Here is a 57352-nt window from a genome sequence, read left to right as displayed (position 1 = left end):
CGACACCGCCGACGACGAGACGAACAGCGCGCGGGCCACCGCGGCGACGCTGCCGCGCTCGCCGAGTTCCCGCAGGATAAAGAGCTGATGCAGATTCATAAGCAAACACTAAAGTCTTAGTTCAGAATTGGCCATCTGGACTTAACGGATGCCGCCCGGCAGCATTGGCCCATGACCTTCCTCCCGCGGCTCGGACGTTACCGCATCGACGCCGTCCTGCTGCTCGTCGCGCTGGTCTGGGGCGGAAGCTACCTCTCCGCCAAGGTGCTCACCGAGCAGGCGAGCGTGGGCGCCGTGCTCGCGTTGCGCTTTCTGGTGGCTGCGCTGGCGCTGCTGCTGATCTGGGCGTTGAGCCGGCCGCGGCGGCCGACCCGCGCCGAGCTGGCCGGAGGCGCGCTGCTCGGGCTCACCCAAGCGGCGATTCTCTGGTTGGAGACGGCCGGCGTGGCCGTGACCTCGGCCACAAACGCGGGCCTGATCATCAGCCTGACGATCATCCTCACCCCGATCCTCGAGTCGGTCGCGGCGCGCAACTGGCTTCCGCGTTCGTTCTTCGTGGCCGCGGTGCTCGCGGTCGTCGGGGTGGCGCTGCTCGTTTCCGGCAACGGTTTTCGCGCCCCGAATCCTGGCGACCTACTCATGCTCGCCGCGGCGCTCGTGCGCGCCCTGCACGTCACCATGGTCGGCCGGGTGACCCGCGCCGCCGGCGCCGGCCGCCGGCCCGGCACGCTCACGATCACGCTGGTGCAGGCCGCCGTGGGTGCCCTGGTGTTCACCGCAGCGGATGCCCCGGGCACGCTTCGGGCGATCGGCGCCTTCGGTCCGGCCGCCTGGCTGGGGGTGCTCTACCTCGGTCTGGCCTGCAGTGTGTTCGCGTTCCTGGCCCAGACCTGGGCGATCCGGCACACCTCGGCCGCGCGGGCCAGCCTGCTGATGGGCACCGAACCGGTCTGGGCGGTGGTTGTGGGGGTGAGCCTCGGCAGTGAGAACCTCGGCCTGGTTGCGGTGCTCGGGGCAGGCCTGATCATCGCGGGCACCTCGTGGGGACAGCGGGTGGAGCGGGGGCACCGACTTCGGGCGGCGGCCGACGTGCTCGCGGTGCCGGCGCCGTCACATCCGTCGACCGCGGCCGTCGGCTAAAGCAGGGTTTGGCTGCAGCTCGGCGTGCGCGCGGTCTCGCTCTCGCTCTCGCCTGCACTAAATCCAGCCCGAACGAATTCGACGGAGACTTTACCTGAAACGGTCTCAATCCCTCTGAGAAAAAACGCCCTGATGGGAAAATCTCCGTCGAATTGGTTCGACGCTACCCACGGCGCTCCGTGATGAACGGCGTACACGCGCGGTGGGATTACTTACGGAAGACGGCCTGGGCGACCACCAGGTCCTGCCAGGACATGCCGGAGCTCGTGAAGACGCGGGGGCGCGACTGGTCGACGGCGACCGTGCCGGTCAGGATGTCCCGCATCGGCACCAGGGAATCGGCCTGGATCACGCCCTCCCGGAGCGGGATCAGCACGTCGCCGCCCTCCCGCACCGCGACCTGGCTGTCTTCGACGACGACCTGCGCGCGTCCGATCAGCGCGCTGGAAAGCTCGCGGGCGTCGGGCTCGTGCGACCCGACCGCCACCGTGCAGGAGTTCCGCGGCACCAGGGACCCGTCGAACAGCGGGGTGCGGGCGGTGGTGGCGCAGACGATGAGCTGAGCGTCGGCCACGGCGCCGGCGGTGCCGGTCTGTGCGGGCAGCCCGCCCGCCCGCACCTGCTCGGCCAGTGCCTCGGCGCGGCCCGGGTGTCGGCCGACCACGGTGACCCGGCCGACCCGGCGGATGGCGCGCATCGCCTCGACATGCCCGCGCGCCTGGGGTCCCGAGCCGAACACCACGAGGTGCTCCACCTCGGCGGGCGCGAGCAGGTCGGCGACGGCCGCCGACACCGCCGGGGTGCGCAGGGTCGTCAGTGCGATGCCGTCGAGCAGGGCGACCGGGCTGAGCGTGGCCGCATCCATCAGCAGGTAGACGCCCTGGATGCGTGTCCGGCCGAGCTGCGCGTTGCCCGGCGCGACGGTGGCGATCTTGACGCCCACGAACTCGGCGGACTGCGACGGCATGAGCAGCAGCTGGCCCCGGTCGAGGGGCAGGATGCTGCGGCTGAAATCAAGCGCCGGGTCGAGCCCAGCCCGCACAGCGGACTGCAGGGCACGTGCCGCGGAGCCGACGCCGACGCGGGCGAAGATCTCGCTGGCGGAGATCCACGGGGTGGGTGCATCGGAAGCCATGCTCCGACTGTACGTGTCGGAGTGTGGGGGCAGGTCACCCCGATGATGTCCTGCCCCCGACTAGGGGTGCTTCGCTCCGGTCTCATACGGACCCTGCAATCAGGGACTAAGGACCGGTGTTCGGGGAACAACCCTGCCTATATGCGAGCGTACGACGATGCCGCGCCCGGCGGAAGGGTCTGAACGAACGCGGCCGCATTTGGTTTCGCAAGGTGACGCGGGCCGGCTCGGGTGACGCGGGCCGGCTCCGGGTATCGCCCCGAACGAATTCGACGGCGATTTTGCGAGGATCGCCCCTGAACGCGCCCAAAAAGCCGTTCTGCACGAGAATCTCCGTCGCATCGGTTCACTATTGATGAGGACTCACGCACCTAGGCTTGGTGTGACGGGGTTGTTGGCAGGGGCAAGGGAGAGACCGAATGACGGAGCAGAACCTGACTGACCAAAGCCTGACTGACCAAAGCCTGACTGAGCAGAGCCTGACTGGCCAGAACCGGGTGGTCGTGGTCGGCGACGCACTCATCGACGAGATGCTGAGCCCCGGGTCCCGCCTGGAGTTCCCCGGCGGCGCCGCCCTCAACGTAGCCGTCGGCCTGGCCGTGCTCGGTGTGCCGACCACCCTGATCGCCATGGTCGGCGACGACGCCGACGGCGCCCGGCTGCGCGAGTTCCTCGCCGCGCACGACGTGACTTTGGTCGCCACACCCGGGCCGTTTGGCAGCTCCCGCGCTACCTCCGACCGCACCGACGGCGAGCCCACCTACGCCTTCAACGAGGCCGCGCAGAAGCGCCGCATCGAGTTCGGCCCGGCCGAGCGCGCGGCCCTGGACGACGCCCGCCTCGTGGTCGTGAGCTGCTTCCCTTTCGACGACACGGCCCAGACGGATGCCTTCATCGCCGCGGTCGCGGAGCCGGAACGCCGCCTCGTGATCGACCCGAACCCGCGTTCGGGCATGCTCGCCGACGGCGACCTGTTCGTGGCGAACTTCGAACGAATCGCCGCCCGGAGCCTCCTCACGAAGGTGGGGGACGAGGACGCCGAGCTGCTCTACCGCAGCACCCTCGAGGAGTTGCAGGAGCGGCTGCTGACTGCCGGCACGCAGACGGTGCTGGCCACGGCCGGGCGCGCGGGGGCATCCGTTGCCTGCGGCGCCGATCTGCGGGTCAGCGAGCCGATCGCCGTGCTTCCCGGCGCCGTCGTCGACACCATGGGCGCGGGCGACGCCACCCTCGCCGGGGCCGTGCAGACTATGCTGACGAGGGGCGTGCCCACGGATGCCGCGGGCTGGCAGGCCCTGCTGGCCGACGCCATGCTGATCGCGGCCGCCACCTGCCGCCGGGAGGGTGCCCTGCTGCGCGTACCCACCGCGGGTTAGGCGGCGCTGGCCGGTCTAGGCGGCGCTGGCCGGCTTGACCGCCCGCACGATGGCGCCGTGCATCCCGTCGGTCACCTCGTGGGTCAGAGTGACGCTCACCTGCTCGAAGCCCGCGGCGGCGAGCAGGGACTCGTACTCCGTGATCGAGAGCGCGCCGGCGATGCAGCCCACGTGGGAGCCGCGCTCGGCCCGCTGGGCGGGCGCGAGGTGGTTCTCGGCCACGACGTCGGACACTCCGACGCGGCCGCCGGGCCGCAGCACGCGAAACATCTCCCCGATCACGGCGGGTTTGTCCGTCGACAGGTTGATCACGCAGTTGGAGATGACGACGTCGACGCTGCCGGAGCCCAGTGGGATCTCCTCGATCGTGCCTTTCAGGAACTGGACGTTCTGCGCCTGGGCTGCGACCGCATTGTGCCGGGCCAGGTCGAGCATCTCGTCGGTCATGTCGAGGCCGTAGGCGAAGCCGGTGGGACCGACCCGGCGGGCGGAGAGGAGCACGTCGATGCCGCCGCCCGAGCCGAGGTCGAGCACGGTTTCGCCGGCCTGAAGGTCGGCGACGGCCGTGGGGTTTCCGCAGCCGAGGCTGGCGAGCAGGGCAGCGCCCGGGAGGTCCTGGGTCGACGCGTCGTCATAGAGCGCGGAGCCGAAGACCAGGCTCTCGTCGATGGCGGTCGGCGCGCAGCAGCCGGTGGCGGTATCCGTTGCCGAGGCGGTAGCGTCGCCGCCGCAACACGTGACGTCGGGCGCGGCGGAGAGCAGAGACCGACGCCCCTCGTTCGTGACCGAGAGGGCCGCACTCGCGTAGCGGGCCCGCACCTCGTCGCGCACCGGGTTGCTGTTCTCGCTCATGGCGTTCTCCCTCGACTGAGTCCTGAATACATTGATGGTTATCGATGTAATCTACCGCTGAAGATCGATCATCGTCAATCCAAGCTGGCCCACTTCACTCAGGCGGCGTCGACCGGCTCCAGGGTGGGTCGCTTGGGCGGGCGGCCGTCTCCGGAGGAGCGTCCGGTGAGTCGGCGTCCGATCCACGGCAGCACGAACTCGCGGTAGTACGCGGCCGTGCTCTGCACCTGCTCGTCGGCCGCGGCGGGCGCATCCAGCCACTCCACCGGAACCGGCACCCCCAGCTCGGCCAGCACGTTTGTGGCCACCCGGGTGTGCCCGAGCGCGTTGAGGTGCAGCTTGTCGACCGACCAGAACCGCTTGTGCTCCAGCTCGGAGTCGGCCCAATTGTCGACGAGCGTGACGCCCGGCCGGTCGAAGGCGGCGCGCGCGGCATCCGCCAGCTGATCGCCGCGCCGGCGCATCAGGTTGCCGAGCGGCAGGTGGTGCGAGGGATTGCCGCCACTGAGCACCAGCACGTGCACGCCCTGCGCCTCGGCCCGGTCGACGACCTTCCGCATCAGGTTGACCACATAGGGGATCTCGACCCGCGGCCGCATCACGTCGTTGCCGCCGCCGCAGATACTGAGCAGGTCGGGGCCGAGCGCGAGCGCGGGCTCGAGCTGCTCCGCCACGATCGGGCCGAGCAGCCGACCGCGCACGGCGAAGTTGGCGTAGGAGACGGGGTGAGCGGAGGCCGCGGCGAGCCCGAGCGCGACCAGGTCGGCCCAGCCGCGCACCTGGCCGCCCGGCAGGTCATCGCCGACGCCTTCGGTGAAACTGTCGCCCATGGCCACAAAGCGATGGAACATCCGGACCCCCCGTCTCGGTACTGTGTGTGTGTCCCGGTCCCGGGCTCGGCTACTCGCTCGGGTGGGTGTGCCGGGTTCCGTGGGTCTGCTCGGTGCCCTGGCCCTGCTCGACCGTAAGGTTCCACCGTGCGTTGAGCACGTCGCGGGCCTGCTGGGCCGCGCGGCGCACCTCTTTGTCGGGGTCGCGCAGACGCTGCACGATGGTGGCGAGGTGGTCGGCGGTGCCCTGGGCGGCCAGCGCGTGCAGGGCCGCGGCGCGCACGCGCGGAACCTCGTCGGTGGTCAGGCGCACCAGCTTGGGTGCCACCTCGAGGCCGCGCAGCAGGACGACCTTGGCGCACATCTCGCGCACTCGCCAAGCCTGGTTGTTCATGCCGACGACGATGTACGGTGCCGCCGTTTCGCCCCAGACGTAGAGCAGCGCACGGGCACCCCACAGCTCGGGCCAGTAGAGGGCGGGGGCGCCTTCGAGGATGCCCAGGGCGTGGCGTCCGCCGGCGTAGAGCAGGAAGTCCTTGCCGGCGTTCTTGGCGCGAAGTAGCGCGACGGAATTGTCGATGACGGCCTGTTCGCCATAGTGCGCGACGGCCGCATGGATGCGTTCGGCCGTGGGCAGGTCGATGGGAAGGTCGGGGTGTGGCTCTAATTTGTTAGGCATGACGTGTCTACGCTAGCAAGCGGGCGTGGCGCAGACCAATGCCGGACTGTCAGGCGGGGCGTTCCGGGGAGGCAAACGTGCGCTCGAACCCGGTCGCGTTCTCGTAGATCCCGTAGTTGCCGATCTCCCGGTAGCCGAGGCGCCGGTACAACGCGAGCGCCTCCGGCTGCGCGTGGCCCGTCTCCAGGCGCAGGTGCCGGTAGCCGAGTTGCTGCGCCACCTCCTCGAGGGCGGCGAGCAGGGCCACGGCGTGGCCCTGCCGGCGGTAGGCCGGGTTTGTCCACATCCGTTTCACCTCGCCGGTCGTGTCACTCAGGCGACGGATGCCGCCACCCGCCACCGTCACGCCCTCATCGAGCAGCACGAGGAAGGTGCCGCTCGGCGGGGCGAAGGCATCCGCCGGCACGTCGTGCACCGAGTCGCCGTCGCCGTACCGCTCGTCATACTCCCGCGCCAGGTCGGCCAGGAGCGGGGCCACCTCAGGGTCACCCAGACGCACGTGCTTGATCTTCACACCAGCCAGTCTGCCCGATGGCGCCGTCCCCGGCCGAGGCCGGTACACTCGGCCTGTGTCTGTCAACCCCGAACTGCAGGGCCGGGTCTTCCCGCCCGTCGCCCCCTATCTCGTCGGCCGGGAGAAGGTGCGTGAGTTCTCCCGCGTGGTCTTTGCCACCAGCCCGATCAACCTCGACCCGGAGGCCGCGCGCGCCGCGGGCTACGCCGACGTCGTCGCCCCGCCCACGTTCGCCGTGGTCGTTCAGGAGGCCACCCTGGCGCAGCTTCTGGCCGTCCCGGATGCCGGCATCGACTTCACCCGCGTCGTGCACGGAGACCAGCGGTTCATGTTCAGCCGCCCGATCGTGGCCGGTGACGAGCTCACCGCCACGCTCCACGTGGCCGGCGTGAAGAGCCTCGGCGGCCACTCCATGGTGACGGCCGTGTCGACCATCGTCGACGCCGCCGGCGCGCACGTCGTGACCGCGACCTCCACCCTTGTCGTCAGGGGAGACGAATGACCATTATCGCTGCGCCCCGCCTCGCCGACCTGACCGTCGGAGACGTCGTCGCCGAAGGCACGTTCCCGCTCGCGCGCGACTCCCTCGTGCGCTACGCCGGGGCATCCGGTGACTTCAACCCCATCCATTACCGCGACGACGTGGCCGTGTCCGTGGGACTGCCCGGCGTGCTCGCGCACGGCATGCTCACCATGGGCTTCGCCGTTCAGCCGGTCGTCGCCTGGGTCGGCGACCCCGGCCGCATCGTGGACTATCAGGTGCGGTTCACCCGCCCCGTGCTCGTGCCGGCCGACGGCGCGGCGGTCGTGACCGTGGTCGCCAAGGTCGGCGCCATCGACACGGATGCCGGCGTCGCCCGCATCGACCTCATTGTGTCGTCGGGCGAGGTGACTGTGCTGGGCAAGGCGCAGGCACGCGTGCGCCTGGTCTGAGTGGTCGTTCCCGATGACGAGCCCCGCTGCCTCCGCACCAACCTTTGCCGACCTGACCACCATGGGCGTCGGCGGCCCTGCCGCCCGGATGGTGTCGCCCGCCACCGAGCAGGACCTTGTCGACCAGACCCTGATCGTGTGGGCCTCGGGCGATGAGTGGCTGCTGCTCGGCGGCGGATCGAACACGATCGTGGCCGACGAGGGCTTCGACGGTACGGTGATCCGGGTGCTGACCCGCGGGGTGGAGCTTGTCTCGGCTTCCTCTCCCGCGTCCCCCTCGCCGTCTGATGACCCGGACCGGCTGGTGCTGCGCGTGCAGGCCGGCGAGCCCTGGGACGAGCTGGTGGCCTACACCGTGGCGCAGGGCTGGTCCGGTATCGAGGCACTCTCCGGCATCCCCGGTTCGACCGGGGCCTCCCCGGTGCAGAACATCGGCGCCTACGGCCAGGAACTGGGCAACAGCCTGGCGGCCATCGACTTCCTCGACTACGACAGTGGTGAACGGCGACGGATGGAGGCTGGCGAGCTCGAACTGGGCTACCGCACCTCGGCTCTGAAACAGGGGCTCCGCGGTCTGGTGATCGCGGTCGAACTGAACCTGCACGACACGCAGAGCGAGGCATCCGTTCTCGGCGGCGCGCTGAGCCGGCCGGTGTCCTACCCGCAGCTCGCGACCGCACTCGGCGTGCAGCTGGGTGACCGGGTGCCGCTCGCGCAGCTGCGGGGCGCCGTCCTGGCCCTGCGCGCCGGGAAGGGCATGGTGCTCGACCCGAATGACGCCGACACCCGCAGCGCCGGCTCCTTCTTCACCAATCCGATCGTGTCGCTGGCGTTTTCGCGCACCTTGCCGGACGCCGTGCCCCGCTGGCCGATCGGCGAGCAGGAACTCCCCGACCGGGTGATCCCGCTCGACGAGTATGCCGGCGTCGGGCCGATCCCCGGGGAACGGTCCGTGCCGCTCGTGAAGCTGAGCGCCGCCTGGCTGATCGAGCACTCCGGGATCTCGCGCGGCTTCCGGCTGCCGGGCTCCCGCGCCGCGATCTCCAGCAAGCACACCCTGGCGCTGACCAACACTGGCGGGGCCACCGCCGACGAGATCGCGCAGCTCGCCCGGCTGGTGGAGGCTCGCGTGCAGTCCGAGTTCGGCGTGATCCTGCAGCCCGAGCCCGTGCTCGTCGGGCTCGACGCCTAGCGAGGCCCGCGCCGCTCCCGCGGGCCTGAAACCGTCAAACCGGGGTGTGAGCGCGGGCGGGGGCGTCAGCCGGCTCGGCGGAGCGCGGCGATGATGCCGACCACAATGAGCAGGAGCCCGATCACGATCACGCCGCCGAGCAGCCAGAGCGTGGGATCGGCGGGAGCAGGCACCAGCACCCCGAGCAGCACGTAGCCGGCCAGGGCGAGCAGGATCACTCCCCAGACGATCGTGCCGAACAGGGGGCGGCGGAGGGGCCGCACGGATGCCTCAGGGTACGCCGGTTCCGCGGCTTCGGCGGTCGGGGCCGCGGCGCGGGCCATCGGCACCGGCGCGACCGGAAACGGCGGGTCCGAGGCGAGAAACGCCGGTGCCGTCGCTGGCGGCTCGACGGAGGGCTCCATCGCGTAGTCGGGGATGGGGCTCGGATAGGCGACCGTGTGAGCCGGGGCTGCGCGGGTGGTCTCAACCTCCACCTCGTGACCGTTCTCTGCATGGCCCTCGGGTTCGGCGGGCGCGGGGTCAGGGGATGCCGTCACGGACGTGACGGCATCCGTGGGCTGATCGTCGAGCGGCCGGGCGAACGGCGGGTCCGGCGGCTGGTTCGGCGGCTGGTTCGGGTCGGGGGTCGTGGTCATCAGGGTTCCAGACGCGAGGGGCCGACGACGGTGACCTGGCCGAGCACCGTCCAGACGCGGATGCGGGCCACGGTGCCGGTGCCGTCGTCGTTGAAGGTACGCGAGTCAGAGTAGAAGGCGCCGCCCTGCTGCACGGCGACCGAGCCGCCGACGTAGTCGATCCCGCCGGCCAGCGCATTCGTCTCCACCAGCACGGCCCGGTCGCGGGGCAGGATCAGCTCGGTGACGCCCACGCCCATCCAGATGTCGATCGGGCGGTCCTCCGCGCTCGCGGCGTTGAGGTCGGTGAGGTTGATGGTGGCTCGGCCGGAGAGCACGGCATAGCCCGGGGGAACAGCGTCGGCATCGGCGCTGACCGTCCAGACCGGGACGCCGACCGGGAAGAACGCGGTGCCGCTCGGGAATAGGCCCAGCAGCACCAGGGCCACCGCCGCGAGGAAGGCGAACCCACCCAGGGCGCCGCTCTGCTTTCCGCGAATGCCCGACACGATGATGCCAACGGCCAGCACCCCCAGCGTGACGGCCAGGCCCAGCACCAGCGCGGCATCCGACCAGTTGCCGCCCGACCACACGCCGGCGGCGACCGCGCCGCAGAGCAATGCCGACCCGAGCACGATCGCGCTGAAGCCGGCCCCGGGGCGAAGATCGCGCCAGAAGCCGCGTCCGGGTGGTGGCGCGATAGGGCCGCCGACGGTGACGGCGCCGCCGGCTGCCCCGGCTGTCCCGGAGCTGCCCGCTGCTTCGGCGGGCTGCACGGCCCCGAAAGCGACACCGGCCCCGATGTCTTCCGCGGCGGTGCTGTGCGGGGACCCGCCGGCCGGCGACGTGGTGCGTCGGGCCAGGAAGAACACCAGCCAGATGAGCCCGATCGTCACCCCGACGCTCCAGCCCACCGCGAGTGTGGTCGCCAGCCAGTCGGGCAGCACGGCCGTCGGGCTCTGCCGCCACAGGCCGCGCGTGTAGGAGGCGAAGCTGATGCCCACCAGCGCGATGATCCCGATCATGACGGGCTCGAAGACGCCGCGAACGGCCTGCTCGGCATGGATGCGACCGGTCGGGTCGGGCAGGAGAGCCCAGCCGACCGCGTACGCGAACAGAACAGGACCGCCGAGGACGCCCAGCGCGATGGTCACAACTCGCACCAGCGTGGGGTTCAGCCCAGCTCGCAGTGCGACTCCGCCGCAGACGCCGGCCAGCCAGCGGTCGCTCCCGCGCACGACCCCCGTGGAACGGATTGCGGCGAAGAAGTCGTTGCTCCCGTCGGAGGGGGTCGGGGGAGTGCCGGGCCCCGCGGCCGACGGCGTCGTCTGGCTCTCGGGTACGTCGGTCATGCTGCCAGTGTGCTCGCGGTGACCCGAGCCGACAATGCCGGGTGTCGTTCGGTGAGTGAGTCCTGATGGCTGCGGGCGATGGGGGTTCGCGGCTCGGGGTTCCGAGGCGGTTGTTCTGGAGGCCGACGCAGGCGCGCAGCGGACCGCGACGCGGGATGGACGTGCGCTGCAAACGCCATGTCGGTGGAGTCTGGGTCCTGCCGCGACTCGTCCCGAACGAATTCGACGGAGATTTCACTCTGAACAGCGCGTTTGGGCTCAAAAACGGGTGTTTGGCCCAAAATCTCCGTCGAATTGGTTCGACGCCGGGCCCGGTGCTCATCCTGTGATGGACAGTGTCCACGCGGTGCGGTCAGCTCTGACCCTCCGCGAGCGACACAACAAGCCGTTCAGGAATCACGCTCCTAGGTGTCCTTGCGGATCCAGCGAAACGTGAACCGGCTGAGCACGAGCCCCACCACCAGCCAGATGAGCAGGCTCAGCGCGATCAGCGGAAAGTCCCGAGAACCGCTCTGCTCGAGGTTCGCGAAGCTGTCGGGCAGGAACACTCCGCGCACGCCCTGCGCCATCCACTTCAGTGGGAATACGCTGGCCGCGTTCTGCAGCCAGTCGGGCAGCAGGTAGAACTGCAGGTAGACGCCGGAGATGAAGTGCAGGATCAGCACGATGGGGATGACCAGCGGCAGCGGAATGCCGACGATCAGGGCGGCGGTGTGATGACTGAGGAAGGCGCCGGGCGGTATCCGTCGCAGGATGGCGGTGCGGCGCTCGAGCGCGGACAGGGTGCCGGAGATTGTCCACAGCCCCGGCCGAACCTACAGGAGGGGGGGGCAGGAGGGCTCCGGACCCCCCCTCCAAAGCTGTCGGTTCACCGGCGAGCCGTTAGGCGCGCTGGGCTAGGCGAAGAGCCGCTGGAGGCGCTGCACGCCCTCGAGCAGGGCCGCGTCGCCGAGCGCGTAGGAGAAGCGCAGGTAGCCGCTGGGGCCGAACGCCTCGCCGGGCACGACGGCCACCTCGGCTTGGTCCAGGATGAGGTCGGCCAGCTCCAGTGAGGTGGTCGGGGTGACGCCGCCCCAGGTGCGTCCGAGCAGGCCGGTGATGTCGGGGTAGACGTAGAACGCCCCCTGCGGCGTCGGCGTGACGATGCCGGGGATCATGTTCAGCTCGGCGACGATGACCTGTCGGCGGCGGTTGAAGGCATCCCGCATGGCGATCGCGGCATCTTGAGGGCCGTTGAGTGCGGCGATCCCGGCGCGCTGGGAGATGTTCGACACGTTCGACGACAGGTGCGACTGCAGGTTGGCGGCGGCCTTCATCGCGTCCTGCGGGCCGACCATCCAGCCGAGCCGCCAGCCGGTCATCGCGTAGGTCTTGGCGACGCCGTTGACCAGGATGGTGCGGTCGGCCAGCGCGGGGACGGCCTCGACGATCGAGGTCGCCCGCACGCCGTCATACGTGAGGTTCTGGTAGATCTCGTCGCTGACGATCCAGAGGCCGTGTTCCTCGGCCCACTCGCCGATGGCCTTCGTCTGCTCGGGGGAGTAGACGGCTCCGGTGGGGTTGGACGGCGACACGAACAGCAGCACCTTGGTGCGCGGCGTGCGCGCCGCCTCGAGCTGCTCGACGGTGACGAGGTAGCTCTGATCACTGCCGGCGAAGACGTCGACCTGCACGCCGCCGGCCAGCCGGATCGACTCCGGGTAGGTGGTCCAGTACGGGGTGGGCACAAGCACCTCGTCGCCCGGGTCGAGCAGCGTGGCGAAGGCCTGGTAGACGGCCTGCTTGCCGCCGTTGGTGACGACCACCTGGCTGGGCGAGATCGCCAGGCCGCTGTCACGGAGCGTTTTGGCCGCAATGGCCTCACGCAGGTCGGGCAGCCCGGCCGCCGGAGTGTACCGGTGGTTCTTCGGGTCGCGGACCGCCAGTAGGGCGGCTTCGACGATGTGCTCCGGGGTGGGGAAATCAGGCTCGCCCGCGGCGAAACTGATGACCGGCCGGCCGGCGGCCTGCAGGGCCTTCGCCTTGCCGTCCACCTTGAGGGTCGCGGACTCCGCAATGGAGCCGATTCGGGTAGAGATGCGCTTGGATTCGTGGGCCACGCTTCGAGCATACGGGGCCGCCTCGTTCTGCTGGGGCTGTCTCGGCTTTACAGTGGCCCCCGGGTGACCTAGACTCGTCGAGGTAATTGAATTCTGCCATGCTTTTTTGCGCCCGCTTGTCGGTTCATTCCGAGGTCCGAGTGTAACGAGGTAGTCTTGATTTCGTTCCATAGGGTGGTGGCTCAATTGGTAGAGCAGCGGTCTCCAAAACCGCAGGTTGCAGGTTCGAGTCCTGTCCGCCCTGCAAGTCGGTGGCATTCCGTCGGCACAGGAAAGGTGTAATCTGGTGGCCCGAAAAGTTGTCGACGAACCCAGTGAGGAAATCGTCGCAAACGCGAAACTCGCGCTCGATTCCAAGCGCGGTCCTTTCGCTCGGATGTCCCTATTCATCAAGCAGGTCATGGCGGAGCTCCGCAAGGTCGTCACTCCAACCCGCAAGGAACTCCTCAGCTACACGGGTGTCGTGCTGGTATTCGTCGTCATCATGATGGCCATCGTTTCCGCCTTCGACTGGGTGTTCGCGCTCGCCGTCACCTACGTGTTCGGAACGCCGGGCGGGTAGTCAGCTTCCGGTGCCGCATCCGCTTCCAGCGGTCGCAGCCACGCATCAGAGAAGAAGAGTCACCGCAGAATTCAGGGCAAACGCTGTTTGGGTCACGGTTTCGTGCCCATGCAATAGAAAAGGATTGAAATTTAGTGACTGACACGAATCACGACGATGTCGACTGGGCCACCGCCGCCGAGCAGTCCCCCACCGAGGACGAGGCGCAGGAGGGCAACACCCTCGCCGCTGAAGAAGACTCCGTAGAGGCCGCCGAGCAGGTCGCCGTGCACGTGTTCGACCCGAGCATGGGCGTCGAAGTCAATCTCGACGCCGCGCTCGACGCGCTGGCCGAGTCCGCTGACCCCGACGCCGACGCTCTCGTCGATGAGGCCCTCGACATCGACTCCGCCGTCGAGGCCGAGGCCGCCGTCGAGGCCGTGGAAGACGAAGTTGCAGTCGACGTTGAAGAGGCAACGGATGTCGATGCCGAGGCCGCCGCGGATGAGACCCCCGAAGACCCCTACGAAGAATTCCGCAAGGAACTGCGCTTCCAGCCCGGCAAGTGGTTCGTCATTCATTCCTACGCCGGCTTCGAACGCCGCGTGAAGTCGAACATCGAGAACCGCAAGCAGTCGATGGCCATGGAAGATTTCATCTACCAGGTCGAGGTTCCGATGGAAGACGTCGTCGAGATCAAGAACGGCCAGCGCAAGATGGTCACCCGCGTGCGCATCCCCGGCTACGTGCTCGTCCGCATGGACCTCAACGAAGACAGCTGGTCCGTGGTGCGTCACACGCCCGGCGTCACCGGGTTCGTCGGCAACGCGCACAACCCCACGCCGCTTCGCTTCGAGGAAGCCTTCGGCATGCTGAAGAGCCTCGTCGAGATCCAGGACGTCCCCACCGCCAAGACCGGCGGACACGGCGGCAAGGTCCCGACCCGCGCCCTCCCGGCCGAGATCGACTACGAGATCGGCGAGACGATCACGATCAAGGAAGGCTCGTTCGCGGGCCTGCCCGGATCGATCAGCGAGATCAAGGCGGAAAGCGGCAAGCTCATCGTGCTGGTTTCCCTCTTCGAGCGCGAAACCCCGGTCGAGCTCAGCTTCGACCAGGTCACCAAGCTCTAAAGGGTCTGAACACCCTCCCCACGGATTCAAGTTCACCGGGGCCCGTCCGGGCCACCGGGAGAGCGGCCCCTGGCTGCTCGTCATTACAAAGTAAGGAAGAACAATGGCACCGAAGAAGAAGGTAACCGGTCTGATCAAGCTTCAGATCAAGGCCGGCGCCGCCAACCCCGCACCGCCCATCGGGCCGGCGCTGGGTCAGCACGGCGTCAACATCATGGAATTCTGCAAGGCGTACAACGCTCAGACGGAATCCCAGCGCGGCAACGTCATCCCGGTGGAAATCACCGTCTACGACGACCGTTCATTCACTTTCATCCTGAAGACCCCGCCGGCGGCGGAGCTCATCAAGAAGGCGGCCGGCGTCGCCAAGGGCAGTGGTACCCCGCACACCGTCAAGGTTGCGAAGCTCACCCGGGCCCAGGTCCGCGAGATAGCCGAGGCCAAGATGGTTGACCTCAACGCGAACGACATCGACGCAGCGTCGAAGATCATCGCCGGCACCGCCCGCTCCATGGGCATCACGGTCGAGGCCTAACCACCTCCCCAGGCATCCCGCCACCAGCAGTACGTGGAAGAGCCAGCCAGGCTCGCACCACACTCTCAATTTCGTTTTACAGGAGATTCAACATGGCACAGAAGTCAAAGGCCTACCGGGCCGCGGCCGAGAAGATCGACGCAGACAAGCTCTACACCCCGACCGAGGCCGTCACCCTGGCCCGGGAGACCGGCTCCGCGAACTTCAACTCGACCGTCGAGGTCGCCCTCAAGCTCGGCGTCGACCCTCGCAAGGCTGACCAGATGGTTCGCGGTACCGTCATCCTTCCTCACGGCACCGGTCGCACCGCCCGCGTCATCGTCTTCGCAACGGGCCCCGCGGCCGAAGCGGCAATCGCTGCCGGTGCCGACGAGGTCGGTGGCGACGAGCTCATCGAGAAGGTGGCCGCCGGCTACACCTCGTTCGACTCCGCCGTCTCGACTCCGGAGCTCATGGGCAAGGTCGGGCGTCTCGGTAAGGTTCTCGGCCCGCGCGGCCTCATGCCGAACCCGAAGACCGGAACCGTGACGCCTGACGTCGCGCGCGCCGTGTCCGACATCAAGGGCGGAAAGATCGCGTTCCGCGTCGACAAGCACGCCAACGTGCAGTTCGTCGTCGGCAAGGTGTCCTTCACCGCCGAGCAGCTGAATGAGAACATCAGCGCCGCTCTCGAGGAGATCGTTCGCCTCAAGCCCAGCTCCTCCAAGGGCCGCTACATCATGAAGGGTGCCGTTTCGACCACGTTCGGCCCCGGCATCGCGCTCGATGTGAACAGCATCTAGTCAGTTCCACCGCAGCCCGGCTGCACCAGGAAGGGCCCGTCGAAAGACTGGGCCCTTCCCTCGTTAATGCCGGATGCTCACTCGCTGGCCATCGTGGGGCGTGCGTCTGTGCGTGCGGCGTCGTCCCGATCGGTGTTCTGCGGGTGCGCGCGAAGCATCGCGGCGACCGCGATCGCGTCGCCCTCCGGCTGGTGCGAGGTGGTGTGCGGTTTCGCGATGAAGAGGTAGAGCAGGCCGCTGCCCATCACAACAGCCAAACCGATCAGCACGATCCAGTCGTCGAGGAACACCCCGGTCGTGCCCGGGCGCGCCAGCAGGATCATGGCGGAGATCCCGTAGGCAAGGGCAATGATGTTCACGATGAACCCGAGTGGTCCCAGGCTGAACGGCCCGGCCGGACGCCACCCCTTGAAGCGCTGGCGGAGCGCGGCCAGAACCACGGCCTGGAATGCGACATAGATGCCGAGCACCGCGAAGGCCGTGATCTGGGTCAGGATCGTGCTGCCGCCCAGGTAGATCAGAACGCAGAGCAACAGCGGGATCGTGGACGCGACGATCAGTGCGTTGACCGGCACTGCCGTGCGCGGGGACACCTGGCCCAGCCAGGTCTTGCCGGGGACCATCCCGTCTCGTGCGAAAGAGAAGATCAGTCGGCTGGCCGCGGCCTGCAGGCTGAGCACGCAGGACAGGAAGGCCGTGATCGCCACGATGAGGAACAGAATGGCACCGACCGTGCCGAGGGTCGCGTCCAGGATCGCGGGGATCGGGTCGATGTCGGTCCCGTCGACCACGGCCTGCAGGTCCGGCGCGGCCAGGACGTATCCGCCGAACGAGAACAGGGCGGAGACGCCGCCGACCAGGATGGTGAGGATCATGGCCCGGGGGATACCTCTGGCCGGGTCGGGCACCTCCTCGGCCACGTCGCCGCAGGCTTCGAAGCCGTAGAACAGGAACAGTCCGGCGAGCGCGGCCCCGAGGAACGCGGTGGCGTAACTGCCGTCACCCTCGGCTCCCAGGGTGTCGAAGAAGACGCTGAACTCCTGCTTGCGCTGGAAAAGGAGTAGGTAGAGGCCGAGACCGATCACGCCGATCAATTCCGCAGCGAGTCCGATCCGGGCCGCGCGGGCCAGCATCTTCGTGCCGGAGAAGTTGAACGCGAAGGCCACGACGAGAAAGAGCACCGAGAGCCCGAGCGTGACCTCTTTGGTGACGGGCGCGTTGATCAGGCTGGCGAGGAACCCGCTGCCGAATTCCGCGACGGCGGTGATCGTGACGAGCATCGCCCAGACGTAGACCCAGGCGGTCATCCAGGCGTACCTCTTGCCCCAGAGACGACGTGTCCACGGGTAGATACCGCCCGCGATCGGGTACTGGGACACCACCTCGCCGAAAACCAGTGCCACCAGGAGCTGGCCGGTGCCCACGATCACCAGCCAGAAGATCGAGGGTGGCCCGCCCGTGCTCAGGGCCAGGGCGAACAGCGAGTAGACGCCGACGAGCGGCGAGAGGTAGGTGAAGCCGAGGGCGAAATTGCCCCAGAGCGACATCGAACGATGGAAGGTGTCTTCGTAGCCGAGGGCCTTGAGGTGCTCGGCGTCGCCGAGCCCTTTCTTCTGGGATGACGCGTGTGATGACATGGGAACCTTTCCGATCGAGCCGGAGAGCGAGAATGTGCTCACCATAGTGCTGTCCGCGAGCGAACGCGCGGAACCGATGGATCCAACTTTCACCGAGAGTTCCCGTTCGCAGTTCCTGCCTCCGGGTCACGACCCGCCCGGTAGGATCGGATTCAGAGCGGCCACTGGCGGAGTCCCGTGGTCCGAGTCGACGGGGACAGAGGTGGGTCGTGCCGCAGGACGCAACCGGGCAGCCGTTGGCGGGCCTACGGGTCGCGGATTTCTCCCGGGTACTGGCCGGCCCCTACGCCACCATGATGCTGGCCGACTTCGGCGCTGACGTGATCAAGATCGAGAGCCCGGCCGGCGACGACACCCGGCAGTGGCTGCCGCCGGTCGACGCGCAGGGGGACTCCACCTACTTCGGGTCGGTGAACCGCAACAAGCGCAGCGTCGTCTGCGACCTCGGCACCGATGCGGGACTGGCCGTGGCCCGGCGACTCGCCGAGACCGCCGACGTCGTGGTGGAGAACTTCCGGCCCGGCGTGATGGACCGGTTTGCTCTGGGCTTCGAGCAGCTGCGGGCCGTCAATCCGAGCCTGGTCTACTGCTCGATCACGGGCTTCGGTGCCGGGGCCGGCGCCCGCCTGCCCGGCTACGACCTGCTCGTACAGGCTGTCGGCGGGCTGATGAGCGTCACCGGTCGCCCGGACGAAGAGCCGAGCAAGGTGGGGGTGGCCCTCGTTGACGTGCTGTCCGGACTCAATGCGGTCAGCGGCATCCTGCTCGCCCTGCGTGCGCGTGACGCGACCGACGCGAGCGGGACCGCCGGCCACCGGGTGGAGGTGGACCTGCTGACCACCCTCCTCTCCGCCCTGACCAACCAGGCCTCGGGCACCCTCGCGACCGGGCAGTCACCGACCCGGATGGGCAATGCGCACCCGAGCATCGCGCCCTACGAGCTGTTCGACGCCGCCGACCGGCCGCTGGTGATCGCGGTGGGCAACGACCGCCAGTTCCGCACCCTGGTGCGACTGCTCGGGGCTCCCGCCCTGGCCGACGACGACCGGTTCCGCGGTAACGCCGACCGGGTGCGGCACCGCACGGTGCTGAAAAAGATGCTTGAGGACCGGCTTCGGCCCGAGCCAGCGGCGCACTGGGTGGGCGTTCTGACGGATGCCGGCGTGCCGGCCGGCCAGATCAACACCCTCGACGAGGCGTTCGCCTTCGCCGCCGCGCTGGGGCTCGACCCGGTGGTGGAACTGGGTGCGCCCGGCCGCACCAGCCGCCAGGTTGCCAACCCCATCCACCTCGCCGGTCGCCCGGCCGCCTACCGCCTGTGCCCGCCGCGGCTGGGCGAGCACGAGGGCGCCGACTGGCTCGCCCCCGTACCAGGCCCAGATCTCGCTCGTGTTCCGCCGACCCCCGAAGGACTCTCGTGACCGCCGCAGCCCGCCCCACCCCGCTTGTGCCCAGCCCGCTGGTCGACACCGTTTTCGACTTCGATGCCCTGCTCGAGCCGGAGGAGATCGTCTGGGCGCGCGCGGCGCGCGCTTTCGCGACCAATCGCATCCTTCCGACCATCGAGGACGACTTCGAGGAGAAGCACTTCCGGGCCGAGCTGATCCCTGAACTCGGGGCGGCCGGGTTCCTCGGCATGCACCTCACCGGGTACGGCTGCGCCGGCGCGGGGGCAGTGAGCTACGGGCTGGTCTGCCTCGAGCTGGAGGCCGCTGACAGCGGCTGGCGCACCTTCGTCTCGGTGCAGGGCTCGCTGGCGATGTCGGCCATCCACAAGTATGGGTCTGAGGAGCAGAAGCAGAGCTGGCTGCCGGGCATGGCCGCCGGCCAGCTCGTGGGCTGCTTCGCGTTGACCGAACCGACCGGTGGCAGCGACCCGGCCGCGATGACGACCACCGCCACCCGGGGCGCCGACGGCTGGGTGATCGAGGGTGCCAAACGCTGGATCGGCCTGGCCAGCATCGCCGACGTCGCGATCGTCTGGGCCCAAACGGATGCCGGTGTGCGCGGCTTCCTGGTTCCGACCGACAGTATCGGTTTCACCGCCACCCCCATCGGCAAGAAGCTCTCGATGCGGGCGTCGATCCAGTGCGATGTGCACCTGGACGCCGTGCAGGTGCCATTCGATGCGATCCTGCCCGGCGCTGCCGGGCTGTCCGGGCCGTTCGGCTGCCTCAACGAGGCGCGCTTCGGCATCGTCTGGGGGGCCATGGGCGCCGCCCGCAGCTGCCTCGACGCCGCCATCCTGCGCGCGAAGACCCGTGAGGTGTTCGGCAAACCGATCGGGGCCACCCAGTTGATCCAGGCCAAGCTCGCCGACATGCTCGTGGAATACGAGAAGGGGGTGCTGCTGGCCCTGCACCTCGGTCGGCTCAAGGAGCGCGGCACGCTGACCCCCACCCAGATCAGCATCGGCAAGCTTAACAGCGTACGCGAGGCGATCCAGATCGCCCGCGAGGCCCGCGTCATCCTCGGCGGCGACGGCATCACCAGCGAATTCCCGGTGATGCGCCACCTGGCGAATCTGGAATCGGTGCGCACCTATGAGGGCACCGACGAAATCCACCAGCTCGTGCTTGGGAGGGCCCTGACCGGCCTGAACGCGTTCTCCTGAGGCCGCGATGTGACATAGTGGCAAGCGGATTGGCCGTCAGGCCAATCGACGGGGGAGGGGCACAGTGGGGGTGACGGGGGGACAGACCGTGTTCGCGAACCTGCGTGCGCGCATCCTCTCGGGGGAATTGCCCGCCAGGGCCACGCTGCGGGAGACGGCGCTGGCCCAGGAACTCGGCGTCAGCCGCACCCCCGTGCGCGAGGCGCTGCGCCGCCTCGACGAGGCCGGCCTGGTGGAGTTCGTGCCGAACCGGGGTGCCACGGTCGTGGAATGGACCACCGAGCAGATCCGCGAGACGTATTTTCTTCGCGCGGCCCTCGAGAGCAGGGCGGCGGGCCTCGCGGCGGCGCGGATCGAGCCGGCCGACCTCGACCGGCTGGCCCTCCTGATTGACGCCATGGAAAAGTTCGTGTGCCGGGCCGACGCCGAGGGCATCGACCGGCTGGGCGTGCTCAACGCCGAATTCCACCGCATCATCGTGGCCGCGTCGGGCGTCACCCAGCTGATGGTCCTGACCGCGTCCGTCGGCCGCGCCCCGATGATGGCCTCGCTCTTCCGCCGCGACGCCGCCGCCTTCCGGGCCGGCAGCAACCACCAGCACCGCGACATCCTCACGGCGCTGCGGTCGGCAGACGCACTCTGGGCCGAAGTCGCCATGCGCTCGCACATCCTCGCAGCGCGCAACGCCGTGTCGCCGGGTCGGTCCGGATCGGGGACGGAACCGGCCTAACCGGAACCAGTCAGCCGCGCGCGGAGGGGGCCGCCTCGAGCAGGCTGTGGGTGTGCGGATGCCGCGGTGAAGCGAGGATCTCGGCCGCCGAAGCCTGCTCGACGACCCGTCCCGCTTCCACGACCGCTATTCGGTCGCAGGTGGCGGCCACCAGGCCGAGGTTCCGGGAGACCACGATGATCGACAGTCCGAATTCCTGGAGGAACCCGCGGCAGACCTCCAGTGCGGAGGGCTCGCCCGCAGCCTCGACGGCGCGGGTCGGCTCGTCCAGGATCAGGATGTCCGGGTGCTGTGAGAGCGCTGACGCGATCGTCACCTGGAGCAGCGCGGTCGGTTCGAGCTGGGTCGGAACCGCCAGCGACGTCGCCCGCGGATCCGGCAGCCCGACCATCTCGAGGAGTTCCAGCGCATGCCGGGCGGCATCCGTTCGGGACAGACCCCCTGTCCGGCGCAGGGTTCGGGCAAGCTGGCGGCCGATGACCTGGTCCGGGGCCAGGCCCGTCGGCCCGGCAGGGGAAATGAGAGAGATTTTCGTGTCGCGCAGCCGGTTGAGGGTGCGCCGCGATGCCCCGACAAGCTCGATGCCGTCGATCAGGATGGAGCCGGCCGCGATTACCGCCGGCTCGGGCAGCCGGGCCGCGATGGCCAGGGCGATCTCGCGTGCCCCGGAACCGGTGACACCGACCAGGCCGATGACCTCACCCCGCGCCACCGAGAGGGAGATGCCCGTGGCCAGGACCGGGGCATCCGTCTGGGTGCTCTCGGTAATCTGCAGACCGCGCAGGTCGAGCAGGGCCGTGGCGCGGAATCCGTCGGAGGGAACGGGCTCATCGTCGGCCGACGTCGGGGCCGACGGGGCGGGGGAGCAATGAGGTGCGCCGGGGGGTTGCCAGGAGGGGAGGGAAGACTTCACGACTCATCCCTCCGTTCCGAACTCGATCCATTGGGTTTTACTGTATGCAATCTCCTCGAATCCCCGTGCTTAGAATTCCATATTTCTCTGAGTTGAACCCTGAACTGGGGCACTGTTGCATACAACTCTGGTGTCTTGTGGGAAAAAGATTCCGGTAACACCGGGCCGCTGAGCGGTGGGACGTGCCGGACGGGCTGGACGTGCCGGACGGGCTGGACGTGCCGGACGGGGCGCGCCCCGAGCTGGGGTGCGGTCAGTTCGGCTGACCAGTTCGTGCGCCGCGCACCGAGTGCGACGCGCGCTGTCGAGCCCTACGAGTCGAAGCCGAGGCCCAGCGCGTCGAGCGTCTTCAGGATGATGTTGCGGCGGCCTCGGTTGTGGTCGGCGCGGTCGAGTGACCAGCGCGTGGTCTGGATGCCCATCGAAGCGAGGGGCTCCGGTGGGAACGGGAGTGGCCGCCCGCGCACCATCTCCAGCTGGGTGCGCTCGGTCCTGCGCTCCGCCAGTTGGTCGAGCATGACCTTCGCCGCGAAGTGCGTCGCGGCCACGCCCAGGCCGGTAAACCCGGCGGCGTAGCTGATCCGTCCGCCGCGGGCCGTGCCATAGAACGCGCAGAACTGGGTCGACGTGTCGATGGCGCCGGCCCACTGGTGGCTGAAGCGCAGCCCGGCCAGCTGCGGAAATGTGGTGAAGAAGTGGCCGGCCAGTCGTTGGAAGCTTTCCGGGCGGTTCTCGTAGCCGCTCCGCACCCGGGCTCCGTAGTGGTAGATCGCGTCGTAGCCGCCGAAGAGAATGCGGTTGTCGGCGCTCAACCGGTAGTAGTGGAACTGGTTGGCCAGATCGCTCAGCCCCTGCCGGTTCTGCCAGCCGATGGCGGTGAGCTGAACGGGCGACAGCGGCTCGGTCATCAACACGTAATCGTAGACCGGCACCGTGGACAGGCGGTTGCGGGCCAGCAGCGAGGGGAAAACGTTGGTCGCCAGTGCGGTCTTCGTCGCACGCACCACAGCCGACTCGGTGCGGAGCCGGGTGCCCTGCGCCGGCGTGAGTCCCTGCGTGTCCAGGTTCGTCACCGGGGTGTGTTCGAAGATCTCGACCCCGAGTTCGGTGGCGACCCGGGCGAGCTCGGTGGCCAGCTTGCCCGGGTGCACGAGCGCGTTGCTTCGCTTGTGCCAGATGCCGGCCAGGTATGTGGGCGAGCCGACCTCGGCGCGCAGGGCCGCGGCATTCAGGAATACGCTGTCAGATCCGGTCGGTTCCCCACGCAGCCAGTCGACCTGGTGCTCCTCGACGGCCAGGTCGATGGCGCCGGTGCGCTCGAAGTCGCAGTTCAGCCCGAGCTCGGTGACGGCCCGCTCGATCTCGTCGAGGTTCTTGAGGCCGAGTTCAGTGAGCCGGTCGATCTCCGTCGGCCAGCGGCGTCGGCCGTTCTCCTCGCCGTGGGTCAGGCTGGCCTCGCAGAAACCGCCGTTGCGGCCCGACGCAGCCCAGCCGATCGTGCGCGCCTCGAGCAGCACCACGCGAGCGCCCGGGTTTTCCTGCTGAGCCAGCACGGCGGTCCAGAGTCCGAGGTAGCCGCCGCCGACGATGGCGAGATCACAGTCGAGGTCGGCCAGGAGGGTCGGGTAGCCGGTCTGCGGAGACACGTCGTCCAGCCAGAACGGCGCGGAGCGGGTGTCGGCGAGGGCGCCTGCGATGACGGATGCGGCGGGCCTGGCCCGCTCGAAAATGGTCGTTCCCACGGATCGTCCTTTGTTCGGCGCGGCTCTGCTACTCGTTCATCATCTCAGGCGCGGCCCCGTCGGCCATGCGCCCGCCCCGCCCTCATCTCACCGGCGCGTGCGACTCCAGGAACTGGAACACCTCGGTCTGGTCGACGCCCGGGAAGGTTCCCGTGGGCAGGGCGGCGAGCAGGCTGGTGGGCGTGCGCGCGGCCGGCCAGGACTGCCCGGACCAGCGCTCCGAGAGCTCGTCCGGCGCGCGGCGGCAGCACGACTCGTCGGGGCAGGTGGACACGGCCCGGTTGGTGGTTTCGCGGCCGCGGAACCACTTCACGTGCGTGAACGGCACGCCCACGCTGACCGAGTAGTCACCCTCTTTGGCCTTCTCGATCCGCGAGGTGCACCAGAAGGTACCGCTCGGGGTGTCGGTGTACTGGTACCAGGGGCTGAACCGGTCGGCGACGTGGAAGACCGTGCGTGCGGTCCAGTTGCGGCAGACCGTCGAGCCCTCGACCGCGCCGAGCGCGTCACTCGGGAAGCGCACCGAATCGTTTTCGTACGCCTTGATCATGGTGCCGGACTCGTGCACCTTCATGAAGTGCACCGGGATGCCGAGCCGGGCGGTGGCGAGGTTCGTGAACCGGTGCGCCGCCGTCTCATAGGACACCGCGAAGGCGTCCCGCAGATCCTCCATCGAGATACGTCGCAGGGTCTTCGCCTCGGTAAGGAGTTTCACGGTGTCTTTTTCGGGCAGCAGGATGGCCGCGGTCAGATAGTTGGTCTCCACCCGCTGAGACAGAAATTCCGCATAGTTTCCGGGCTCCTCGTGTTCGCAGAGCAGGGTGGCGAACGCTTGCAGAATGGGGGAGCGGGAGTCGCGGGACGCCGACTGCTCGGTGGGCAGGTAGATGCGCCGGTTGCGCTTGTCCGTCACCGAGCGGGTCGAGTTCGGTAGGTCGCCCACGTAGTGCAGCGAGTAGCCGAGGTGGGTCGCCATATCGGCCACCACCTGGTGGGAAACCGGCCCTCCGGTGTGGCCGACCGCGGCGAGCAGGCGTTGCGCCTGAGCCTCGAGCTCGGGGAAGTAATTGTCCCGGGCCCGCATGGTGGCTCGCAGCTCCACGTTCGCTCGCCGGGCCTCCTCCGGGGTTGCCGCCCGCTCCCGGTGCAGGCGCAGGATCTCGTTGTGCAGGCTCAGCAGTGTCTGCAATGTTTCGTCGCTCGTTCCCCGGCCAACGCGGATATGCGGCAGTCCGAGGGCGGTGAAGACGGGGCCCCGCTGAGCCCGCTCGACGGCGATTTCCAGCGCCGCCCGCTCGGACGGGGCATCCGTTTTCAACAGATCGTCCACCGTGGTGCCGAGAGCGGTCGCGATGGTGCGCAGCATCGACAGGCGCGGCTCGCGCTTGCCGTTCTCGATCATCGACACCTGCGAGGGTGCCCGGTCGATGGCGGCCGCGAGTGTGTCCAGGGTCATCCGCCGGTTCGTGCGCAGTTCACGGATGCGCCGCCCCAGGGTGAGCGCATCGAGCCCTGCCTCCTCGGGAGGGGCCGCGGACAGGGAGGAGCGGAGGGCGGGATCGACGGTGACCATGCCCCATGCTCACACACTCCGGGGATAACTTCTCGTAGCCAGAAGAACTGCTGTTCTTCTGTTATGCCGGCAACGGCCTGACCGGGTCCCCTGGTCCACAGTGGGAATCAGGCAAGCAATGGCGCTCTCCCCAGGCGGCGCCAGTCACGCAGCACTCCCCGTTCAACTTCCGAAGGAGCTCAGCCCATGAACACCCCGCCCCTGGCGACATCCGACCAGGTCCAGGCCGCCAGTCTGACCACGAACACCGGCAGTTTCGCCACCATCGAACCGCACCTCGAGATCACCGGCGATCTCGGTCCGCGCTACGAGGAGATCCTCACGCCGGAGGCGCTGGTATTCCTGGCCGAGCTGCACGACCGGTTCGCCGGTACGCGGCAGGACCTGCTGGCGACGAGACTGCGCAAGCGCGTGGATGCCGCCAACGGGCGCGACCCGGGATTCCTCACCGAGACCGCGCACATCCGTCGTGACCTCACCTGGACGGTTGCCGGCGCGGGCCCCGGGCTGGTGGACCGCCGGGTGGAGATCACCGGGCCGACCGACCGCAAGATGGCCATCAACGCGCTGAACTCCGGCGCGAAGGTCTGGTTGGCCGACCAGGAAGACGCCACCAGCCCCACCTGGGCGAACGTCGTCGAGGGCCAGCTGACCCTGTTCGACCAAGTGCGCGGTCAGCTGAGCTTCACCAGCCCGGAGGGCAAGGAGTACGCCGTCACCGGCGACGCCACCGGCGCCACGCCCACCATCGTGATGCGCCCGCGCGGCTGGCAGCTGGTGGAGAAGAACCTGACGTTCGTCGACCGCGCGAACCGCCGCACGAACGCGTCCGGCAGCCTCGTCGACTTCGGGCTGTACTTCTTCCACAACGCGCAGCACCTGATCGCGGGCGGCAGCGGACCGTACTTCTACCTGCCGAAGCTCGAGAGCCACGTCGAGGCCCGTCTCTGGGACGACATCTTCAGTCACTCGGAGGACCGTCTCGGCATCGAGTACGGCGCCATCCGCGCCACCGTGCTGATCGAGACGATCCAGGCCGCGTTCGAGATGGAGGAGATCCTCTACGAGCTGCGTGACCATTGCGCCGGCCTGAACGCCGGGCGTTGGGACTACATCTTCAGCATCATCAAGACGTTTCGCACCCGCGGGAGCCGGTTCGTCTTCCCCGACCGCAAGCAGATCACGATGACCGTGCCCTTTATGCGCGCGTACACCGAGCTGCTGGTGTCGACCTGCCACCGGCGCGGGGCGTATGCCGTCGGCGGGATGAGCGCGTTCATCCCGAACCGGCGGGATCCGGAGGTCACCCGGCGTGCCCTGGAGGCGGTGGCCGCCGACAAGAAGCGCGAGGCCACCGACGGCTTCGACGGCACCTGGGTGGCGCACCCGGACCTCATCCCGACGGCGCAGGCCGAGTTCGACCAGGTGCTCGGCGACCAGCCGAACCAGCTGCACCGCACCCGCGCCGAGGTGAGCGTCACGGCCGCCCAGCTGCTCGACGTGGAGTCCGTCGGCGGGCAGATCACCGAGGCCGGCGTTCACGACAACCTCACGATCGGGTTGCGCTACATCGAGTCCTGGCTGCGCGGCGTCGGCGCGGCGGCCATCGACAACCTGATGGAGGACGCCGCGACCGCGGAGATCTCCCGCTCACAGCTCTGGCAGTGGATCCACCACAACGCGATCACCGCCGAGGGCATCCGGATCGACGAAACCTGGGTCGAGGAACAGCTCGTCGACGTGTACGAGGCACTCGAGCGCACGCCCGGAGACCGGTTCGACGACGCGCTCGAGGTGTTCCGGGCATGCGCGCTCGAGCCCGAGTTCCCGACGTTCCTGACCGTGGGAGCGTACGCCCGCTACCTGTAGCCCTTGGCCGCGAAAGCGCGCACTCAGCCCGTTCAGCACTACTGAGGGGGCATCGTGCGCGCTCTCGCGTGCAGTGGTGGGCTGGTGGGGGCGTCGATAAGCTGGATCGGTGATCGAGATTCGCACGGCGACGGCGACGGATGCCGCGGCGCTGGCCGAGCTGGCCGTCGCCACCTTCGCGCTCGCCTGCCCGCCACACACCTCGGCCGAGGCCATCGCCGCGTTCCTGCGTGACGTGCTCGCGGAGGGCAACTTCGACGCCTACCTGGCCGACCCGGACCGGCTGATTCTCGTGGCCGAAGTGGCCGGGGAGGCCGGGGAGGCCGGGGTCATGCTCGGCTACACGATGCTCGTATTCGCCGAGCCGGCCGATGACGATGCGCGGGCGGCGGCCACGATCCGACCCACGGCGGAACTGAGCAAGTGCTACCTGCGCGCCGAGACGCACGGCCGCGGGGTGGCGGCGGCCCTGATGAACGCGACCCTGGACGCCGCCCGGGCGCGGGGCGCGGCCGGCAGCTGGCTGGGCGTGAACCAGGAGAACGCTCGGGCCATTCGCTTCTACGAGAAGAACGGGTTCGTCACGGTCGGCGAGAAGCGCTTCCTGGTGGGCGAACGGTACGAGGACGACTTCGTGTTGGAGCGGGCGCTCTAACCGGTGCCCTCCGCCCCGGCCGCGCGGGCCGCGATCGACTGCTCCTTCATCCCCTTGATCTGTTCGTAGGCGGCGAGGGCCGCCCGTCTCGTCTCGCCGAGGTCGACGATCGGGGCCGGGTAGGCATCCGTGCCGTATTCCGGCACGTTCTGACGGATGTACTCCGCGTTTGGATCGAACTTCTTCGCCTGCAGCTCCGGGTTGAAGACCCGAAAAAAGGGGGCGGCGTCGGCGCCGGAACCGGCCACCCACTGCCAGCCGAACGGGTTGCTCGCGGCGTCGGCGTCGACGAGGGTGTCCCAGAACCACTGCTCTCCGAGCCGCCAGTCGATCAGCAGGTTCTTGATCAGGAACGATGCCGTCACCATGCGCACTCGATTGTGCATGCTGCCGGTGCGCCAGAGTTCTCGCATGCCGGCGTCGACGAGCGAGATCCCGGTGCGGCCGCGCTGCCAGGCTTCGAGCACGCGCTGGTCAAGTTTCGGCCAGGGGAAAGCGTCGAATTCGGGCCGCAGGTTGACGGTGGCGAGGGTGGGGTTGGTGAACAGCACGTGGTAGCTGAACTCCCGCCAGCCGATCTCGGTAAGGAATCGGGTCGCACTGGCCTGGGCGGGCCCGGTGAGGCCGATCCGGGCCCGCTCGGTCGCATGCCAGATCTGGAATGGACTGATCTCGCCCCAGCGCAAATGGGGCGAGAGTCGCGAGGTGACGGCCTGCGCCGGCTCGTCACGCTCGTCGCCGTATCGGCTGAGGGACTCGCTGAGGAAGATCTCGAGCAGGCGGTGAGCGGAGTCCTCGCCGGGCTGCCAAGTGGCCCGCAGCCCGGCCGCCCAGTCGGGCCGGGTCGGCAGGAGGCCCCAGTCGTCGAGTGCGTCGGAGGAGATCTCTCCGGGGAATCCGGGGATCGACTCGGGTGCGGGGTAGGGTGCGCGCGGCGGCGGGCCGGCCGTGCACGCCCGCCAGAAGGGGGTGAACACCGAGTAGGTGCCGCCCTGGCCGGTCTGGATCGTCCACGGCTCGAACAGGAGCGCGCCGGCAAAGCTGCGAGCCTCCGTTCCGGCCGCGGTGAGGCCCGACTTGATCCGGGTGTCCACCTCGCGCTCGGCGGCGCCGTAGCGGCGGTTCCAGAAGACGGCGTCGGCGCCGACGGATGCCGCGAGCGCCATGATCATGTCCTCGGCCGGCCCCCGGCGCAGCGTCAACCGGCCGCCGAGGCGTTCCAGCGAGTCGGCCAGTGAGGTGAGGCCTTCGTGAAGCCACCACCGGGCGGCGCCGCCGAGCGGCCGGATCCCGGCGGATTCCTCATCCAGCACGTACACCGTCACGATCGGCTTGCCGCGTTCGAGCGCGGCCTGCAGGGCCGGGTTGTCCGCGAGGCGCAGGTCGTCTCGGAACCAGACGAGGGACGGGCCGTCGCCGCTCACGAGCGCGGCCCGGCGGAGGCGGAGCCGGCAGAAGAGCCGGTCGGGTCATCCGTCACCCGCAGCACGATCTTGCCGCGGGTGTGCCCCTCCTCGATCAGGCGGTGCGCCGCCGCGCCGTCCGCGAGTGGGAACACCCGGTCCACGTGCACCCGAACGGCACCGTCGTCGATGAGTTCGGTGATGAAGTCGAGGGTGTGCCCGGAGGGCGCCACCTTGAAACCGGTCGCACGGATTCCTGCCGCCGCGGCCTCCGCCGCCATGGTCGGCCAGCTTCCGGTCGGCGCGTTCACCAGGATGCCGCCGGGGCGCAGCACGCCGAGCGACCGGGTGCCGGTGTCGTCGTGCACATTGCCGACCAGGTCGATCACCGCGTCCAGCCCGGAGAGCACATCCTCGAACCGGGTCTGGGTGTAATCGATGACCTCGTCGGCGCCGAGCTCGCGCAGGAAATCGAGGTTGCGGGTCGACCCGGTCGCGGTCACGTGGGCGCCGAAGGCCTTGGCGAACTGCACGGCGAAATGGCCGACCCCGCCGCTGCCGGCGTGGATCAGCATCCGTTGCCCGGGAGCCGCCGCGGCCAGGTCGACGACCATGCCCCACGCGGTGAGCGCCGCCACCGGTACGGCGGCCGCCTCGACGTGGCTGAGCCGCACGGGCTTGCGGGTGACGTTCAGGCTGGAGACGGTCACCAGCTCGGCGTAGCTGCCGGGGGTGCGGGGCACGCGGGCGATCCCGAAGACCGCGTCCCCGGGCTGCAACGGGAACGCCTCGTAGGGCGCGCTGACCACGACGCCGCTGAAATCGAGTCCGAGCACGGCCGGGTAGGCGGGGATGGCCTTGGTGACGCCGCCGCCGGCCCTGGTCTTGGCATCGATCGGGTTGAGTCCGGCGGCGACGACCCGCACCAGGAGTTCATCGAAAATCGCGATCGGGGCGTCCACCTCGGCCAGGTGCAGCTCGTCGGCCGGGCCGGGGCGGTCGATCACGAGGGCGCGCATGGTCGGTGAGTGATTAGTGGCGTTTCCCATCTGCCCATTCTCTCGTGGGTTGCACGTCGCCGGGGCACAACCGGAACAAACAGGCCCATCCCGGTGTGCCTCGAATTGGGGGTGCAGGAGGCCGAATCTGGTGGCGGGGAGGTCTGGCTGGAAGGGGGGCCGGGCGCATAGTCTGTCCACATAAAGGGGGACCGACCCCGGTGTGAGGAAGAGTCCCTGGTTTCCCGCATCCGGTCTCTCTTAGGTTCGGTCCGTACCCCCACCGAGCCAGTACTCAGCACTCCGCCCGGCTCTTCTGAAAAAGTCGTACCGCACCCGAAGCGGCGCGAACTTGCTCGATCAGTAGTGGCGTGACGCCGAGGGGAAAGCCGCCTGCGACACCCGGCACGCGGCTTTCCCGCGGGCATCCGCGCGCTGCGACACCGGTGAACGACCGGTCAGGCCTGCGCGGGCGGTGGACCCGAGGTGGTCTGCTGGTTGAGCAGGGCGATCAGGTTGTTGGCATACCCCACCAGGATCGCGATCTGGTCTTCGTCACGGTCGATCCACCGGCACTCGGGCTCGGCGTTCACGGGCACGAAGTCCTGGTGCTGCTCCCAGACGAGCAGGGTGCGCTCGGCGCCGAGCACGTACTGCTGCCACCACACCTGACGCAGGTACGAGCGCGGGATGCTGCGCCAGGCCTTGCTCGTCGTCTTGATCTCGGCCAGCTCAAGGCCGCCGGCTCCCTGGCCCGAACCGGTGCCGACGCCGTCGGGGGTGGCCAGGTGCCGCCGGTGGTGGGCCGCGTGGAACAGGGCCGTGCTGGGCTCGATGCCGTAGCGCCCGAGCACCCAGGCCGCGATCTCGGGCTCCCGGGCGCGCCCGTGTTCCGTGAAGCTGTTGCCGTTGAAGTTGCTGCCGTTGAGCTTGTCGTAGACCGCGGTCTGCAGCGATTTCGGGGTGGCGAGCTTGGCGACATCCGTGGCCGTGATCCCCTGGGCGCGGGCCCGCAGCCAGGTCACCCGGTCGGTGGAATCGGCAACGATGCGCCGGAGGTGCGCCGCGGCGACCAGGGGCGCCACCGGCCGGGCGGCGGCGGGCGACGGATGCACCTCCTCATCGAACAGGGAGAGCAGCTGGTTCGTCACTGTTCCATTGTGCCTGTTCGCCGGGCCTGCCCACGCCGGGCGGCATCAGCCGTCGCGCTCTGGCTGCGGGGCGACAGCGGACGGATGAAGGTTTCGCGTCACAGCAGACACCAAGACTGCGCATAGCCGATTCATAGCCAACACTCGGATACTGGTGATCATGAGCACGAGCGAGAACGAGCGAGCGGTCCGCGCACCGCGACTGACCAGGGCGGACGGCAGCGCCATCCGGGTGCTCGTGGTCGACGACGAACCCACGCTGACCGATCTGCTCCAGATGGCGCTGCGCTATGAGGGCTGGGAGGTGCGCACGGCCGGCGAGGGGCGTCAGGCGCTCACGATCGCCCGCGAATTCCGGCCGGATGCGATCGTGCTCGACGTCATGCTGCCCGACATCGACGGCCTGCAGGTGTTGCAGCGCATGCGGGCGACCGGCCACGAGACGCCCGTGCTCTTCCTCACGGCCAAGGACTCCCTCGACGACCGGCTCAAGGGCCTGACGGCCGGCGGCGACGACTACGTCACCAAACCGTTCAGCCTCGAAGAGGTCGTCGCCCGGCTCCGCGGGCTCATCCGCCGGTCCACCCTCACCGTGGCCGACTCTATGGATCCCCGCATTTCGGTCGGCGACCTCACCCTCGACGAGGACAGCTACGAGGTGTTTCGTGGGGGAGACGTGATTGAGCTGACCGCCACCGAATTCGAACTGCTGCGCTTCCTGATGCGCAACCCCCGGCGGGTGCTCAGTAAGGCCCAGATCCTCGACCGGGTGTGGAGCTATGACTTCGGCGGCAAATCCTCCGTCGTCGAGATCTACATCTCCTATTTGCGCAAGAAGGTCGATGCCGGCCGCGTGCCGATGATCCACACGGTGCGTGGCGCCGGCTATATGTTGAAGACCGCCTCGTGACCCCGAATTCTCCCCGCGAGCCGGGCGCTCGCCGGCCACGCGCGCCGTGGACCCTGCGCCGGCGGCTGGTGCTCGCCGTCGTCGGCCTCCTGGCCCTGGTCAGCATCGGTATCGGGATGGTCAGCGTCGCCATTCTCCGTGCCTCCCTGATCGACGGCCTCGACCAGCAGCTGCAAAGCGCGTCGGACCGTTCAGGCGCCGTGATCGACGTGCGTCGGGATGCGGACGACGAGGGCGGCAACGGGGCATTCATCACACCGACGGCGCAAATGATTCTGTCCGGTCCGGCCCAGCAGCCCGGAACACTGGCCCTGGTCTACGACGGCTCGACCGTCACGGCCGGCTACACGGAGGAGGAGAGCGGGGAGATCGCCAAGCTGACCGGTGAGCAGGTGCAGTTGCTGGCCGAACAGGTACGGGAATCGACCGCGGTGACGGTGCACCTCGGCGAAGACGCCGGCAGCTACCGGGTCAGGGCCGACACGAACGGTAACGGCACCCTCTACCTGGTGGGCCTGCCGCTCTCCGGGGTGCAGAACACGGTCACCCAGCTGGGCATCATCATCGCGGTGGTCTCCCTGGTCGGAATCCTCATCGTCGCGATTCTGGCCACCTGGATCGTGCGGCTCGCCCTGCGCCCTCTGGTGCGCGTGACCGAGACGGCGGCGCGGGTGTCCGAGCTCCCCCTGGACCGGGGGGAGGTCTCGCTCGTCGACCGGGTACCGGTCGCCGACACCGACCCCCGCACCGAGGTCGGCCGGGTGGGATCGGCGCTGAACCGCATGCTCGACCACGTCGACGTGGCGCTCGAGACCCGTCAGGCCAGCGAACGCAAGGTGCGCCAGTTCGTCGCCGACGCCAGCCACGAGCTGCGCACGCCACTGGCGTCGATCCGCGGCTACGCCGAACTCACCCGCCGCTCCGACCAGGAACTGCCGCCGGACGCGCTGCATTCCCTGGGGCGGATCGAGTCGGAGTCGGTGCGGATGACCGGCCTGGTCGAAGACCTGCTGCTCCTCGCCCGTCTCGACGAGGGCCGGGAGCTGGTCAGCGGCCCGGTAGACCTGACCAGCCTGCTCGTGGACGTCGTCAGTGACGCCCACGCCGCCGGCCCGGGACGTGTGCTGGGCCTGGAGTTGCCCGACGAGCCGGTGGAAATCGTCGGTGATGCCGCGCGGCTGCACCAGGTGTTCGCCAACCTGCTCGCCAACGCGCGCATCCACACGCCCCCCGAGACCACGGTCGACGTGGCCCTCGCTCGCCAGAACGACCGCGTCATCGTGACGGTGACGGATGACGGCCCCGGCATCCCCGAGAACCTCCGGTCCACACTGTTCGAGCGTTTCGCCCGCGGCGACAGCACGCGCTACCGGGGAACAGGCAGCACGGGCCTCGGCCTGGCCATCGTCCACGCGGTCGTGGCCGCGCACCAGGGCGAGATCGAGGTCGAGAGCCGCCCGCGCTTCACCTGCTTCCGCGTCACCCTTCCCCTCTCCTGAGCTGAGGGGCAACGGATGCCGATTTGCACCGGCCTCCTCCATCCCGTATCGTGGGCGACAGCCAAAGACCGCCGGTTATTGCCGTGTAGAAATGCACAGGCAATCGAAGGTTCATTCACGTGAACGGCCCGCGCAGGATTCGAAGTCAGACTGCATTCCTCCGGAATGCGCTCCCAGCTCCGGCGCCTGCGTCGGAGCTTTTTTCATGTCTGCTCCCCGGGCTACCGGCACATGAAACCAAGAGGAGCGCCATGGCGAACAAGGAAGCAACGGTCGCCGAGCTTACGGAGAAATTCCAGAGCTCGACCGCCGTTCTGCTCACCGAGTACCGCGGTCTCACTGTTGCGCAGCTCAAGTCGCTGCGCGTTTCCATCAGTGCGGACGCCACGTACGCCGTGGTGAAGAACACGCTGACCAAGATTGCGGCGAACAACGCCGGCATCACGTCGTTTGACGACGAGCTTGTCGGTCCGTCCGCAATCGCATTCGTTCACGGAGACCCTGTCGCCGTTGCGAAGACCCTGCGTGCCTTCACCAAGGCAAACCCTCTCCTGGTAGTGAAGGGTGGTTACTTCGACGGTAACCCGCTCACCGCCGCAGAGGTAGGCAAGCTCGCCGACCTCGAGTCCCGCGAAGTGCTGCTGGCCAAGCTGGCCGGCGCATTCAAGGCCTCGCTGTTCGGAGCCGCATATCTGTTCAACGCACCGCTGTCGAAGGCTGTTCGCACCATCGACGCGCTGCGTGAGAAGCAGGAGTCCGCGAACTAGGCATCTGCCTGGCATCGCGGTGAGTAACTAAGAAACTATAGGGAGAAAAATCATGGCAAAGCTTTCCACCGAGGAATTGCTCGAACAGTTCAAGGGCCTCACCCTCATCGAACTCTCCGAGTTCGTCAAGGCGTTCGAGGAGACCTTCGAGGTCACCGCCGCTGCACCGGTCGCCGCTGCCGGCGCTGCCGGTCCCGCCGCCCCCGCTGAAGAGGTCGAAGAGCAGTCCGCTTTCGACGTCATCCTCGAGGCTGTCGGCGACAAGAAGATCCAGGTCATCAAGGTTGTGCGCGAGCTCACCAGCCTGGGCCTCGGCGAGGCCAAGGCCGTCGTCGATGGCGCGCCGAAGGCCGTCCTCGAAGGCGTTTCCAAGGAAGCCGCTGAAAAGGGCAAGGCTGCTCTCGAAGCTGCCGGCGCCACCGCCGTCCTCAAGTAGTCGGGGCCCCGCGAGGGGTTCTCTACTTCTCGTAGAGGCGTGACGGCGCAAGCCGTGCTCACACAGAAGGCGTCGCATCCATCGGATGCGGCGCCTTTTGTCGTTCTGCCCGTTCCGTCAGGCCCGACGCACGGTCAGGCCCCGTGGGTGAGCCGTGGGCCGCTGGTGCTCGAGCGGATGACCAGGTTCGTGGGCAGCCGGGTCAGGTGATCCTCGTCGCCGTGCTGAGTGGGGTTCTCCAATTCCGCCAGGAGGGCCTGCACCGCGAGCCGGCCCTGTGTGCGCGGGTGCTGCTCGAGGGTGGTCAGACGGAACATATCGGCATACGGATGTCCGTCGATCCCGATCACGGACAGGTCGGCCGGCACCTGGATGCCCAGTTCCCTGGCGGCGATGATCAAACCGATCGCGATCTCGTCGCTCGCGGCGAAGACCGCGGTGGGGCGGGTGCGCGGGTCGCCGAACACGGCGAGGCCCACGTCGTAGCCGCCCGGCATCGTGAACTCGCAGGCGTAGAACAGGCCCGAGCGTTCGGTGGGTAGGCCGGCGGCGCTCATGGCGGCGTAGAAACCGGTGAGCCGGTTGCTGTGCACCTGGAAGTCCATCTCGTCTTCTTTGCTGCCGCCGATGTGCACGATGTCCGTGTGCCCCAGGCTGAGCAGGTGCTCGGTGGCGAGCCGGGCCGCGGCAACGTCGTCGATGGCGATCGTGTCCACGCCGCGGATCGGTCCGCCGATTCCAACCAGCGGGCGGCCCAGGCGGTGCAGCAGGGTGACCTCCTCATCGCTGAGCGCCACACCGACCGAGATGACTCCGTCGAAGCGTTTGCGCGCGAGGAAGTACTCGAAGACCCGCTCCCGTTCGGGTGAGGGTGCCGGCAGGTTGTAGAGGGTCATGTCGTATCCCTCGTCCAGCAGCGCCTGTTCCATGCTTTCCAGAACCTCGGAGAAAAACCAGCGGCTGATGAACGGGATGATCACGCCGATGCTCTTGGTTCGGCCGGTGACGAGGCTGGCCGCGTTGGGTGACGCGACGTAACCGATCTCCCTGGCTGCGGCGATGACCTTGATCCGGGTCTGCTCCGATACATAGCCACGACCGCTCAGGGCACGGGAGGCTGTGGCCTTCGCGACGCCGGCGAGGCGTGCGACATCCGCAATTGCGCTCATTCCAGCCTCCGCCCTTGGACCCGTTTCCAACACTGTACAGCTCTGGCAGGCCCGCTGGAACCGGTTCCACTATATGCGCCGGAATGCGACACGTCCCGGCGAACGAACTTTCGAAGGTTACGTGGCGGGAGTGCGATCTTTGCCATTCCGTGACAAATTTGACCTTGCGATTCGGCCCGGCGTACCGTAACTTGTGGTGTGGAACCGGTTCCTTATCTGATCGTTTTCGGCACACAAGCTGTTCCTGCAGCACCTGGGTGTTTGTCCGGGGATATCCCCGGCGCATCTTCATCAAACTCAACGAGGAGGAAAAATGCGGTCATTCCACCGCCGAATCACAGCACCCATCGCCATTGCGGCGATCGCCGGTCTGACCCTGGCCGGCTGTTCCGGTGGCCCCGGCAGCACGAACACCGACTCCGGAGCTGAAGGCGACGGCGTCGTCTCCGTCTACGGCACCATCGGTGACACCGAGGCCAAGCTCCTCGAGGAGTCCTGGGCTGCCTGGGAAGAAGAGAACAACATCGACATCCAGTACGAGGCGTCGAAGGAGTTCGAGGCCCAGATCGCCATCCGCGCCCAGGGTGGCAGTGCTCCCGACATCGCGATCTTCCCGCAGCCCGGCCTGATGGCCGACCTTGCCAGCCGCGACTTCCTCAAGCCCGCCCCGAAGGCCGTCGAAGACAACGTCGACGAGTTCTGGTCCAAGGACTGGAAGGCCTACGGCACCGTCGGGGACACGTTCTACGGCGCGCCACTGATGGCCAGCGTCAAGGGCTTCATCTGGTACTCCCCGGCTAAGTTCACCGAGTGGGGTGTCGAAGTTCCCGAGACCTGGGACGAACTCCTCGCCGTGACGAAGACCATCCAGGAGAAGACCGGCAGCGCGCCGTGGTGCGCCGGATTCGGCTCGGGCGACGCCACCGGCTGGCCGGGCACGGACTGGGTCGAAGACCTCGTCCTGCGTCAGGCCGGAGCGGAGACCTACGACAAGTGGGTTGCCAACGAGATCCCGTTCACGGACCCCGCAATCAAGGCCGCCTTCGACTCCGTCGGAGAAATCCTGCTGAACCCGGCCAACGTCAACGCCACGTTCGGTGACGTCCGCTCGATCAACAGCACCCCGTTCGGTGACGTGGCCACGCCGCTCGCCGCCGGAACCTGCGCGCTGCACCACCAGGCATCCTTCTTCGACGGCTTCATCACGGATGCCGGCGGAGAGGTCGGTCCCGACGGTGACGTCTGGGCCTTCATCACCCCGGCCGAAGAGGCCGGCAGCCAGGCCGTGACCGGTGGTGGCGAGATCGTCGCCGCATTCGCGGATGATGCCGACACCCAGGCCGTTCAGACGTACCTCTCCAGCGACGACTGGGCGAACAGCCGGGTGAGCCTTGGTGGAGTCATCAGCGCCAACTCGGGTCTGGACCCGGCCAACGCGAAGAGCCCCATCCTGCAGGAAGCCATCAAGATCCTTCAGGACCCGGAGACCACCTTCCGCTTTGACGCCTCCGACCTGATGCCCGGCTCCGTGGGCGCCGGCACCTTCTGGAAGGGAATGGTCAACTGGATCAACGGAGCCCCGACCGACGAGGTGCTCACCAGCATCGAAGCCGGCTGGCCCTCCAGCTAGTTCGATTCGGAACCAGCCCAACTAACAGCACCACAACCGTGCGGGTCGTCCTTCTGAAAAGGGGCGACCCGCACCCCCCTGCTGGTGTACCGTGGCGGTAGTTTTCCGCCCCACCAGCAAACTGTGAGCCCGCAGTCGTACTCGAGAGGTTTCATATGTCGGCGTTCCTTGCCTGGCTGGCTGACTTGCCGCCCCTGGTCCAAGTCCCCATCATCATCCTCGCGTTCGTCGCCCTGGTGGCCGCGATCCTGTTCTTCGTCGAGATAGCCCCGCGCAAGGGCACCGGCTTCACCGTCATCCGTCTCGCCGTCTGCGTCGCCGCACCGCTGCTCATCCTGCTCGCCGCGGGATCGTACTGGTGGGCCATCGCCGCGGCCGCCGTTCTCGGCGGAGTCTTCTTCATCGTCGACTACCGTTCACGCTCCGGCGCCGGCTACCTCTTCCAGCTCTTCGGCTTCCTCGCACCGGCCATCCTGCTCCTCATCGTCGGACTCATCATCCCGACCATCCAGACCACGGTGCAGGCGTTCATGAACTCCCGCGGAACCGAGTTCATCGGCCTCGACAACTTCGTCTGGGTGTTCACCCAGCCGGAGGCCATCCGCACGGTGCTCAACACGATCGTCTGGGTGCTCATCACTCCGCTCGTGTCCACGGTCGCCGGCCTGGCCTACGCGGTATTCATCGACAAGAGCCGCGGCGAAAAGTACTTCAAGATCATGGTCTTCATGCCCATGGCCATCTCTTTCGTCGGGGCGTCCATCATCTGGCGCTTCGTGTACACGGCCCGGCCGGCCGACCAGAACCAGATCGGCCTGCTCAACCAGGTTGTGGTGTGGTTCGGCGGCCAGCCCGTCGACTTCCTCGCCAACGCACCCTGGAACACGGTCTTCCTGATCGTCGTGCTGATCTGGGTGCAGACCGGATTCGCCATGGTCGTGCTCTCCGCCGCCATCAAGGGTGTGCCTGCCGAGCAGATGGAGGCCGCCGAACTCGACGGCACCAACGCCTGGCAGAAGTTCACCAACGTCACGGTGCCCGGCATCCGCGGCGCCCTCGTCGTCGTGTTGACGACGATCTCCATTGCCTCCCTCAAGGTCTTCGACATCGTCCGGACCATGACCGCAGGCGCCAACGACACCAGCGTCATCGCGAACGAGATGTACACGCAGTTCAAGAACTTCGAGCAGGGCCGGTCCGCCGCCTTCGCCGTGATCCTGTTCCTGCTCGTGCTCCCGATCGTCGTCTACAACGCCCGCCAGATTCAGAAGCAGAGGGAAATCCGATGAGCGCGATTCTTCCGGTTGAGCTCCCCGTCGACACGAACACCAAGAGCCAAATTCGCCGAGGCGAGCGCCGCCAGGAGTTCGCGGCGGCCAAGCGCACCAAGAAGCGGTTGACCAGCCGGGGCGCCACGATCGCGGCGCTCGTGATCGCCGTGCTCTGGACCGTTCCGACCTTCGGGCTCTTCGTCTCCTCCTTCCGCCCGGCGCAGGAGGTGCGCACCACCGGCTGGTGGACGCTCTTCTCGAACTGGGGTCTGACCCTCGACAACTACAGCGATGTGCTCCAGGCCGGCAACAGTCAGCTGAATCTGGCCGGTGCGTTCATCAACTCGATCGCGATCACCCTGCCGGCCACACTGCTGCCGCTGATCATCGCCAGCCTCGCCGCCTACGCATTCGCCTGGATCGACTTCCGCGGCAAGAACGTGCTGTTCATCGCGGTGTTCGCGCTGCAGATCGTTCCGCTGCAGATGGCCCTCGTGCCGCTCCTGCAGTTCTTCTCGCGGGGTGAGGTCTTCGGCTTCCCGGTGGTCTCCTCGATCAGCGACGCCGGCGGCTACTCGCAGGTGTGGATCGCGCACACGATGTTCGCCCTGCCGCTGGCCATCTACCTGCTGCACAACTTCGTATCGGAGATTCCTGCCGACGTCATCGAGGCGGCGCGGGTGGACGGCGCCGGTCACGGGCAGATTTTCTTCCGCATCGTGCTGCCGCTGACCATGCCAGCGATCGCATCCTTCGCCATTTTCCAGTTCCTCTGGGTCTGGAACGACCTGCTCGTGGCGCTGATCTTCGCGGACGGTGCGGTGGCCCCGATGACCAAGCTGCTGGCCGAGATCACCGGTACCCGAGGCCAGGACTGGCACCTTCTCACGGCCGGCGCGTTCATCTCGATCCTGGTCCCGCTGATCGTGTTCTTCTCCCTGCAGCGCTACTTCGTGCGCGGCCTGTTGGCCGGTTCGACGAAGGGCTAGCCGCATCAGCAACTGTGCCCGTTCCGCCGCTGGCGCCCACCCGGGCCGTTGCCGTCCGGAACGGGCACATTTGTGTGCCGCGCGGGAGTTTAGAGTGAATTCATGAGTGGAATGCACGGTGGCGGCGGTCGACGGGGGCGGGTCAGCGGCGCGGATGTCGTGGCTCAGCGGGCCGAGAACGCCGAGGCCCCGCGCATCCCGAATCTGCTGCGCCGGATCATCGGCCTGTTCGCGCCGCACCGCGCGAAGCTCACGGTCACCGTGGTTCTCGTGTTCATCAGCGCGGCGCTCTCCGTCGTGCCGCCCCTGCTCGTGCAGCGGGCCTTCGACGAGGGGCTCTTCCCGCCCGGCGGCAGCCCGGACGTGCAGCGTCTCGCCGTGCTCGTGGGGGTGATGATCGCCATCTACCTGGGGACGCAGTTGCTCGGTGTCTGGCAGACCTGGCTCACCGCCACGGTCGGCAACTCGGTGATGGGTGCCCTCCGGGTGCGCCTGTTCACCCACTTGCAGGCGATGGAGCTGAGCTTCTTCACGCGAACGAAGACGGGCGTCATCCAATCCAGGCTGCAGAACGATGTCGGCGGCGTCGCGAGCGTGCTCACCAACACCATCTCCAGTCTGCTCGGCAACGCCGTGACTGTGATCGCGGCGCTCGTCGCGATGCTCCTGCTGAGCTGGCAGCTGGCGATCGTCGCCATCATTCTGATGCCCGTGCTCGTCTTTGCCCAGCGCCGGGTCGGCCAGGTGCGGGCCCGCATCGCGTCCAGGACGCAGGAGTCGCTCTCGGATATGACGGCGATCACGCAGGAGACGCTGAGCGTGTCCGGCATTCTCCTCTCGAAAAGCTTCACCCGCCAGAAGACCGAGATCCATCGGTATGCCGACGAAAACGCCAACCAGGTCACGTTGCAGATCAGCCAGCAGATGAGCGGACAATGGTTTTTCGCCATGGTGAGCATCTTCCTCTCCAGCATCCCGGCGATCGTCTACCTCGTGGCCGGTCTGCTGATGGGCAGCGGAACGACCGACATCACGGCGGGCACGATCGTGGCCTTCACGACCGTGCAGTCACGGCTGCTGTTCCCGCTGCTCGGCCTGATGCGCGTCGCCCTCGACCTGCAGACCTCGAGCGCCCTGTTCGCCCGCATCTTCCAGTACCTCGACCTCCGGCCCGCGATCCGCGACGCCCCCGACGCCGCTCCCGTGCCGGCCCGCGGCGAGGCCGTCGGCCGGGTCGCCTTCGACGGGGTCACCTTCGCCTACCCGGATGCCGGCGCGGAATCGCGCCCCACCCTGGACGACGTCTCCTTCACGATCGAGCCCGGCCAGTTCGCGGCTTTCGTCGGCCCGTCCGGGGCAGGCAAGACCACCGTGTCCTATCTGATCCCGCGCTTCTACGAGGCCTCGGCCGGGCGGGTACTCTTCTCCGGCGTCGACGTGCAGGGCCTCCAGCAGCAGTCCCTCGTCTCCCACATCGGCATCGTCAGCCAGGAGACCTACCTCTTCCACGCGACCATCGCCGAGAACCTCCGCTACGCGAAACCGGACGCGACGGATGCCGAGCTCGAGGCCGCCGCCCGATCGGCGAGCATCCACGACACGATCGCATCCTTCCCCGCCGGCTACGACACCCTGGTGGGGGAGCGCGGCTACCGGCTCTCCGGCGGCGAGAAGCAGCGCATCGCCATCGCGCGGGTGCTGCTCAAAGACCCCGAGGTGCTGATCCTCGACGAGGCCACCAGCGCCCTCGACGCCATCTCCGAGCGCGTCGTTCAGGCCGCCCTGGACACCGCCTCCCGCGGGCGCACGACAATCGCCATCGCGCACCGGCTGTCGACCATCGTGTCCGCCGACGTCATCTTCGTCGTCGACGCCGGCCGGATCGTAGAGAGGGGCACCCACGCCGAACTGCTCGCCGACGACGGCGTCTACGCGCGGCTGTACTCGAAGCAGGTCACGTCGCCGGTGCCCACGCCGCCCACGCCGTCCACGCCGATAGAGTTGACACGGCTCGAATCCGTGACGAAGAACCCTCGATGAAGGACTCTCGATGAAAATTGCCGACACCGTTCTCGACCTCATCGGTGACACCCCCCTGGTCAGGCTGCACAAGGTGACGGCTGACATCAGCGCCACCGTGCTGGTCAAGCTGGAGTACCTGAACCCGGGCGGCTCAGCGAAGGACCGCATCGCGGTGCGCATCATCGATGCCGCCGAGCGGGACGGCCTCCTGCTCCCCGGCGGCACCATCGTCGAGCCAACCTCGGGCAACACGGGCGTCGGCCTCGCTCTCGTTGCCCAGCAACGCGGCTACAAGTGCGTGTTCGTGCTGCCGGACAAGGTGGGCGAGGACAAGCGCAACGTGCTCACGGCCTACGGCGCGGAGATTGTGGTGACCCCGACATCCGTCGCCCCCGACCACCCGGACTCCTATTACAGCGTGTCCGACCGGCTGGCCCGGGAGATCCCGGGGGCTTTCAAGCCCAACCAGTACTTCAACCCGAACGGCCCGCTCAGCCACTACGAGACGACCGGGCCCGAGATCTGGCGGGACACCGACGGCACGGTCACCCACTTCGTCGCGGGCGTCGGCACCGGCGGCACCATCACGGGTACCGGACGGTACCTGCGCGAGGTCTCGGGAGAGAGCGTGCGCATCATCGGCGCCGATCCGGAGGGCTCGGTGTACTCCGGCGGCACCGGCCGGCCGTATCTGGTCGAGGGCGTGGGCGAGGACTTCTGGCCGGGCGCCTACGACCCGGAGGTCGTGCACGAGGTGATCGCCGTCTCCGACGCCGACTCCTTCGCGATGACCCGCCGGCTCGCCCTCGAAGAGGGCATTCTGGTCGGCGGTTCGAGCGGCATGGCCGTCGTCGCCGCCCTGCGCGCGGCGAGAACCCTCGGCGCCGACGACACCATCGTCGTGCTGCTGCCCGACGGCGGGCGTGGCTACCTGGGCAAGATCTTCAATGACGGCTGGATGCGCAGCTACGGTTTCAGCAACGCGCCCGCCGGGCACACGGTCGGTGACCTGCTCTCGTCCAAGACCGGCGCCCTGCCGCCGTTCGTCTACGTGCACCCCAGCGCCACGGTGCACGACGCCATCGGAGTCATGACCGAGGCCAGCGTCTCCCAGGTGCTGGTGCTCACCGAAAAGCCCCCGGTGGTGATGGGTGAGGTCGTCGGTGCGATCGACGAACGCCGGCTGATGGAACTCGTCTTCTCCGGCGAAGCGAAACTGGCGGACCGCGTCGGCGAGTTCGTCGGCGGCTCCCTCCCGCTGATCGGGGTGAACGAGCCCGTCGTGGCCGCGCGCGCCGCCTTCGCCGGCCACGATGCGCTGCTCGTCACCGACGGTGGCAAACCTCTCGGCGTCATCACCCGCCACGACCTGCTCACCTACCTGAGCGCCTGAACAGCATGACTAAGGACGAATCAATGGCTCGCACACGAAACTTCGACACCCTCGCCATCCACGCCGGGCAGGAATTCGACCCGACGACCGGCGCCGTGATCCCTCCCATCTACCAGACGTCCACGTATGTGCAGGAGAGCATCGGTCACCTGCGCGGCGGCTACGAGTACAGCCGCGGTGGCAACCCGACCCGCACCGTGCTTGAGACCCTGCTGGCCGCGTTGGAGGGCGGAAAGCACGGCCTCTCCTTCGCCAGCGGGCTCGCCGCGGAGGACACCATCCTGCGCGCGCTGCTCGCACCGGGCGACCACATCGTGCTCGGCAACGACGTCTATGGCGGCACGCACCGGCTGATCAACCGGGTGCACGGTGCCTGGGGCATCCTCAACTCCACCGTGGAGATGAGCGACCTCGCCGCCGTCGAACAGGCCATCATTCCGGGCGAGACGAAGATCCTCTGGGTGGAGACGCCCAGCAACCCGCTGATGAAGGTCTGCGACATCGCCGCTCTGGCCCGGATCGGCCACCGTTTCGGCGTGACCGTGATCGTGGACAACACGTTCGCCTCGCCCGCGCTGCAGCAGCCGTTGGCCTTGGGGGCCGACGTCGTCGTGCACTCCACCACGAAGTACCTCGGTGGCCACTCCGACGTGCTCGGCGGCGCCCTGATCATCAACGACGACGAGCTCGCCGAGAAGGCCCAGTTCCTGCAGTTCGCCGCCGGCCCCGTCTCGGCCCCGATGGATGCCTGGCTCACCGTGCGCGGAATCAAGACCCTCTCGGTGCGGATGGACCGCCACTGCAGCAATGCCCAGGCGATCGCCGAGCACCTGCAGGGCCACCCGGCGATCGACCGGGTCTACTACCCCGGCCTGCCGACGCACCCGGGCCACGAGTTGGCGAAAAAGCAGATGAGCGGCTTCGGCGGCATGCTGTCGATCTCCTTCGTGGGCGGCGCGGCCGCGGCGCGTTCCTTCGCCGAGGCCACGCAGCTGTTCCAGTTGGCCGAATCGCTCGGCGGCGTGGAATCGCTGGTCAACTATCCCTCCGAGATGACTCACGCGTCGGTGCGCGGCACCGAACTCGAAGTGGCGGACAACATCATCCGGTTGTCCGTGGGCATCGAAGACGTCGCCGACCTCATCGACGACATCGACCGGGCGCTCGCGGCCGTTTAGGCGGACAGGTCCGTACAGCTGCGGCGGCCCTGGCTGCCGGGGATGATGAGGACCGGTGACCGTCGGCGCGCAAGGCATCGTATTCCGCTGGATGAATCAATCCCGGCCACCATGCCCCCACTGGCATTCGTCGTCGATCCGGTGCGTTTGCCCGGTCACCCGTCGCAGGGGGCGCGGTAGGGGGCCGCAGTGAGGTGCCTCGCGCAGCCTCTTCGGAGTGCATACTTGATCTGCGTTCACAATTGTGACCGTGCACATGCCGACGAGGTCTTCCTGTGACTATCGATCTGCCCAAGGGGCGTGCCCCGAGCATCCGTGATGTGGCGCGCCTCGCGGGGGTCTCGCATCAGACCGTTTCGCGCGTGCTCAACGACCATCCCAGCATCCGTGATTCCACCAAGGCGAAGGTGTTGCAGGTCATGGAAGACCTGCAGTACCGGCCGAACCGGGCGGCCCGCGCGCTGTCGCGCGGGCGTTCGCGCACCATCGGCTTGCTCTCGGCGGAGAGTGCCTACGGGCCGGCCAGCAGCATCGCCGCCATTCAGGACGCTGCCCAGGAAGCCGGCTATTACGTCAACACCGCGAACCTCACATCCGTCGACACGGAGTCGATCGAGGCGGCGCTGGAGCATCTGATGAACCAGTCCGTGGAGGGTATCGTCGTGATCGCGCCGCAGGTGCGGGTTTTCGACGCCCTGGAACAGCTGTCCATCGACGTGCCGTTCGTTACCCTGCAGTCCACCGGCCGCTTCGATAATTCCCTGTCCGTCGACCAGATGACCGGTGCCAGACAGGCCACGCGGCACCTGATCGACCTCGGTCATCGGAGTGTCTACCACCTTGCCGGACCCCAGGACTGGATCGAGGCCGAGGCCCGAATGCGTGGTTTTCTCGACGAGATGTGGGAAATGGATGTGCCGACAATGGCGCCGATTCTGGGCGACTGGACCGCCGACTTCGGATACCGTGCCGGACGGGAATTGCTCCGGAGGCGGGACTTCACGGCCATCTTCGCGTCGAATGATCTGATGGCGCTCGGGTTCATGCACGCCTGCCGGGAGGCGGGCCTCGACCTGCCCCGCGACATGAGTATCGTCGGCTACGACGATATTCCCGAAGCGGCACACTTCTGGCCACCGCTCACGACAGTGCGCCAAGACTTCGCCGAACTCGGGCGGCGGTGCATCGCCCTCTTGCTCAGCAACCTCAGCGGCGGCGTGCCGATCGAGCGGAGCGACCCGATCGTTCCCGAGCTCATCGTGCGCGGCTCGACCGCACCGCCTGCGTTCTGAATTCGGAACATGCGCGACTTCGCCGCGATCACCGGTGACTGGTTCGCCTGCCTCCGCATCTTTCCCCGGAGTTCTGTGAGCGCATTCTCGAGCATTTCCCTGTTTCCGCCCAGCGTTACAGAAGCCGTATGCCGCACCGCCGGGACCGTCCGTGAGCCGGCTGGGCTCGGCGGAATGTCCTGACCTCCGACCCCGCTCATCGGAGCAACAGCCTGTTACGCAAGCGTGACAAAACGAAACTTGACACCGGGACTGTCACCGGGTCTATAGTGTCAATGTGATCGGTCACATGGACCCGATTTCCAACATTTTTTTTCAAACGCATGACATTGAGGTCAAGCTTGTGAGCACACTTTTTCACCTGCCCGGCAGCTCCGCTGCCGCCCTGCTGAGCGGGAGCGGGATGAGCCTTCGCGCGTCCATCCCGTTGTCGATAGGGGATACCGGCAGCGGCCCCGGGCGTGAGGAGTCCAACGATGTCCACTGACCACGTAATCCTGGAGATGCGTTCCATCACCAAGGAGTTTCCCGGGGTCAAGGCCCTGTCTGACGTCTCCATCACGGTGAATCACGGCGAGATCCACGCGATCTGCGGTGAGAACGGTGCCGGCAAATCCACCCTGATGAAAGTGCTCTCCGGGGTCTACCCCTCCGGCACATACACGGGCGACATCATCTACCAGGGTCAGAACGTGCACTTCAAGGACATCCGCTCGAGCGAAGAAGCGGGCATCGTCATCATCCACCAGGAGCTGGCGCTCATCCCGGAACTCTCCATCACCGAGAACATCTTCCTCGGCAACGAGCCGACCAAGTGGGGTGCAATCGACTGGATCACCGCCAAGAAGACGGCACTCGAGCTGTTGGCGCGCGTCGGGCTGCGGGACGACCCCGACACCCTGATCAAGAACATCGGCGTCGGCAAGCAGCAGCTGGTCGAGATCGCCAAGGCCCTCAACAAGTCGGTCAAGGTGCTCATCCTCGATGAGCCGACCGCGGCCCTGAACGAGTCGGACTCCATGCATCTGCTGGACCTGATCCGCGGGCTCAAGGGCAAGGGAATCAGCTCGATCATGATCTCCCACAAGCTCAACGAGATCGAACAGGTCGCAGACTCGATCACAATCATCCGCGACGGCAAGACGATCGAAACCCTGAATGTCGTGGCCGACGGAGTCAACGAAGACCGGATCATCCGGGGCATGGTCGGGCGCAGCCTGGAGAGCCGTTTCCCGGACCGCACACCGCACATCGGCGAGGTCTTCTTCGAGGTGCGTGACTGGACCGTGCAGCACCCGCAGGTCGCCGAGCGCATGGTCGTGAAGGGTTCCAGCCTGAACGTACGCAAGGGTGAGATCGTGGGCATTGCCGGCCTGATGGGCGCCGGGCGCACCGAACTGGCGATGAGCATCTTCGGGCGCTCCTACGGCAACTTCCTCTCCGGCCACCTCTACAAGGACGGACAGGAAATCGTCCTGAAAAGCGTGGCCGACGCGATCGATAACGGCCTCGCCTACGTGAGCGAGGACCGCAAGGCACTCGGCCTGAACCTGCTCGACGACATCAAGCGTTCCGTCGTCTCGGCCAAGCTCTCGAAGATCTCGGCCGGGCAGGTCGTGAACGACTCCAAAGAATTCGGAATCGCCGAGGAGTACCGCAAAAGCCTGCGGATCAAGACACCCAGCGTCAATGCGGGCGTCTCCAAACTCTCCGGCGGCAACCAGCAGAAGGTCGTTCTGGCCAAGTGGATGTTCACGGACCCTGACCTGCTGATCCTGGACGAGCCGACCCGTGGCATCGACGTCGGCGCGAAATACGAGATTTACGGCATCATCCAGCAGCTCGCCGAACAGGGCAAGGGAGTCATCCTGATCTCTTCTGAGCTCCCGGAGCTCCTCGGCCTCGCCGACCGGATCTACACGGTCTTCGAGGGAGCGATCACCGACTGCATCCCGGCGGAGTCCGCCGATCCCGAAACCCTGATGAAAAGTATGACCTCCGCACGGAAGAAGGTTCAGAGCATATGAGTGAAGACACGAGTACCCGCAAAGGCGCTCTCGGTGATCTGAAAAGGATCTTCGGCAGCGGCAGCTCGAACCTGCGGCAGTTCGGCATCCTCTTCAGCCTGATCGCCATCATTCTGCTCTTCCAGTACCTGACCGACGGGCTGACGCTGTCGTCCGGCAACCTGATCAACCTGGTCAGCCAGTACTCCTATATCCTCATCCTCGCCATCGGCATGGTCATGGTAATCATCGCCGGCCACATCGACCTGTCGGTCGGATCCGTTGCCGCTTTCGTCGGCATCGTGGTGGCCACCGCGATGCGGGACTGGAACTTCCCGTGGCCGCTGGCAATCCTGCTTGGGCTGTTCGTGGGAATGCTGATCGGCGCCTGGCAAGGTGCGTGGGTTGCCTATGTCGGGGTTCCCGCCTTCATCGTCACCCTGGCCGGCATGCTCATCTTCCGCGGCGGCAACCAGGTCATCGGCAACGCCAACACGGTCCCCGTTCCTGACGGCTTCACGATCATCGGCTCCGGCTACCTTCCCGAGGTCGGCCCGAACACGGGCTACAACAACCTGACCCTGCTGCTGGGGCTCATCATCGTGGTCGCGGTCGTCTACTCCGAATGGCGGGCCCGCCGGGTTCAGAAGATCATGGGTTCGACGCCAGCACCGCTCTGGGTAAGCATCGTGAAAGTCGCCCTTCTCTGTGCCGTCATCGTCTACGCATCCGTCCTCTTCGCCGGTGGCCGTGTCGGCACTAGCTTCCCGGTCTCCGGAATCATCCTCGGCGTGCTCGTTCTCTTCTACGCGTTCGTCACTCGGAACACGATCTTCGGCCGTCACGTCTACGCGGTCGGCGGCAACAAGCTCGCCGCCGAACTCTCGGGGGTCAAGTCCCGTCGCGTGAACTTCCTCGTCATGATGAACATGTCGATCCTCTCGGCCCTGGCCGGCATGATCTTCGTGGCCCGCTCGGTGGCGTCCGGCCCGCAGGACGGCCTCAGCTGGGAGCTCGACGCGATCGCCGCCGTGTTCATCGGTGGCGCGGCCGTGTCCGGCGGAATCGGAACCGTCGTCGGCTCCATCATCGGTGGTCTCGTCATGGCGGTGCTGAACAACGGCCTGCAGCTGCTGGGCGTCGGCTCCGACTGGGTTCAGATCATCAAGGGCATGGTGCTCCTGGTGGCCGTGGGTGTCGACGTGTGGAACAAGAGCCAGGGTCGACCCTCCATCATCGGCCTCTTGACCCGGAAGAAGAAGACTGCCGAATTCCCGGCGGAGCCACCTCTGGTCGTGCCCGACGCGGGCACCCCGGAGAGCGCGCGGCCGCAGGCCACGCGGCCCAACTAGCCCAGATTTCCCCTTCACCAAACCACAACGAACAGAAAGTAATCGACAATGCGAAAGATTCTTGCGACAACTGCGATCGCCGCAGTGGCCTTGATGGCACTCTCAGGTTGCTCCACCCGCACGGACACCGCCGGCGAAGACGGCGCTGCTGCCGGCTTCGCCCAGGATTCGGTCATCGGCATCGCCCTCCCCTCGAAGACCTCTGAGAACTGGGTCCTCGCCGGCGGGCTCTTCGAAGACGGCCTCAAGGAGGCCGGCTACAAGGGCGACGTGCAGTACGCCGGTGCCTCGACCACGGTCAAGGACCAGCAGGACCAGATCTCGGCCATGGTCACCAACGGTGCCAAGGTCATCATCATCGGTGCCGCTGACGGTGGCCAGCTCGCCACCCAGGTGCAGTCGGCCCGCGACGCCGGCGCCATCGTGATCGCCTACGACCGCCTCATCCTGAACACCGAGGCCGTGGACTACTACGTCGCCTACGACAACTTCAATGTCGGCGAGCTCCAGGGCCAGGCGCTCCTGGACGGACTGGCCACGAAGAAGCCGGAAGGCCCGTACAACATCGAGCTGTTCTCCGGTTCCTCGGATGACGCCAACTCCGCCGTCTTCTTCGGCGGCGCGATGAGCGTCCTGCAGCCGAAGATCGACGACGGAACCCTCGTCGTCGCCTCCGACCAGACCGACATCAAGCAGACGGCAACCGCCGGCTGGAAGGCCGAGAACGCTCAGAGCCGCATGGACGCGCTGCTTACCAGCACGTACAGCGACAAGACGCTCGATGGCGTTCTTTCCCCGAATGACACCCTCGCCCGTGCGATCATCACCTCGGTGAAGGCCGCCGGTAAGGACATCCCGATCGTCACCGGGCAGGACTCCGAGGTCGAGTCGGTCAAGTCGATCATGGCCGGCGAGCAGTACTCCACCATCAACAAGGACACCCGCGTGCTCGTTGACAAGGCCATCGAGATGGTCAACGTTCTCCAGAAGGGCGACACCCCCGAGGTCAACGACACCGAGTCCTACGACAACGGCAAGATCGTCGTCCCGGCCTACCTGCTGCCCCCGGTCATCGTGACCAAGGAAAACGCGGCCGAGGCATACGCGAACGACCCGAACCTCGCCCCGCTGACCGAGTAACAACCCGGCAGTACACCTGCATCACAGCATCTCGACACCAGGGCCGGCTCCTCACGGAGCCGGCCCTCTCGTGTGTCCGGTCGGGTGTGGGGGGCCGCCGCGCCGTGTCGTCCCCAGGGGCAGGGACTCCCGGGTTTATCCACGGATGCCCGGGCGCACCTGCCCCGGCCGGCCCGCCGCCCACAGGGTGAGGCATGAGCGAACTCCTGGACCTCGTCAGCGCCCGCCACGACGGGCTCATCGCCTATGCCACGCTCCGGGAGCGCGGCCTCGACTCGCACTCCGTGGATGCCCTGATCCGTCGTGGCGAACTCGTGCGTACGCGCCGCGGCATCTACGTGTCGGGGGAGCTGTGGCGCGCCGCCGATCCCGATCAGTGCTACCGCCTGTTCGTGCTCTCGACGGCCCTGGCCTCGGGCCGGCCGCTCGTGCTGTCGCATGCGTCCGCGGCGGTGATGCACGGGCTGCCGCACATCGGCACCTGGCCCCGCACGGTGCACACGATCGATCCGGATGCCTTCGGTGGCAGCACCGCACGGTTCACGACCAGCCATCGTGGGGCTCCGGCCTCGGAGCCGGCGCTCCTCGGCGGGATCGCGGTGACCTTGCTGCCGCGCACCCTGGTCGACGTCGCGGCGAGCACCAGCTTTCTCGTGGGCGTCACCATGATCGACCATGCGTTGCGGGTCGAGCGGGAGCGGGCCGCGGCCGAGGCGCGGCGGGGCATCCGTGGTCGCCGTGCCCTCACCAGGGAGGACCTGTTCGCAGAGCTTGTGGCGGTGAACCCGCGGGCCGGCGCGCGGCTAGCCGAGCGGGCCATCGCCTTCGGGAACGGGCTGTCGGCCAACGGCGGCGAGTCCCTCAGTCGGGTGCGGATGTTCCAGCTCGGCTTCGAGGTGCCCGAACTGCAGGTCGGTTTTCCCGCCATCGACGGCCACGACTACTGGGTGGACTTCTACTGGCGCCGCATCCGCAAGATCGGGGAGTTCGACGGCAAGCACAAGTGCACGCGCGGCGCGGTGCTCGGCGATCGGGATCCGGGGGAGGTCGTCTGGGAGGAGAAGCGCCGGGAGGATGCGCTACGTCACCACTCCAACAGCTTCGACCGCTGGGATTGGGCGACCGCGCTCTCGCCGCAGCGCTTCCACGGGGTGCGCCCCGGGTGACGTGCCGGCCGCCCGGCCGCCGGCCGCCTCGCCGCCCGGCCGCCCCGAAGGGGGCACGAGCGTCCGCGTCGCGGCGAGCGACACGCCGACAGGGTTTCCACAGGCTTGAGTTCTGCTCCCTGCGCTGCCTGTGGATAACTTTGACGCATTCCGCGTGATTCGGCTCGACTCGCATCCGGGGGGCTGTGCACAACCGGTGGAATGTCGGTGGATAACTACATACTTGTAACTACTGTATGTAGTGGCCATTCCCTTCGAGCATCACTAGATGTAGTATTGAAGTTCAACACACAGCACGTCTTGAACTTCAGATTTCACATGAAAACCGATTTTGAGCACTGATGTTTGAACCGATTTTGAATACTGATCCCTGAACGACGAGAAAGGCCCTCCATGGCAATCACGGTCTACACCAAGCCCTCCTGCGTGCAGTGCACTGCGACGTACCGCGCCCTGGACAACAAGGGCATCGAATACGAAATCCTCGACCTCTCGCTCGACGAGAACGCCCTGGAGGCCGTCAAGGCCCTGGGCTACCTGCAGGCTCCCGTCGTTATCACCGACGAGGACCACTGGTCGGGCTTCCGCCCCGACAAGATCAACGAACTCGCGCAGCGCCTCGCGTAGCGCCGCGGCGCCAGGGGGTGGCGTCGCAACAGACCGTAAAAAAGCGTCGTTTGGCGTGCCGACTTCTCAGCAACAGGAGGTGTTCCATGACCGATATCGTGTATTTCTCCAGCACCTCGGGCAACACGCACCGCTTCATTGAGAAGTTGGGTCGCCCGGCCGCTCGCATCCCGCTCTACGCACGCGATGAGCCGCTCCGGGTCAGCGAACCCTACGTGCTGGTCGTGCCGACGTATGGCGGCGGCGACAGCAAGGGCGCGGTGCCCAAACAGGTCATCACGTTCCTGAACGACGAGCAGAATCGCTCGCTCATCCGCGGCGTCATCGGCGCGGGCAACACGAATTTCGGCACCGGCTACTGCCTCGCCGGGGACATCATCGCCCAGAAGTGCAAGGTGCCCCACATGTTTCGCTTTGAAGTATTTGGAACTCCGGATGATGTGCGCATCGTCCACGACGGATTGGAATCATTTTGGAAGCAACAGCCGTGAAGACTATGGCTCACCCGGCTCCCGGCCTGGCGATGGATTATCACTCCCTCAACGCCATGCTCAACCTGTACGGCCCGAACGGGGAAATCCAGTTCGAGAAGGACCGCGAGGCTGCGCGGGAGTTCTTCCTGCAGCACGTCAACCAGAACACGGTGTTCTTCCACACGTTGCGCGAACGCCTCGACTACCTCGTCGAGAAGGAATACTACGAGCAGGCCGTGCTCGACCAGTACTCGTTCGAGTTCATCACCGACCTCAACAAGCTGGCGTACTCGAAGAAATTCCGCTTCCAGACCTTCCTCGGCGCGTTCAAGTACTACACCTCGTACACGCTGAAGACGTTTGACGGAAAACGGTACCTCGAGCGTTTCGAAGACCGAGTCGTGATGACCGCGCTGGGCCTCGCTCAGGGTGACGAGCAGCTCGCGATCTCCCTCGTTGAGGAGATCATCGCCGGGCGTTTCCAACCGGCCACCCCCACCTTCCTGAACTCCGGCAAGGCGCAGCGCGGCGAGCTCGTCTCCTGCTTTCTGCTCCGTATCGAAGACAACATGGAGTCGATCTCCCGCGGCATCAACTCGTCGCTGCAGCTGTCGAAGCGGGGCGGCGGCGTCGCGTTGCTGCTCAGCAACATCCGTGAGTCCGGTGCACCGATCAAGCAGATCGAGAACCAGTCCAGCGGCATCATCCCCGTGATGAAGCTGCTTGAAGACTCCTTCAGCTACGCCAACCAGCTCGGTGCCCGTCAGGGTGCCGGCGCGGTCTACCTGCACGCGCACCACCCCGACATCATGCGCTTCCTCGACACCAAGCGGGAGAACGCCGACGAGAAGGTGCGCATCAAGACGCTGTCCCTCGGCGTGGTCGTGCCCGACATCACGTTCGAGCTGGCGAAGAAAGACGAGGACATGTACCTGTTCTCGCCCTACGACGTCGAGCGCGTCTACGGGGTGCCGTTCGCCGACATCTCCGTCAGCGAGAAGTACCACGAGATGGTCGACGACCCGCGCATCAAAAAGTCCAAGATGAAGGCCCGTGACTTCTTCCAGACGCTCGCCGAGATCCAGTTCGAGTCCGGCTACCCGTACATCATGTTCGAGGACACCGTCAACGCGGCGAACCCGATCAAGGGTCGCGTCAACATGTCGAACCTCTGCTCGGAGATCCTCCAGGTCAACACCCCGACCACGTACAACGAGGACCTGTCGTACGACCAGATCGGTAAAGACATCTCCTGCAACCTCGGGTCGATGAACATCGCCCTGTCGATGGACTCGCCCGACTTCGGCAAGACCGTGGAGACCGCCATCCGCGGCCTCAGCTCGGTGTCGGAACAGAGCCACATCTCCTCCGTGCGCTCGATCGAAGACGGCAACGACAAGTCGCACGCCATCGGCCTGGGCCAGATGAACCTGCACGGTTATCTCGCCCGGGAGCGCATCTACTACGGCAGTGACGAGGGCATCGACTTCACCAACATCTACTTTTACACGGTGCTGTTCCACGCCCTCCGCGCCTCGAACAAGCTGGCCATCGAGCGCGGCCACGCGTTCGTCGGCTTCGAGGACTCCACCTACGCCTCCGGGACGTTCTTCGACAAGTACACCGACCAGATCTGGGAGCCGGCCACCGCGCGCGGCGCCGAGCTGTTCGCGCAGGCCGACGTGCACATTCCCACGCAGGCCGAGTGGGCCGAGCTCAAGGCATCCGTTGTGGAGCACGGCATCTACAACCAGAACCTGCAGGCCGTGCCGCCGACCGGGTCGATCTCCTACATCAACAACTCGACCGCATCGATCCACCCGATCGCGTCGAAGATCGAGATCCGCAAGGAAGGCAAGCTCGGCCGCGTCTACTACCCGGCGCCGTTCATGACGAACGACAACACCGGGTTCTACCAGGATGCCTACGAGATCGGCTACGAGAAGGTCATCGACACCTACGCCGCCGCCACGCAGCACGTCGACCAGGGCCTGTCGCTGACGCTGTTCTTCAAGGACACCGCCACCACCCGCGACATCAACCGCGCGCAGATCTACGCGTGGAAAAAGGGCATCAAGACCATCTACTACATCCGTCTGCGCCAGATGGCCCTCGAGGGCACCGAGGTCGAGGGTTGTGTTTCCTGCGCTCTCTGAGTGAGTTCGTGCTGAGCCTCTCGACTACTGAACCGCCTGTGCACTGCCGACTAAGGAACAACCAATGATTGACAAGCTCAAGCTCGTCTCCCACGTTGACGCGATCAACTGGAACAAGATCGAAGACGAAAAAGACGTCGAGGTGTGGAACCGCCTCACGAACAACTTCTGGCTGCCGGAGAAGGTGCCGCTGTCCAACGACGTGCAGTCCTGGGCCACGCTCACCCCGGCGGAGCAGCTGCTCACCCTGCGGGTGTTCACCGGGCTGACCCTGCTCGACACGATCCAGGGCACAGTGGGTGCCGTGTCGCTGATTCCGGATGCGATCACGCCCCACGAAGAGGCCGTCTACACGAACATCGCGTTCATGGAGTCCGTGCACGCCAAGAGCTACTCGTCGATCTTCTCGACCCTCGCGTCGACGAAGGAGATCGACGAGGCGTTCCGCTGGTCGACGGAGAACGTCAACCTGCAGCGCAAGGCCGAGATCATCATGAAGTACTACCAGGGCGACGACCCGCTCAAGCGCAAGGTCGCCTCGGTGCTGCTCGAGTCGTTCCTGTTCTACTCGGGCTTCTACCTGCCGATGTACTTCTCCAGCCGCGCCCGCCTCACCAACACGGCCGACCTCATCCGTCTGATCATCCGGGATGAAGCCGTGCACGGTTACTACATCGGCTACAAGTTCCAGAAGGGGCTCGAGGCCGCCTCGCAGGAGCGCCGCGATGAGATCAAGGACTACACCTTCAATCTCATGTTCGAGCTCTACGAGAACGAGATCCAGTACACCCAGGACCTCTACGACGAACACGGGCTGACCGAGGACGTCAAGAAGTTCCTGCACTACAACGCCAACAAGGCGCTGATGAACCTCGGCTACGAGGCCATGTTCCCGAAGACCGTCACCGACGTGAACCCGGCCATCCTGGCCGCGCTCTCGCCGAACGCCGACGAGAACCACGACTTCTTCTCCGGGTCGGGCTCGTCCTACGTCATCGGCAAGGCCGTCAACACGGAAGACGCCGACTGGGACTTCTAGTCCCGGTCGTGTGACCGCACCGCCGACGTCGACAGTTCCGGTCGAGATCGCCCGCTATGCCGGGCGAACTCGACCGGAACTGTCTGTTTCGGCGGGGTGCGGGCCGGGGGCCTACTCCTTGGCCGCCGGCGGCGCGGGGTCGTCGCCCCGGGACCAGGCGATCGCGACCAGCCGGCGCAGAACACCGAGGTCGATGTCGTCGAGCTTCTTCACGTAGACGCACCCCGCCCCCTCCGTGTACGCGCCGAGCCGTGGCAGGAACTCGGCGCCCTCGGGGAGGTCTTTGAGCCCGTAGATCGACAGTTGCGCCTTGCGCGGAGAGAACCCCGTCTTCGGCCAGTCCCCGCGGTTGCGCGGGTTCGCGGGCGACACGTAGCGGTAGCTGCCGTAGCCCACGATTGATGGACCCCACAGGACAGGGTCGGCGCCCGTCACCTCGCGGAAGAGCGCGTCGAGGGCCATGCCGTCCGCGCGGCGGCGGGCGGGCGTCGCGGCCTCCAGGAAGTCCTCGACGGAGGCATCCGTCGGCTGCGTCTTCATTTCGGCCATGGCACCATTATGGTGCGGGCGCCCCTGACCGGGTATATGCGCCGAGGTTCGGACGCGTTTAGGGATTCAAACGCTCCAGGGACCATGCGTTTAGCTGTTTGAACGCACCCGCCGTTCCCGAGGATCCGGCGCAGACATACCTTCGTTGGAGGGATGGCCCACCCGAGGGTCTTCCCGCCGAGCGCAGGGGCAGCCACCATGAAACGAGTATTGAAGCGAACGGGCATCGCAACAACGATCACCGCCATCACGGCGGTGAGCGTCCTGGCCTTCGGTGGGGTTGCCTACGCGGACATCATTCAGGACAGCATCGTGGGTTCGGCCAGTGTCACCCTCGTTGCGGGATCGGAAACGGCCGGAAGCGCCACGATGAGGCTCAACGCCAACGGCAAGAGTGACGGCGACATCGGATGCAACATTGATGCGGGGGAGAGCCCGCTGAAACTCACCGTGGTCGCACCCTCCGGCGTCACGGCCAGCCCCAACCCCGTGGTCATCACGAACTGCACCGACGATTTCCCGGTCAGCTTCACAGCGGGCACCGCTGCCCAGAGCGGTACCGTGACGGTCCTCATCCTGGCGCAGCCGGCCGGCGGCGGAGAATTCAAGAACCAGGTCGGTATCCCCATCATCATCACCCAGCCGGTCCCGACGAACACCGCGCCTTCGGTCTCGGTCAACGGGGTGAGCAACGGGGCCAGCTATGAAATCGGTACCGTGCCGACCGCCACCTGCCTGGTGGTCGACGCCGAAGACGTCAACCCCACGGCCGCCTCCGTGACCACCGGGGCGCTGCTGAATGGACTCGGCACCCAGACCACGACCTGCGACTACACCGACGCCGGCGGGCTCAACGCCCCAACGGCGACGGTGACCTACACGGTCGTCGACACGGTCGACCCGACCATCGGATACACGCTCAACCCGGTAGACCCCGACGGTACCAATGGCTGGTACACGACGGACTCGGGCGTCCTGGTCCACTTCGCGTGTGAAGACGTCGGAGGATCCGGCATCGCCACGTGCCCGGCCGACGTGATCCTGATGGACGGTGCGGACCAGTCGGTGACGGGTACCGCGACCGATAATGCCGGTAATACCGCGTCCGTGACGGTGTCCGGGATCACCGTCGACACCGTCGACCCGACGATTTCGTACACGCTCGACCCGGCCGACGCGAACGCCGACGGCTGGTACACGAGCTTCGTGAAAGTCGACTTCACCTGCACGGATGTCGGCGGGTCCGGCATCGCCGCCTGCCCGGCCGACATCACCCTGACCGACGGTGTGAAC

At 67.2% G+C, this 57352-nt stretch carries 54 protein-coding genes and 1 tRNA gene (1 of these 55 cut by a window edge); 36 read left to right on the top strand and 19 right to left on the bottom strand.

Going from position 1 to position 57352, the window contains the following annotated elements:
• Window positions 1-99, bottom strand: partial view of a LysR family transcriptional regulator gene (locus E3O22_RS01645; protein WP_134394844.1) — the beginning only. It extends 813 nt beyond the left edge of the window; only the first 99 of its 912 coding nucleotides appear in the window; it begins with the start codon at window positions 97-99; the stop codon falls past the left edge of the window.
• Window positions 100-171: 72 nt separating this feature from the next.
• Between E3O22_RS01645 and E3O22_RS01640 the strand changes: the two genes are divergently transcribed.
• Complete coding sequence (locus E3O22_RS01640) at window positions 172-1140, top strand: DMT family transporter (RefSeq protein WP_134394845.1); 969 nt, start codon at window positions 172-174, stop codon at window positions 1138-1140.
• A 208-nt stretch (window positions 1141-1348) separates the two neighbouring features.
• On the opposite strand, the gene E3O22_RS01635 is transcribed toward E3O22_RS01640, so the two are convergent.
• Entirely contained in the window at window positions 1349-2275 is a 927-nt protein-coding gene (locus E3O22_RS01635; RefSeq protein ID WP_134394846.1) for an ornithine cyclodeaminase family protein, read from the bottom strand.
• Window positions 2276-2694: 419 nt separating this feature from the next.
• Here E3O22_RS01635 and E3O22_RS01630 point away from each other — a divergent pair, with 419 nt between their 5' ends.
• Window positions 2695-3651: a carbohydrate kinase family protein gene (locus E3O22_RS01630; protein WP_134394847.1), complete on the top strand. Its 957-nt coding sequence runs from the start codon at window positions 2695-2697 to the stop codon at window positions 3649-3651.
• A gap of 15 nt (window positions 3652-3666) precedes the next feature.
• Here the strand turns inward: E3O22_RS01630 and arsM are convergent, their stop codons facing one another.
• From arsM to E3O22_RS01610, 4 genes are all read right to left on the bottom strand, one after another.
• A complete protein-coding gene (arsM, locus tag E3O22_RS01625) occupies window positions 3667-4503 on the bottom strand; it encodes an arsenite methyltransferase (protein ID WP_134394848.1) in 837 nt (278 codons plus the stop codon).
• Between the two features lie 98 nt (window positions 4504-4601).
• On the bottom strand, window positions 4602-5354 hold the full coding sequence (locus E3O22_RS01620; protein ID WP_134394849.1) for an SGNH/GDSL hydrolase family protein: 753 nt from the start codon (window positions 5352-5354) through the stop codon (window positions 4602-4604).
• A gap of 49 nt (window positions 5355-5403) precedes the next feature.
• Window positions 5404-6012 (bottom strand): HEAT repeat domain-containing protein, encoded by a 609-nt coding sequence (locus tag E3O22_RS01615; protein ID WP_104170378.1) that lies wholly within the window; start codon window positions 6010-6012, stop codon window positions 5404-5406.
• A gap of 49 nt (window positions 6013-6061) precedes the next feature.
• A complete protein-coding gene (locus tag E3O22_RS01610) occupies window positions 6062-6526 on the bottom strand; it encodes a GNAT family N-acetyltransferase (RefSeq protein ID WP_166784525.1) in 465 nt (154 codons plus the stop codon).
• Window positions 6527-6581: 55 nt separating this feature from the next.
• Here E3O22_RS01610 and E3O22_RS01605 point away from each other — a divergent pair, with 55 nt between their 5' ends.
• From E3O22_RS01605 to E3O22_RS01595, 3 genes are read left to right on the top strand one after another with little or no spacing between them, the layout of a single operon-like run.
• Window positions 6582-7028 carry a MaoC family dehydratase N-terminal domain-containing protein gene (locus tag E3O22_RS01605; protein ID WP_134394851.1) on the top strand — a complete coding sequence of 149 codons (447 nt, stop codon included), beginning with the start codon at window positions 6582-6584 and terminating at the stop codon, window positions 7026-7028.
• A complete protein-coding gene (locus tag E3O22_RS01600; RefSeq protein ID WP_134394852.1) occupies window positions 7025-7459 on the top strand; it encodes a MaoC/PaaZ C-terminal domain-containing protein in 435 nt (144 codons plus the stop codon). The genes E3O22_RS01605 and E3O22_RS01600 overlap by 4 nt, the downstream gene beginning before the upstream one ends.
• A gap of 13 nt (window positions 7460-7472) precedes the next feature.
• On the top strand, window positions 7473-8651 hold the full coding sequence (locus E3O22_RS01595) for a UDP-N-acetylmuramate dehydrogenase (RefSeq protein WP_134394853.1): 1179 nt from the start codon (window positions 7473-7475) through the stop codon (window positions 8649-8651).
• Between the two features lie 65 nt (window positions 8652-8716).
• Here the strand turns inward: E3O22_RS01595 and E3O22_RS01590 are convergent, their stop codons facing one another.
• From E3O22_RS01590 to E3O22_RS01575, 4 genes are all read right to left on the bottom strand, one after another.
• Window positions 8717-9289: a hypothetical protein gene (locus tag E3O22_RS01590; protein WP_134394854.1), complete on the bottom strand. Its 573-nt coding sequence runs from the start codon at window positions 9287-9289 to the stop codon at window positions 8717-8719.
• The gene (locus E3O22_RS01585) at window positions 9289-10620 is read right to left on the bottom strand and encodes a PspC domain-containing protein (protein WP_134394855.1); all 1332 of its coding nucleotides are present in this window, start codon (window positions 10618-10620) and stop codon (window positions 9289-9291) included. The genes E3O22_RS01590 and E3O22_RS01585 overlap by 1 nt, the downstream gene beginning before the upstream one ends.
• Before the next feature lie 404 nt (window positions 10621-11024).
• Window positions 11025-11285, bottom strand: coding sequence for a hypothetical protein (locus E3O22_RS01580; RefSeq protein WP_134394856.1), 261 nt, complete (start codon window positions 11283-11285; stop codon window positions 11025-11027).
• Window positions 11286-11516: 231 nt separating this feature from the next.
• A complete protein-coding gene (locus E3O22_RS01575; RefSeq protein WP_166784524.1) occupies window positions 11517-12719 on the bottom strand; it encodes a pyridoxal phosphate-dependent aminotransferase in 1203 nt (400 codons plus the stop codon).
• A gap of 171 nt (window positions 12720-12890) precedes the next feature.
• Here E3O22_RS01575 and E3O22_RS01570 point away from each other — a divergent pair.
• From E3O22_RS01570 to rplA, 5 genes are all read left to right on the top strand, one after another.
• A tRNA-Trp gene (locus E3O22_RS01570) sits at window positions 12891-12963 on the top strand.
• A 42-nt stretch (window positions 12964-13005) separates the two neighbouring features.
• The gene (secE, locus tag E3O22_RS01565) at window positions 13006-13281 is read left to right on the top strand and encodes a preprotein translocase subunit SecE (RefSeq protein ID WP_104170385.1); all 276 of its coding nucleotides are present in this window, start codon (window positions 13006-13008) and stop codon (window positions 13279-13281) included.
• 134 nt (window positions 13282-13415) lie between these two features.
• The gene (gene nusG, locus E3O22_RS01560; RefSeq protein ID WP_134394858.1) at window positions 13416-14393 is read left to right on the top strand and encodes a transcription termination/antitermination protein NusG; all 978 of its coding nucleotides are present in this window, start codon (window positions 13416-13418) and stop codon (window positions 14391-14393) included.
• 103 nt (window positions 14394-14496) lie between these two features.
• On the top strand, window positions 14497-14928 hold the full coding sequence (rplK, locus tag E3O22_RS01555; RefSeq protein ID WP_134394859.1) for a 50S ribosomal protein L11: 432 nt from the start codon (window positions 14497-14499) through the stop codon (window positions 14926-14928).
• 92 nt (window positions 14929-15020) lie between these two features.
• Window positions 15021-15710, top strand: coding sequence for a 50S ribosomal protein L1 (gene rplA, locus E3O22_RS01550; protein ID WP_104100759.1), 690 nt, complete (start codon window positions 15021-15023; stop codon window positions 15708-15710).
• Between the two features lie 77 nt (window positions 15711-15787).
• On the opposite strand, the gene E3O22_RS01545 is transcribed toward rplA, so the two are convergent.
• A complete protein-coding gene (locus E3O22_RS01545) occupies window positions 15788-17347 on the bottom strand; it encodes an APC family permease (protein WP_134394860.1) in 1560 nt (519 codons plus the stop codon).
• A gap of 209 nt (window positions 17348-17556) precedes the next feature.
• On the opposite strand from E3O22_RS01545, the gene E3O22_RS01540 reads away from it, so the two are divergent.
• The 3 genes from E3O22_RS01540 to E3O22_RS01530 all read left to right on the top strand — a co-directional run bounded on the left by E3O22_RS01540 (window position 17557) and on the right by E3O22_RS01530 (window position 20691).
• Complete coding sequence (locus E3O22_RS01540; protein ID WP_174722032.1) at window positions 17557-18768, top strand: CaiB/BaiF CoA-transferase family protein; 1212 nt, start codon at window positions 17557-17559, stop codon at window positions 18766-18768.
• Window positions 18769-18806: 38 nt separating this feature from the next.
• Entirely contained in the window at window positions 18807-19961 is a 1155-nt protein-coding gene (locus tag E3O22_RS01535) for an acyl-CoA dehydrogenase family protein (protein WP_134394928.1), read from the top strand.
• 70 nt (window positions 19962-20031) lie between these two features.
• Window positions 20032-20691 (top strand): GntR family transcriptional regulator, encoded by a 660-nt coding sequence (locus E3O22_RS01530; RefSeq protein ID WP_134394861.1) that lies wholly within the window; start codon window positions 20032-20034, stop codon window positions 20689-20691.
• Window positions 20692-20701: 10 nt separating this feature from the next.
• On the opposite strand, the gene E3O22_RS01525 is transcribed toward E3O22_RS01530, so the two are convergent.
• From E3O22_RS01525 to E3O22_RS01515, 3 genes are all read right to left on the bottom strand, one after another.
• Window positions 20702-21604 (bottom strand): ATP-binding cassette domain-containing protein, encoded by a 903-nt coding sequence (locus tag E3O22_RS01525; RefSeq protein ID WP_134394862.1) that lies wholly within the window; start codon window positions 21602-21604, stop codon window positions 20702-20704.
• A gap of 311 nt (window positions 21605-21915) precedes the next feature.
• Entirely contained in the window at window positions 21916-23346 is a 1431-nt protein-coding gene (locus E3O22_RS01520; protein WP_134394863.1) for an FAD-binding oxidoreductase, read from the bottom strand.
• An 82-nt stretch (window positions 23347-23428) separates the two neighbouring features.
• On the bottom strand, window positions 23429-24919 hold the full coding sequence (locus E3O22_RS01515) for a helix-turn-helix transcriptional regulator (RefSeq protein ID WP_134394864.1): 1491 nt from the start codon (window positions 24917-24919) through the stop codon (window positions 23429-23431).
• A 186-nt stretch (window positions 24920-25105) separates the two neighbouring features.
• Here E3O22_RS01515 and aceB point away from each other — a divergent pair, with 186 nt between their 5' ends.
• Both aceB and E3O22_RS01505 read left to right on the top strand, forming a co-directional pair.
• Window positions 25106-26788 carry a malate synthase A gene (gene aceB, locus E3O22_RS01510; protein ID WP_134394865.1) on the top strand — a complete coding sequence of 561 codons (1683 nt, stop codon included), beginning with the start codon at window positions 25106-25108 and terminating at the stop codon, window positions 26786-26788.
• A gap of 109 nt (window positions 26789-26897) precedes the next feature.
• A complete protein-coding gene (locus tag E3O22_RS01505; protein WP_134394866.1) occupies window positions 26898-27443 on the top strand; it encodes a GNAT family N-acetyltransferase in 546 nt (181 codons plus the stop codon).
• Here E3O22_RS01505 and E3O22_RS01500 read toward each other — a convergent pair.
• The 3 genes from E3O22_RS01500 to E3O22_RS01490 form a co-directional block, all read right to left on the bottom strand.
• Window positions 27440-28867: a deoxyribodipyrimidine photo-lyase gene (locus E3O22_RS01500; protein ID WP_134394867.1), complete on the bottom strand. Its 1428-nt coding sequence runs from the start codon at window positions 28865-28867 to the stop codon at window positions 27440-27442. The genes E3O22_RS01505 and E3O22_RS01500 overlap by 4 nt on opposite strands.
• Window positions 28864-29895 (bottom strand): NADP-dependent oxidoreductase, encoded by a 1032-nt coding sequence (locus E3O22_RS01495; RefSeq protein WP_241976469.1) that lies wholly within the window; start codon window positions 29893-29895, stop codon window positions 28864-28866. The genes E3O22_RS01500 and E3O22_RS01495 overlap by 4 nt, the downstream gene beginning before the upstream one ends.
• Before the next feature lie 407 nt (window positions 29896-30302).
• Complete coding sequence (locus E3O22_RS01490) at window positions 30303-30995, bottom strand: YqaJ viral recombinase family protein (RefSeq protein ID WP_134394868.1); 693 nt, start codon at window positions 30993-30995, stop codon at window positions 30303-30305.
• A 160-nt stretch (window positions 30996-31155) separates the two neighbouring features.
• On the opposite strand from E3O22_RS01490, the gene E3O22_RS01485 reads away from it, so the two are divergent.
• From E3O22_RS01485 to rplL, 4 genes are all read left to right on the top strand, one after another.
• Window positions 31156-31905: a response regulator transcription factor gene (locus E3O22_RS01485; RefSeq protein WP_134394869.1), complete on the top strand. Its 750-nt coding sequence runs from the start codon at window positions 31156-31158 to the stop codon at window positions 31903-31905.
• A complete protein-coding gene (locus E3O22_RS01480; RefSeq protein WP_134394870.1) occupies window positions 31902-33404 on the top strand; it encodes a cell wall metabolism sensor histidine kinase WalK in 1503 nt (500 codons plus the stop codon). The genes E3O22_RS01485 and E3O22_RS01480 overlap by 4 nt, the downstream gene beginning before the upstream one ends.
• Before the next feature lie 251 nt (window positions 33405-33655).
• Window positions 33656-34171 carry a 50S ribosomal protein L10 gene (gene rplJ, locus E3O22_RS01475; protein ID WP_104100771.1) on the top strand — a complete coding sequence of 172 codons (516 nt, stop codon included), beginning with the start codon at window positions 33656-33658 and terminating at the stop codon, window positions 34169-34171.
• A 52-nt stretch (window positions 34172-34223) separates the two neighbouring features.
• Window positions 34224-34607, top strand: a complete 384-nt coding sequence (rplL, locus tag E3O22_RS01470; RefSeq protein ID WP_134394871.1) for a 50S ribosomal protein L7/L12 — start codon at window positions 34224-34226, stop codon at window positions 34605-34607.
• 134 nt (window positions 34608-34741) lie between these two features.
• Here rplL and E3O22_RS01465 read toward each other — a convergent pair whose 3' ends face one another.
• The gene (locus tag E3O22_RS01465; RefSeq protein ID WP_134394872.1) at window positions 34742-35776 is read right to left on the bottom strand and encodes a LacI family DNA-binding transcriptional regulator; all 1035 of its coding nucleotides are present in this window, start codon (window positions 35774-35776) and stop codon (window positions 34742-34744) included.
• Between the two features lie 313 nt (window positions 35777-36089).
• Between E3O22_RS01465 and E3O22_RS01460 the strand changes: the two genes are divergently transcribed.
• The 16 genes from E3O22_RS01460 (at window position 36090) to nrdF (ending at window position 55510) form a co-directional block, all read left to right on the top strand.
• Window positions 36090-37406 carry an ABC transporter substrate-binding protein gene (locus tag E3O22_RS01460; RefSeq protein ID WP_134394873.1) on the top strand — a complete coding sequence of 439 codons (1317 nt, stop codon included), beginning with the start codon at window positions 36090-36092 and terminating at the stop codon, window positions 37404-37406.
• A gap of 155 nt (window positions 37407-37561) precedes the next feature.
• Window positions 37562-38695, top strand: a complete 1134-nt coding sequence (locus tag E3O22_RS01455) for a carbohydrate ABC transporter permease (RefSeq protein WP_134394874.1) — start codon at window positions 37562-37564, stop codon at window positions 38693-38695.
• Window positions 38692-39666 carry a carbohydrate ABC transporter permease gene (locus tag E3O22_RS01450; protein ID WP_134394875.1) on the top strand — a complete coding sequence of 325 codons (975 nt, stop codon included), beginning with the start codon at window positions 38692-38694 and terminating at the stop codon, window positions 39664-39666. Before E3O22_RS01455 ends, E3O22_RS01450 begins: the two co-directional genes overlap by 4 nt.
• A gap of 102 nt (window positions 39667-39768) precedes the next feature.
• Complete coding sequence (locus E3O22_RS01445) at window positions 39769-41706, top strand: ABC transporter ATP-binding protein (RefSeq protein ID WP_134394876.1); 1938 nt, start codon at window positions 39769-39771, stop codon at window positions 41704-41706.
• A gap of 10 nt (window positions 41707-41716) precedes the next feature.
• Complete coding sequence (locus E3O22_RS01440) at window positions 41717-43081, top strand: cystathionine beta-synthase (RefSeq protein ID WP_134394877.1); 1365 nt, start codon at window positions 41717-41719, stop codon at window positions 43079-43081.
• A 23-nt stretch (window positions 43082-43104) separates the two neighbouring features.
• Window positions 43105-44259, top strand: a complete 1155-nt coding sequence (locus E3O22_RS01435; protein ID WP_134394878.1) for a cystathionine gamma-synthase — start codon at window positions 43105-43107, stop codon at window positions 44257-44259.
• A gap of 275 nt (window positions 44260-44534) precedes the next feature.
• The gene (locus tag E3O22_RS01430) at window positions 44535-45551 is read left to right on the top strand and encodes a LacI family DNA-binding transcriptional regulator (RefSeq protein WP_134394879.1); all 1017 of its coding nucleotides are present in this window, start codon (window positions 44535-44537) and stop codon (window positions 45549-45551) included.
• Between the two features lie 277 nt (window positions 45552-45828).
• The gene (locus E3O22_RS15760) at window positions 45829-46038 is read left to right on the top strand and encodes a hypothetical protein (protein WP_134394880.1); all 210 of its coding nucleotides are present in this window, start codon (window positions 45829-45831) and stop codon (window positions 46036-46038) included.
• Window positions 46028-47578 (top strand): multiple monosaccharide ABC transporter ATP-binding protein, encoded by a 1551-nt coding sequence (mmsA, locus tag E3O22_RS01425; protein WP_134394881.1) that lies wholly within the window; start codon window positions 46028-46030, stop codon window positions 47576-47578. The genes E3O22_RS15760 and mmsA overlap by 11 nt, the downstream gene beginning before the upstream one ends.
• Window positions 47575-48909, top strand: coding sequence for a multiple monosaccharide ABC transporter permease (mmsB, locus tag E3O22_RS01420; RefSeq protein ID WP_134394882.1), 1335 nt, complete (start codon window positions 47575-47577; stop codon window positions 48907-48909). Before mmsA ends, mmsB begins: the two co-directional genes overlap by 4 nt.
• A 48-nt stretch (window positions 48910-48957) precedes the next feature.
• Window positions 48958-50049, top strand: a complete 1092-nt coding sequence (locus tag E3O22_RS01415) for a sugar-binding protein (RefSeq protein WP_134394883.1) — start codon at window positions 48958-48960, stop codon at window positions 50047-50049.
• A 194-nt stretch (window positions 50050-50243) separates the two neighbouring features.
• Window positions 50244-51215, top strand: a complete 972-nt coding sequence (locus tag E3O22_RS01410; RefSeq protein ID WP_134394884.1) for a type IV toxin-antitoxin system AbiEi family antitoxin domain-containing protein — start codon at window positions 50244-50246, stop codon at window positions 51213-51215.
• Window positions 51216-51608: 393 nt separating this feature from the next.
• Window positions 51609-51842, top strand: coding sequence for a glutaredoxin-like protein NrdH (gene nrdH, locus E3O22_RS01405; protein WP_104099275.1), 234 nt, complete (start codon window positions 51609-51611; stop codon window positions 51840-51842).
• Window positions 51843-51928: 86 nt separating this feature from the next.
• On the top strand, window positions 51929-52333 hold the full coding sequence (gene nrdI, locus E3O22_RS01400) for a class Ib ribonucleoside-diphosphate reductase assembly flavoprotein NrdI (protein WP_134394885.1): 405 nt from the start codon (window positions 51929-51931) through the stop codon (window positions 52331-52333).
• A 5-nt stretch (window positions 52334-52338) separates the two neighbouring features.
• On the top strand, window positions 52339-54471 hold the full coding sequence (nrdE, locus tag E3O22_RS01395; RefSeq protein ID WP_134394930.1) for a class 1b ribonucleoside-diphosphate reductase subunit alpha: 2133 nt from the start codon (window positions 52339-52341) through the stop codon (window positions 54469-54471).
• Window positions 54472-54535: 64 nt separating this feature from the next.
• The gene (gene nrdF / locus E3O22_RS01390; protein WP_134394886.1) at window positions 54536-55510 is read left to right on the top strand and encodes a class 1b ribonucleoside-diphosphate reductase subunit beta; all 975 of its coding nucleotides are present in this window, start codon (window positions 54536-54538) and stop codon (window positions 55508-55510) included.
• Between the two features lie 111 nt (window positions 55511-55621).
• On the opposite strand, the gene E3O22_RS01385 is transcribed toward nrdF, so the two are convergent.
• Entirely contained in the window at window positions 55622-56059 is a 438-nt protein-coding gene (locus E3O22_RS01385; protein WP_134394887.1) for a DUF1801 domain-containing protein, read from the bottom strand.
• Window positions 56060-56257: 198 nt separating this feature from the next.
• Between E3O22_RS01385 and E3O22_RS01380 the strand changes: the two genes are divergently transcribed.
• A partial coding sequence (locus tag E3O22_RS01380; RefSeq protein ID WP_198410551.1) for a hypothetical protein occupies window positions 56258-57352 on the top strand: 1095 nt, incomplete at its 3' end.

The organism is Cryobacterium sp. TMT2-18-2, from assembly GCF_004402245.1.
Lineage (GTDB): Bacteria > Actinomycetota > Actinomycetes > Actinomycetales > Microbacteriaceae > Cryobacterium > Cryobacterium sandaracinum.
The sequence above is the reverse complement of the archived record's forward strand: the minus strand, read 5'-3'. Positions and strand labels throughout refer to the sequence as shown.

Excerpts from the sequence above, each read along its gene's own strand:
- E3O22_RS01640 (WP_134394845.1), top strand. The coding sequence starts at position 172 with ATGACCTTCCTCCCGCGGCTCGGACGTTACCGCATCGACGCCGTCCTG.
- E3O22_RS01635 (WP_134394846.1), bottom strand. The coding sequence starts at position 2,275 with ATGGCTTCCGATGCACCCACCCCGTGGATCTCCGCCAGCGAGATCTTC.
- E3O22_RS01630 (WP_134394847.1), top strand. The coding sequence starts at position 2,695 with ATGACGGAGCAGAACCTGACTGACCAAAGCCTGACTGACCAAAGCCTG.
- arsM (WP_134394848.1), bottom strand. The coding sequence starts at position 4,503 with ATGAGCGAGAACAGCAACCCGGTGCGCGACGAGGTGCGGGCCCGCTAC.
- E3O22_RS01620 (WP_134394849.1), bottom strand. The coding sequence starts at position 5,354 with ATGTTCCATCGCTTTGTGGCCATGGGCGACAGTTTCACCGAAGGCGTC.
- E3O22_RS01615 (WP_104170378.1), bottom strand. The coding sequence starts at position 6,012 with ATGCCTAACAAATTAGAGCCACACCCCGACCTTCCCATCGACCTGCCC.
- E3O22_RS01600 (WP_134394852.1), top strand. The coding sequence starts at position 7,025 with ATGACCATTATCGCTGCGCCCCGCCTCGCCGACCTGACCGTCGGAGAC.
- E3O22_RS01595 (WP_134394853.1), top strand. The coding sequence starts at position 7,473 with ATGACGAGCCCCGCTGCCTCCGCACCAACCTTTGCCGACCTGACCACC.
- E3O22_RS01590 (WP_134394854.1), bottom strand. The coding sequence starts at position 9,289 with ATGACCACGACCCCCGACCCGAACCAGCCGCCGAACCAGCCGCCGGAC.
- E3O22_RS01585 (WP_134394855.1), bottom strand. The coding sequence starts at position 10,620 with ATGACCGACGTACCCGAGAGCCAGACGACGCCGTCGGCCGCGGGGCCC.
- rplK (WP_134394859.1), top strand. The coding sequence starts at position 14,497 with ATGGCACCGAAGAAGAAGGTAACCGGTCTGATCAAGCTTCAGATCAAG.
- rplA (WP_104100759.1), top strand. The coding sequence starts at position 15,021 with ATGGCACAGAAGTCAAAGGCCTACCGGGCCGCGGCCGAGAAGATCGAC.
- E3O22_RS01545 (WP_134394860.1), bottom strand. The coding sequence starts at position 17,347 with ATGTCATCACACGCGTCATCCCAGAAGAAAGGGCTCGGCGACGCCGAG.
- E3O22_RS01515 (WP_134394864.1), bottom strand. The coding sequence starts at position 24,919 with ATGGTCACCGTCGATCCCGCCCTCCGCTCCTCCCTGTCCGCGGCCCCT.
- aceB (WP_134394865.1), top strand. The coding sequence starts at position 25,106 with ATGAACACCCCGCCCCTGGCGACATCCGACCAGGTCCAGGCCGCCAGT.
- E3O22_RS01495 (WP_241976469.1), bottom strand. The coding sequence starts at position 29,895 with ATGGGAAACGCCACTAATCACTCACCGACCATGCGCGCCCTCGTGATC.
- E3O22_RS01485 (WP_134394869.1), top strand. The coding sequence starts at position 31,156 with ATGAGCACGAGCGAGAACGAGCGAGCGGTCCGCGCACCGCGACTGACC.
- rplJ (WP_104100771.1), top strand. The coding sequence starts at position 33,656 with ATGGCGAACAAGGAAGCAACGGTCGCCGAGCTTACGGAGAAATTCCAG.
- rplL (WP_134394871.1), top strand. The coding sequence starts at position 34,224 with ATGGCAAAGCTTTCCACCGAGGAATTGCTCGAACAGTTCAAGGGCCTC.
- E3O22_RS01465 (WP_134394872.1), bottom strand. The coding sequence starts at position 35,776 with ATGAGCGCAATTGCGGATGTCGCACGCCTCGCCGGCGTCGCGAAGGCC.
- E3O22_RS01460 (WP_134394873.1), top strand. The coding sequence starts at position 36,090 with ATGCGGTCATTCCACCGCCGAATCACAGCACCCATCGCCATTGCGGCG.
- E3O22_RS01455 (WP_134394874.1), top strand. The coding sequence starts at position 37,562 with ATGTCGGCGTTCCTTGCCTGGCTGGCTGACTTGCCGCCCCTGGTCCAA.
- E3O22_RS01450 (WP_134394875.1), top strand. The coding sequence starts at position 38,692 with ATGAGCGCGATTCTTCCGGTTGAGCTCCCCGTCGACACGAACACCAAG.
- E3O22_RS01445 (WP_134394876.1), top strand. The coding sequence starts at position 39,769 with ATGAGTGGAATGCACGGTGGCGGCGGTCGACGGGGGCGGGTCAGCGGC.
- E3O22_RS01440 (WP_134394877.1), top strand. The coding sequence starts at position 41,717 with ATGAAAATTGCCGACACCGTTCTCGACCTCATCGGTGACACCCCCCTG.
- E3O22_RS01435 (WP_134394878.1), top strand. The coding sequence starts at position 43,105 with ATGGCTCGCACACGAAACTTCGACACCCTCGCCATCCACGCCGGGCAG.
- mmsA (WP_134394881.1), top strand. The coding sequence starts at position 46,028 with ATGTCCACTGACCACGTAATCCTGGAGATGCGTTCCATCACCAAGGAG.
- mmsB (WP_134394882.1), top strand. The coding sequence starts at position 47,575 with ATGAGTGAAGACACGAGTACCCGCAAAGGCGCTCTCGGTGATCTGAAA.
- E3O22_RS01415 (WP_134394883.1), top strand. The coding sequence starts at position 48,958 with ATGCGAAAGATTCTTGCGACAACTGCGATCGCCGCAGTGGCCTTGATG.
- E3O22_RS01410 (WP_134394884.1), top strand. The coding sequence starts at position 50,244 with ATGAGCGAACTCCTGGACCTCGTCAGCGCCCGCCACGACGGGCTCATC.
- nrdH (WP_104099275.1), top strand. The coding sequence starts at position 51,609 with ATGGCAATCACGGTCTACACCAAGCCCTCCTGCGTGCAGTGCACTGCG.
- nrdI (WP_134394885.1), top strand. The coding sequence starts at position 51,929 with ATGACCGATATCGTGTATTTCTCCAGCACCTCGGGCAACACGCACCGC.
- nrdE (WP_134394930.1), top strand. The coding sequence starts at position 52,339 with ATGGCTCACCCGGCTCCCGGCCTGGCGATGGATTATCACTCCCTCAAC.
- nrdF (WP_134394886.1), top strand. The coding sequence starts at position 54,536 with ATGATTGACAAGCTCAAGCTCGTCTCCCACGTTGACGCGATCAACTGG.
- E3O22_RS01385 (WP_134394887.1), bottom strand. The coding sequence starts at position 56,059 with ATGGCCGAAATGAAGACGCAGCCGACGGATGCCTCCGTCGAGGACTTC.